The sequence below is a fragment of the Nocardioides cremeus genome (genome assembly GCF_030518195.1).
Classification (GTDB): domain Bacteria; phylum Actinomycetota; class Actinomycetes; order Propionibacteriales; family Nocardioidaceae; genus Nocardioides; species Nocardioides cremeus.
This window is the reverse complement of record NZ_JAULSC010000011.1, coordinates 1-56,190: the sequence shown is the minus strand read 5'-3', so window position 1 is coordinate 56,190 and position 56,190 is coordinate 1. Positions and strand designations below refer to the sequence as shown.

The window sequence follows — 56,190 nt, the reverse complement described above, 5'->3', positions numbered from 1 at the left end:
CCAGGCGCACCAGCAGCGCCATCGCCGAGACCGTGAACATGGTCGAGCCCAGGCCGCCGAGACCGCGGAAGACCAGCAGCTGCCAGTAGGACTGCGCGAAGGCGGTGGCCAGCGACGACGCGGCCACCACCAGCAGCCCGGTCAGGTAGACCGGGCGCTCGCCGAGCCGCGCGACCAGCGCACCGCCGGCGGGCGCGAAGACCAGCCGGAAGAACGCGAACGCGGAGACCACCACCGAGGCGGCCGCGACCCCGACGTCGAAGGTGCGGGCGTACGCAGGGAGCACCGGCGAGATCAGCCCGAACCCGATCGCGATCACGAACGCGGCGCCGATGAGCACCTTGATCTCGCTCGGGATCGGGGTGCGGGGCTGCCCGCCCTGGCCGCCCGGCCTGCTCCGGTCGCGCCTCGTCGACCTCATCCGCCGCGTGCCTGGTGACTCACGGCTCGACCCTAGCCACCCCTGCCCTGGACTCGGTCGAGGGGAGCCGGCAGCGCCGCGAGCCGCGGACGTCATACGTCTGGCACGAGTGGACCTCCCGGCCGTACGACGTCCGGTGCGGGCTCCACCGATGTGTGACGCCGACACCCATCGGGTACCCGGACGGGACGACGACCGTCGAGGAGGACACCGTGTTCGAGCTCGTCCTGACCATCGTGGTGCTGCTGGCCGTGGCCGCCGCCATCCTGCTGTTCGAGCGCCCGCGCGCCAAGCAGATCGAGCGCGACCTGCACGAGCAGGCCGCCGACCGCCGTGACGCTGCGGCGGCGACGCCCGACCCTGAGCAGAGCCCTGAGACGGAGGACCGGCCCGACGACCCGAGGTGATCTCACCCCAACGGGCGGAGTAGCCGGGCGGCACGTTGGCTACCTGTGGAGGTGTCGGAAGCCGATCCACCAGGAGGCGATGATGACGCATTCGGAGGGCTTGCCCATCCCCGACTACGACCACCTGCTGCTCAGCGACATCGAGCACCGGCTGCAGGGACTCGACGCCGAGTCCGTGGAGCGCCTGCTCGAGCACGAGCGGGCCTACGCCGCCCGTCCGGCGGCGATCGTGCTGCTCGAGCAGCGCCGGAACCAGCTGCGCGAGGACCCCGGCGCCGAGCCGGCTCCCGGCGAGGGCCCCGACCCCACGGCGCCCCGCGTCGACCAGGTCGGCCAGAACCCCTCGCCGCACCAGGCGTCCCCGCAGACCGAGGGACCACCGCAGAACCCGCCCTCGCAGGGCGTCCCGACCAACCCGGCGCAGCCGCGCCGCTGAGGTGACCACCACCCCGACCCTGACCTCAAGGAGGACCAGCATGGCCACAGGTGAGACCGGATTCGACGACGTCGTCTTCGACCTGATCTCGGTGCAGTACCACGCGCTCAAGGCGGGCCACGACTACGGCCAGTACGTGCGCGACGCCGAGAACGCGGGCAAGCAGGAGGTCGCCGACTTCTTCCGCGAGGTGATGGAGCAGGACCAGGAGCGGGCCCACCGCTGCCACACCCTGCTCCGCGAGCTCGGTGGCGTCGACGTCACCAGCCCGCAGTAGACGACGTACCCCGTCCCGACCCGACCAGCAGAGGAGAGAACCGTGCCCGGAGGCCAGGAACCCGGACCCAGCGTCAAGGACGACGAGCTCTACGAGAAGCTGCGCGACGAGGGCAACAGCAAGGAGAAGTCCGCGCGCATCGCCAACGCCTCGGCCAACCAGTCGCGATCGACGACCGGCCGCAAGGGAGGCAAGTCGGGCTCCTACGAGGACTGGACGGTGGACGACCTGCAGGAGCGCGCCCGCGAGCTCGACATCGAGGGCCGGTCCTCGATGACCAAGGACGAGCTCGTCGACGCCCTGCGCAACCACTGAGGAGGCCCGCGTGCGCATCGGCTACTTCCTCTCCACCGAGGAGTACGGACCCGCCGAGCTGGTCGAGCAGGCGGTGCTCGCCGAGCAGGCCGGCTTCGAGGCGTTGTGGATCAGCGACCACTTCCACCCCTGGAACGACCAGCAGGGCCAGTCCCCGCTGGTGTGGGGCGTGATCGGGGCGCTGTCGCAGGCATGCTCGCTGCCGGTCACCACGGCGGTGACCTGCCCGACCATCAGGATGCATCCGGCAGTGGTCGCGCAGGCCGCGGCCACCGCCGCGGTGCAGCTCGGCGGGCGGTTCACGCTGGGCGTCGGCACCGGTGAAGCCCTCAACGAGCACGTCCTCGGCGACGCCTGGCCCTCCTGGGACGTGCGCGCCGAGATGCTCGAGGAGGCGGTCGCGCTGATCCGCCGCCTGTGGGAGGGCGACTTCGTGACCACGCGGGGGCGCCACTACGCGGTCGAGAACGCCCGCATCTACACCATCCCCGAGGAGCCGCCGTCGATCTACGTCAGCGGGTTCGGCCCCAAGTCGACCGACCTCGCGGCCCGCATCGGCGACGGCTTCGTGGGGACCTCCCCCTCGCCCGACCTGGTCCAGCGCTTCAAGGAGGCCAGCGGCGGGCTGCCCGCCCAGGGCGGCTGCAAGGCGGCCTGGGCGCCGACCAGGGACGAGGGCGTCGACCTGGCTTGGCGCCTGTGGCCGCACGCGGGGCTGCCCGGCGAGCTGGCCCAGGTGCTGCCGTCGGTGCGCCACTTCGAGCAGGCCACCGAGCTGGTGACCCGCGAGTCGACCTCCGAGAACACCGTCGCCGGCCCCGACATCGACCCGCACGTGCAGCAGCTCCTCGGCTACGTCGAGGCCGGCTACGACGAGGTGTACGTCGCCAACATGGGCCCGCACTACGCCGACATGATCCGGGCCTACGGCGCCGAGGTGCTGCCGAAGGTGCGCTCCGAGGTCGGCGGGTGAACAACCCGCTCGCCCTCGTGCGCGACGACCTCGCCTGGTCGCTGCTGCGGCAGGGGTACGACGCCCTGCCGCAGCGCTGGTCGGGCGACGAGGTGGCCACCACCGCCCGTCTCCTGGGGCGCCGCACCGTGCTGGTGCGGGGGCCCGAGGGGGTGCGGCTGTTCTACGACCCCGACGTGGTCCGCCGGCAGGGCGCGGTGCCCCGGCCGCTGGCCGACGTGCTGTTCGGCCGTGGCGCCGTGCACGGTCTCGACGGTGCCGAGCACCGCCGGCGCAAGGGCATGTTCCTCGACCTCCTGGACCGCCCCTGGGTGGAGCGGCTCGCCGGCGAGGTGGGCCACGAGCTCGACACGGTCACCGCCGGCTGGCCCGGCGCCCGGGTGCGGGTCTTCGAGGAGCTCGTGGGTGTCTACGGGCGCAGCGTCCTGCGGGTCGCCGGGGTCGAGCTGTCCCGGCCGGCGGCCGACCGGGTCGCCCGCGACCTGGCCGTCGTGGTCGACGGCTTCGGCTTCGCGGGAGCGGCGTACGCCCGGGCGGTGCTGCAGCGGGCCCGTCTCGACCGGTGGGCGGCCCGGCTGGTCCGCGACGTGCGGCACGGGCGCGTGTCGCCGCCGCCCGGCACGCTGCTGCACCGGCTCGCGGTCGGCGAGGGTGCGGCGCTGCCGTCCCGGGTCGCCGGCGTCGAGCTGCTCAACGTGCTGCGGCCCACGGTCGCGGTGGCGTGGCTGGCGACCTTCGCGGCGCGCGAGCTGGTGCTGCGACCCGACCTGGCGGCCTCGCTGGGCGACGACCGCCGCGAGCACGTGGCGTTCGGGCACGAGGTGCGGAGGCTGGCCCCGTTCGTGCCGGCCCTGACCGGGTTGGTGGTGCGTCCGGCCAGGCTCGGCGCAGTGGACCTGCGCCCCGGCGACCGGGTGCTCCTCGACGTCCCGGCCACCGACACCTGGCCCGCGAGCTTCCCCGACCCCGACGAGCTCCGGCCCCAGCGCTTCGCCGAGGAGCCCGACGCGTGGTCCTACGTGCCGCAGGGCGGCGGCGAGGTCGACGCGGGGCACCGGTGCCCGGGCGAGCCGAGCACCGTGGCACTGCTGGCCGAGACGACCCGGGTGCTGTGCGGGCTCGACCTGCGCGCCGCCGCGACGACGTACGTCGACCGGCACCGCATCCCGACGCTGCCCGAGGGCGGGCTGGTGCTGCAGGTCGGGCCCGGCCGGTCCGGGACCAACGACCCTGCTCCGCAGCGCCGGCGGGCAGGCATCGTGGCCGGCGAGGACGGCTGAGCAGGCCGCGAGCGGCGCGAGGGAGGCACGGTGGACCCCGAGGACCTGACGGACACCCAGGACGCGGCGGACCGGACCGGGCCGAGGCTGGGCGTCGTCGCTGCGGTGGGCAGCTGGCCGCGCGATGTGGCGGTGGTCGAGCGGGCGGTGCAGGAGGCAGACCGGCGCGGAGGGCCCCTCACCCTGCTGCACGTCGACCAGGAGCGCTGCGCGATGACCGGGGCCGACGAGGAGTACGTCGGCCGGCACGTGGCCGCCGAGCACGAGGTGCTCGCCGCGGCCGCCGAGCACGCCCGGGCGCTGCGGCCCCGCCCGCCCGTGCAGACCGCGCTGTACGTCGGCTCGGTCACCGACGGCATCCTGCGCACGGCCCACGCCGCGGCGGTGGTCGTGCTGGGCGCCGAGGGAGCCTCCCCGGCCGTCCGTGCCGTGCGGGGCGGGGTCACGGCGGCGGTGGTCGCGCGGGCCACGTGCCTGGTCGAGGTGGTGCCGGCCGGTGAGCGGCTGCCGGGGCCGGACGCACCGCCGGTCGCCCGCGTGGTGGCCGCGAGCACCGCCGCGGGCCAGCGCTCGGTGCTAGCCGACGTGGCCACCGCACAGGCCGCCGTGTGGGACGTCCCCGTCGAGGAGGTCACGCTGCCCGGCCGGCCGGGGACCGAGCTCCCGGGCCTCGACGAGCACGACCTGGTCGTGGTGCTGCGCGGCACCCACGCCCCGCTGTGGGGCCGCCCCGACGCGCGGCTGCGGGGACTGCTCGACCACGCGCCCTGCAGCGTTCTCGTCGCCCCGGCAGCCGGCCCGACCCCAGGACCGTAGGGGCGCAGGGCCACTACACTCGGGGGACGCTGGGCACGATGCGACCTGCCACGACGGACCGCGGAGAAGGAGGCGACGAGCGCCGGTCATGACCGACCTCCTCGAGCAGCTGGCCGACCTGCCCACACCGCTCGTCCTGCTCGTGGCCGGAGTCATGGCCTTCAGCGAGACCGGCATCGGCCTGGGCTTCTTCGTGCCGGGGGAGACCGGCGTCCTGGTGATGGCGACGACGGTGGACGGCCCCGGTTCCTTCGCGGCCATGACGAGCGTCGTGTGGCTCTCGGCAGCGGCCGGGGACTCCTTCGGGTACCTGGTCGGGCGGCGCTACGGCTCGCGGGTGCCCGAGACGCGCCTGGGTCGCCGGCTGGGCGAGGAGAAGTGGGAGCGCAGCCAGGAGCTGCTGCGCCGCTACGGTGCCCGCTCCGTCGTCACGTCCCGGTTCCTGCCCGCGGTGCGGGTGCTGACGCCGGTCGCGGCCGGCGCCGCGCACCTGGGCTACCCGCGCTTCGTCGCGGCCTCCCTCACGGGGGCCCTGGCCTGGTCGCTGGCCCACGTCGCGATCGGTGCCACGGCGGGTGCCTCGCTCAAGGCGATCGACGAGGCCATCGGGATCGGTAGCTGGGTGCTGCTCGGGGTCGTCGTGCTGGTGGTGGCCGTGGTCGTCGTCGTACGCCGTCGACGCAGGGGCTGACGGCCGCCGGTGCCGGTCACGTCGTGGGCGGGCCCGGCTCGGCGGACACGACGTCCCACTGCAGGGCGCGGGTGGGTCCGGTCGCCCGACAGGTCAGGCGGGCCTCGGCGCGCCGGCTGCTCTCGATCGCGACGCGCACGCGTGCGGGCAGGGGAGCGACGCCGACGACGTCGACCGTCCACCGGCCGGAGTCGAAGGTGCCGGTCTGCTCGACCAGTCGCGGGGCGGCGGCGGTGACCGGCGCGGGGCCCCAGCGCTCGAGCACGGCGCCGAGCGCGACCTGCTCGGCGGGGTGCAGCCCCGCGACGCCGCGCAGCCGGGTCGCCTCCACGCGGCCGGCCAGGTGGGACTCGACCGTGGCGACGGCCCCGCTCGGTGACATCCCGGCGTAGCAGGTCAGGTCGGGCAGCACCAGCAGGTTGGGCGCGAACCGGTCGCCACCGACGTGGCTGCACTCGTACGTCGCCTCGGGCCAACGCTGCGCCAGGGCCCGGGCGACGGGGCGTCCCTTGACTGCGCAGCACAGGTCATGGACGCCGTGAGCGCAGACGAGGAGCAGCGGGCCCGTGTGCTCCTCGCCGGCGTCGGGGACGAGGCTGGCCAGCAGCTCGTCGGGCCGCTGCCACAGGCCGGTGCGCAACCGGCCGCCGTGGCTCCGGTACCAGCGCCGCGGCCCGGTCAACCGGTCGGCCGCGCCGTCGCGGCCGTGGCGTCGGATGAACAGGGTCCGCAGCTCGGGGTGGCCGAGCTCGCGCAGCAGCGCGGTGGACAGGTCGGCGCCGAACGGCGCGGTCACCGGCCACGGGCCCGGGTGCTCGACCAGCAGCCAGTCACGTTGTGGGGGAGCGGTGCCGAGCATCGGGTCGTCGCGCAGCTCGGCCTCGTCCGAGCACCGGAGGCTCATCCGGCGACGACCAGTCCCGCCTCGACCAGCTCGCGGGCGGGCTCGCGCCCCAGGTCGGCGACCGTGACGACGTCCCCGTCGAGCAGCCGGCGCAGCGCGGGCGCGGGGACCTGGCCGACCGGCACGCTGCCGGCGCGGGTGGTGAGCACGGTGTCGGTGAGCACGGTGTCGGTGAGCGGTGTGTCGGTGAGCGTGGCGTCGAGGTGCTCGCGCAGCCGCAGGGTGGTCGCGTCGGTCAGCGCGGCGGCCAGCACGTGCTGGGCGAGCGGACCCAGGGGAGCGGCGCGCTGCGCGCCGCGCCGCTTCGCTTGCAGGCGCTGCGCCACGTCGTCGGCGTCGACCGACCCGAGCACCTCGCGCAGCCGCTTGCCGACCAGGTCGAGGTCGAGGTCGTCACCGGCCAGGGAGGTGCCCAGCGGAAGGGAGCCGCGGGCCTCCTCGTCGTCGGCGAGCCGCTCGAGGGCCAGCGCGACCAGCTCCTCGGCGACGGCGTACCGGGTCCAGCTGTGCACGCCGAGCGTGAGGTGCACGGTCACGCCGCCCAGGGCGGTCGCGGAGTGCAGGTAGCCGCGGGGCAGGTAGAGCGCGTCGCCGGGCTCGAGCACCGTCTCGATGACCGGTTCCTGCTCGGCGGCGCGCCGGACCTCGTCGCGGCGGTCGGTCCATGGCTGGTCGCGCAGCGGCGCCTCGTGCACGGGCGCGTGGATCGACCACTTCTTGCGCCCGGCGACCTGCAGCACGAAGACGTCGTGCACGTCGTAGTGGTCGTCGAAGCCCTGGTTCTGGGGCGGGGTGACGTAGGCGTTGGCCTGCACCGGGTGGCCCAGGTCGGCGGCGAGCTGCTGGCAGAAGTCGAGGACGGGCGGCCACACCCGGTGCAGCCCCTGCAGCACGATGGTGGAGCCGGCCGCGAAGAGCGCGCTCAGCTTGTCGTCGCTGACCTGGTCGGCGATGCCGGCGCCGAGACCGCCCGGCGCGGTGAAGGCGCTGTGGGGGAGCGTCGAGCCGGCCTTGGCCACCCGCACGAACGGCGTGCGCAGCCCACGCCGCGCCACCAGCTCGTCGACCGCGGGCTCAGTGAGCAGGTCGGCGAAGGCGCCCGCGTCGGCACCGGTGCGCAGGACCGGGGCCCTGCCCCAGGAGGTCTGCGCGAAGTCGGTGACGTCCCCGACCAGGCGGGTCAGTGCTGGACGGCTCGGGGCTGGGCGGCTCGGGGCGGGCCGAGTGGTGTCGGGGCGAACGGCAGGCCCGGAGTCCCCGGGCCTGCCGTCCTCTGGCTGGTGCGGCATCAGGCGGAGCTGTCTGCTCCACCGTCGGCGCCGCCGTCCTGGACGCCCGGGGTGCCCTCGGCACCACCGTCGGCGGGGCCCTCGGCACCACCGTCGGCGCCGCCGTCCTGGACGCCCGGGGTGCCCTCGGCGCCACCGTCAGCGGGACCCTCGGCCCCACCGTCGGCGCCGCCGTCCTGGACGCCCGGGGTGCCCTCGGCACCGCCGTCTGCGGGACCCTCGGTCTCGGACTGGCTCATGTCGTCTCCCTTGCACGTCGGGGCCCGTCGGGCCCGGTCGGGCGGCGCCGTGCGACGCCGTCGCTTCGTGTATAGGCCACATCTGTGGGCGCTGCCCTCACCCGGAGGGCGGGGCGGGTCCGACCGACGGCGGCTGGGCGTCGCGCGGCACCAGCTCGCCGGCAGTGCGGACGCCGCCCCAGCGGCGTACCTCGCCGGGCAGGTCGAGGCGCTCGACGGGCGCGGCGTCCTCGTAGGCGCCCCACTGCGCCTTCGGCAGCATCCACATCACCTCGAACTCGTTGCCGTCGGGGTCGGCGGCGTACACGCTCTTGGTCGCGCCGTGGCTCGACTCGCCCGTCAGGGCGCCCAGCTCGGCCAGGGTGGTGCGCGCCGCCTCGAGGTCCTCGATCGTGTCGACCTGCCAGGCCAGGTGGTAGAGCCCGATCGCACCTCGTGGCCGGGGCGGCTGGGCGCCGACCCCGAACAGGCCGAGGTCGTGGTGGTTGCCCGAGCGTGGCAGCCGCAGGAAGGCGGCGTCGGCGCGAGGCTCGCGCGCCACGACCTCCATGGCGAACGCCGCCCGGTAGAAGTCGAGGCTGCGCTCGAGGTCGGCCACGAACAGCACGGCGTGGTTGAGACGGACGGCACTGACAGGCACGGCGACATTCCTCCACTAGTTGTTAATTCAACTATACGGAGCGGTCGTTGCCAGGACGAACGCGAGGCGTGGCTGTGCCTGGTGGCGGTCGTCGGGCTCGCTGTCAGCCCGGCTTCGGTGCGCCCCTGCGCGCATAGCGTGCCCAGGTGATGGCCACGCACATCACGGCCCAGGCGATCCCGACCGAGTAGAACGTGGTCGGCCCGAGGGTGGTGACCCCGATCCCGAAGAAGAACGGCCCGAAGGCGGCGATCGCGGCGGTCCAACCGATGACGCCACCGGCCTGTCGCTTCTCGAAGATCATCGGCATCTGCTTGAAGGTGGAGGCGTTGCCGATGCCGGCGAAGAGGAAGATGGCGAGCATCCCCCACAGGAACTGGTCGAACCCGGCGTCGAGGGTCGCGGCCGACGTCGTGTCCGGGGTCAGGGCAGGGATGGTGAAGGCGATGGAGACGATCAGGCCGATGCCGGAGACCAGGGTCCAGATGGCCCCACCCGTGCGGTCGGTGAGGGGGGCGAACAGCACCCGCGCGCCGGCGCCGACGAGGGGACCGAGGAACACGAACTTCACCACGTCGGGGACCTCGTAGCCCTCGATGAGGACGGTCGCGGCGGCACCTGTGCCCCGGACGATGTCGGGGTTGCTGATGCCGTAGAGATCGGCCATCAGCAGGCCGAACTGGGCGGCCAGGCCGGAGAAGGTGCCGAAGGTCATGATGTAGAGCAGGGTCATCAACCAGGTGTCGAGGTTGCCGAAGATGTCGAACTGCTGGCGGATGTTGGCCTTGATCGGCACGGACCTGAGCATCGTCCAGGCGAGGATCGCGGCGAGGACCATGAGCGGGATCCAGATGAAGGCGGCGTTCTGGTACCAGACGTCCTGCGGCGCCTTGCCGGGCATCGAGATCGTCTGCTCCGACCCGAAGAACGCCAGCCACGAGAAACCGATGAGGTAGGGCGTGAGCAGCTGGACGGCGGACACGCCGAAGTTGCCGATGCCGGCCTGGAGTCCCAGCGCGGTGCCCTGCTTGCGTCTGGGGAAGAAGTAGGAGGTGCTCGGCATGAAGCCGGAGAACGCGCCTCCGCCGATGCCGGCGAGGAAGGCCAGGACCATCAGCTCCCAGTAGGGCGCGGTCGGCTCCTGGACGCGGACGCCCCAGCCGAGGGTCGAGAAGACCAGCAGCAGGGAGGTCAGGGCCACCATCTTCCGGGTGCCCAGGATGGGGGGCAGGATCATCCACAGGAGCCGGAAGAGCCCGGCCGAGAGGCCGGGCATGGCCGCCATCCAGTAGAGCTGGGTGGTGCTGAAGCTGTAGCCCAGGGGATTGAGCTTGGGGATGAGGGCGCTGGGGAGGAACCACGCCACGAAGGCCAGGAACAACGCGAAGGTGGTGAGCCAGAGCGTCTTCCACGCGAGCCGTTCGTCCCAGGTCTCCTCGTTCTCGGGGTCCCAGGACTCCAGCCACTCACCCTCCCTGCGGGTCGACGCCTCCGGCTTCACGTGCGTGCCTCCTCAGGCAGTCGGGCGGGTGCCCCGCCGGGGCCGGTCTGTCGGTCGTCGGCCGGGGTCTCGAGCCGTCCTGCCAGATCGGGGGACTGGGTGTGCAGCATGTGGACCACGGTCCAGTGCATCCACAGGGCGCACACCAGGGTCAGGACGAAGAGCACGAAGAAGGTGCTGGAGGGGAAGCCGGACCAGAGCTTGGTGTAGGCGAACAGCGGTGGCAGGAAGAACCCGCCGAGACCACCGAGCAACCCGACGAGCCCGCCGACCGCGCCGACGTTGTCGGGGAAGTACTCGGGGATGTGCTTGAAGACCGCAGCCTTGCCCACACCCATCGCGCACCCGAGCGCGAAGACGAGGACGGCGAACGGCACGAGCCCGATGCTGTAGGCGAGGTGCTCGCTCTGGGAACCGTCGGGCTGGACGATCACGATGTGGCCGTTGGGCATCATCAGGGTCCCGGTCACCAGGAGCATCGCCCCGAACGTCCAGTACATGACGCGGCGGGCGCCGAAGCGGTCGGCCAGGTGCCCGCCGTAGGGGCGCAGGAGGCTGGCGGGGAAGATGTAGGTCGCCGTCAGCAGCGCCGCTGTCTGCAGCGAGACGTCGAAGTTGTCCATGTAGTAGGTCGGCAACCAGGCGGCCAGCGCGACGTACGCGCCGAACACCGCGACGTAGTACAGGCTGAAGCGCCAGACCCGCATGCTCCTGAGCGGACGCACCTGGTGGCGCAGCGGCTGTCCGGTACCCGGGGAACGGTCCTGGCTCGGGGTCCCGAACCAGAGCAGTGCCGCCATCACCACCAGCAGGACGGCGTACACGACGGGGACCAGGCGCCACCCGCCGTCGATGAAGCCGAAGTAGGTGGCGCCGGCGGTGCCGGCGACCAGCGGCGGGCCGATGAACTTCGTGATGGACGCGCCGACGTTGCCGGCGCCGAAGAGGCCGAGGGCGAATCCCTGGTGCTCGCGCGGTTGCCAGGCGGAGTTCCAGGCGATGCCGGCCGAGAACCCGTTCCCGGCGAAGCCGACCAGGAAGGCGAGCACGAGCAGGGCGCCGTAGGACTCGACGCGCGAGACGAGGAAGGCGGGCACTGCCGTGGCGAGCAGGAGGAAGGTCATCACCTTCCGACCGCCGATGCGGTCGGCCACCATGCCGGTCGGCAGCCGCCAGAGCGAGCCGTTGAGGGCAGCCGCGGCCACGACCCAGGACAGCTGGACCTCGCTCAGGCCGAACTCCTGCTGGATCGGCTTGCCCAGGATCCCGAACATCAGCCAGACGGCGAACATCAGGGTGAAGCCGGTCGTCGACAGCCACAGGACCCGGTTGCGACCCGCCAAGTTCTCGTCCACGCGCGATTCCCTTCTGGTGCCGATAGCAGCACCTTCGACGTACCTGGCGGGCCCCGCAACCGGATCCCGCATCCTCCGGCCGTTGGTCCCGAGGGTCCGGGACCAACGGCCCCTTCGTCCGCACAACGGTGGTCGGGTGTGACGGAAGTGGCCTACGGTCCGAAGCCAGAGCACGTGCACCCCGCACCACGTCGCCGTCCCGGAGGCCAGGCATGACCCTCGAAAGCTCCCTCTCGTCGGCCCTGATCGGTGGTCGCCGGTTCTTCACGAAGGCCGAGGTGAGCGAGGACCAGCGCTCCCTGCACAAGAAGGGTGGGCGGACAGGCGACGCCTTCTACCGCGACCGGTGGAGCCACGACAAGGTCGTGCGGTCGACGCACGGGGTCAACTGCACCGGGTCGTGCTCGTGGAAGGTCTACGTCAAGGACGGGATCATCACCTGGGAGGCGCAGCAGACCGACTACCCCAGTGCCGGGCCCGACCGTCCCGAGTACGAGCCGCGCGGGTGTCCGCGCGGTGCGGCGTTCAGCTGGTACACCTACAGTCCGACCAGGGTCCGCTATCCCTATGTGCGTGGTGTGCTGCTGGACATGTTCCGCGCGGCCAAGCAGCAGTACGGCGACCCCGTCGTCGCGTGGGGCTCGATCGTGCAGGACGAGGAGAAGGCGCGCGCGTACAAGAAGGCGCGCGGCAAGGGTGGGCTGGTCCGCGCCTCGTGGGACGAGGTGGCCGAGATCGTGGCCGCCGCGCACGTCTACACCGTCAAGCGGTGGGGCCCCGACCGGATCGCCGGCTTCTCTCCGATCCCCGCGATGTCGCCGGTGTCCTACGCGTCGGGTGCACGGTTCCTGGAGCTCATCGGCGCCCCGATGCTGTCGTTCTACGACTGGTACGCCGACCTGCCGAACGCCTCGCCGCAGATGTTCGGCGACCAGACGGACGTCCCGGAGTCCGGTGACTGGTGGGACGCCGGCTACCTGATGATGTGGGGCTCCAACGTCCCGCTGACCCGCACCCCGGACGCTCACTGGATGACGGAGGCGCGCTACCGCGGGCAGAAGGTCGTGGCGGTGGCGCCCGACTACGCGGAGAGCGTGAAGTTCGCCGACGAGTGGGTGAGTCCCGCCCCCGGCACCGACGGGGCTCTCGCGATGGCCATGGGCCATGTGGTCCTCAAGGAGTTCTTCGCCGACTCCAGCACGCCGTTCTTCGACGACTACAACAAGCAGTTCACCGACCTCCCGCACCTCGTCTGCCTCCAGCTCGACGCCTCGGGGGCCTACCGTCCCGGCAAGTTCCTGGTCGAGGGCGACCTCGGCGGGACCAGCGAGAACGCCATGTGGAAGCCGGCCGTCATCGACGCCGCCACCGGCGAGGTCCGCATCCCGCACGGCTCGATCGGTGACCGGTACGGCGAGGAGGGGGCCGGCAGGTGGAACCTCGAGCTCGGTGACATCGACCCCGCGCTCAGCATGTACCGCGACCACCAGGGCGGGACCCGCGAGTCCGTGGAGGTGGAGCTGCCGCGCTTCGACGCAGCCGACGGCAAGGTCGTCCACGAGCGACGCGGGGTGCCGGTCGCGAGAGTCGGCGAGCGCCTCGTCACGACCGTGCTGGACCTGCTGCTCGCGCAGTACGGCGTCGCCCGGCCCGGGCTGCCCGGGGTGTGGCCGCGCACCAGCGAGTCGGATCCCCACGGCTACGAGGACCCCGCTGTCCAGGCCACGCCGGCCTGGCAGGAGCAGCACACCGGTGTGCCGGCCGCGCAAGTCCTCCGGCTCGCCCGTGAGTGGGCGCAGAACGCGATCGACACGGAGGGGCGGGGGATGATCCTGCTCGGCGCCGGGGTGAACCACTGGTTCCACTCCGACCAGATCTACCGCGCCATCCTCCTGCTCACCACGATCACCGGCACCCAGGGCCGCAACGGCGGCGGCTGGGCCCACTACGTCGGCCAGGAGAAGATCCGTCCGATCATGGGCTTCCAGCACATGGCGTTCGCCCTGGACTGGCACCGACCGCCACGCCACATGAACCAGACCGCCTACTGGTACGTGAACACCTCCCAGTACCGCTACGACACCTTCAGCGCCGACGACCTCGACTCCGGCACCGGTGTCTTCGCAGGGAAGACGGTCATGGACCTGCTGGCCCAGTCCGTGCGGCTGGGGTGGTCACCGTCCTACCCGACCTTCGACCGCAGCAGCCTGCAGCTGGCCGACGATGCCGCGGCTGCCGGCATGGAGGCCCCGGAGTACGTCGCCCAGCAGCTCAAGGAGGGCGGGCTCAGGTTCGCGGTGGAGGATCCCGAGCACGAGGACAACCATCCACGCATCCTGTCGCTGTGGCGCTCCAACCTGCTGGGCTCCTCGGCGAAGGGCAACGAGTACTTCCTGCGCCACCTGCTCGGCACCGACTCCGCAGCCACCGCGGTGGAGGCATCCCCCGAGCAGCGGCCACAGGACGTCGAGTGGCCGGAGAAGGCGGCCGAGGGTCGGCTCGACCTGCTGATGACGATCGACTTCCGGATGACCTCGTCGACGATCTTCAGCGACGTCGTGCTCCCGGCCGCGACCTGGTACGAGAAGCACGACCTCTCCACCACCGACATGCACCCCTTCATCCACTCCTTCAACCCCGCCATCGCGCCGCCGTGGCAGACCAAGTCCGACTGGGACACCTGGAAGGTGATAGCGAAGAAGTTCTCCGAGCTCGCCGCGGTCCACCTCGGCACCCGACGCGACGTGGTCGCCAAGCCGCTGTGGCACGACACCCCCGAGGCGATGGCCACCGAGCACGGGGTGGTGAAGGACTGGAAGGCCGGCGAGATCGAGCCGATCCCTGGCAAGACCATGCCCGTCATCGCGGTCGCCGAGCGGGACTACGCGGCGATCTACGAGAAGATGACTTCCATCGGCCCGCTCCTGGAGAGCGTCGGCATGCTCACCAAGGGCGTCGCCTATGACGTCAAGCGGGAGATCGACGTCCTCCGCAGCCGCAACGGGGTCGTCCGCGGCGGGGCCGGTGACGGCCAGCCCAAGGTCGAGACCGACGTGCAGATGGCCGACGCGATGCTTCACCTGGCCGGCGTCTCCAACGGCCACCTCGCCACCCAGGGCTTCCGCTTCCTCGAGCGGCGCACCGGCACCGAGCTAGCCGACCTCGCCGCCGAGCACGAGGGCAAGCAGATCACCTTCGCCGACACGCAGGTGGCGCCGGTACCGGTGATCACCTCACCGGAATGGTCGGGCTCCGAGTCCGGCGGGCGGCGCTACAGCCCGTTCACGATCAACATCGAGCGCAAGAAGCCCTTCCACACCCTCACCGGGCGACAGCAGTTCTACGTCGACCACGACTGGTTCCTCGGGATGGGCGAGATGCTCCCGGTCTACCGCCCGCCCCTCAACATGACGGCCCTGTTCGGCGAGGCGCCCATCGGGGAGCAGAACGAGCTCGGCGTCTCCGTGCGCTACCTGACGCCGCACAACAAGTGGTCCATCCACTCCGAGTACCAGGACAACCTCTTCATGCTCTCGCTCTCGCGAGGAGGGCAGTCGGTGTGGATCTCCGACCGCGATGCGGCCAAGGTGGGGATCAAGGACAACGACTGGATCGAGATGGTCAACCGCAACGGCGTCGTGGCGGCCCGCGCCATCGTCAGCCACCGCATGCCCGAAGGCACCGTCTACATGCACCACGCCCAGGACCGGCTCATCGACGTCCCGCTCACCGAGCGGGACCGCAAGCGCGGCGGCATCCACAACAGCCTCACGCGCATCCTGCTCAAGCCCAACCACATCGTCGGCGGCTATGCCCAGCTTGCCTACTTCTTCAACTACATCGGACCGATCGGCAACAACCGCGACGAGGTCACGATGATCCGCAGGCGGACCACACCGGTCGAGTACTGAGCAGGACGGGAGACGACAGACATGCGCGTGATGGCTCAGATGGCCATGGTGATGAACCTCGACAAGTGCATCGGGTGCCACACCTGCTCGGTGACCTGCAAGCAGGCCTGGACCAACCGCACGGGCACGGAGTACGTGTGGTTCAACAATGTCGAGACCCGGCCCGGCCTCGGCTATCCCCGGACCTACGAGGACCAGGAGGAGTGGCAGGGCGGCTGGGTCCGCAAGCCGAACGGCCGCCTCGCGCTGCGCGCCGGGGGGCGGTGGAAGAAGCTGCTGACGATCTTCTCCAACCCCAAGCTGCCCTCCATCGAGGACTACTACGAGCCCTGGACCTACGACTACGAGACGCTGACGAACTCGCCCCAGACCGACACCTTCCCGGTCGCCCGGCCCAAGAGCCTGATCTCCGGCAAGGACATGAACGTCGAGTGGTCGGCGAACTGGGACGACGACTTGGGCGGCTCGCATGAGCACGCCGCGCGTGACGTCATGCTCAAGGGCATCGAGGACAAGGTGAAGCTCGAGTTCGAGCAGACCTTCATGTTCTACCTGCCGCGCATCTGCGAGCACTGCCTCAACCCCTCGTGCGCGGCCTCGTGCCCCAGCGGCGCGATCTACAAGCGCTCCGAGGACGGCATCGTCCTGGTCGACCAGGACCGCTGCCGCGGCTGGCGGATGTGCGTGTCGGGCTGCCCCTACAAGAAGGTCTACTTCAACCACAAGACCGGCAAGGCCGAGAAGTGCACGTTCTGCTACCCGCGCGTGGAGGTGGGGATCCCGACCGTCTGCTCGGAGACGTGCGTGGGCCGGCTGCGCTACATCGGCCTCATGCTCTACGACGCCGACCGGGTGCTCGAGGCCGCGAGCACCGAGGACGAGCACGGCCTCTACGAGGCGCAGCGCAACGTCTTCCTCGATCCGCGTGACCCCGAGGTCGAGCGAGCAGCCTTGGCAGCCGGTATCGAACCGGATTGGCTCGAGGCCGCGAAGCGGTCGCCGGTGCTGCGGCTGATCACCGACTACCAGGTTGCGCTGCCGTTGCACCCGGAGTACCGCACCATGCCCATGGTCTGGTACATCCCACCCCTCTCGCCGGTGGTCGACGTCGTCCAGGAGACCGGCCACGATGCGGAGGACCGCGGCAACCTCTTCGCCGCGATCGACGCGCTGCGCATCCCCGTGGAGTACCTGGCCAACCTGTTCACGGCCGGTGACGTCGAGCCGGTCGACGGTGTGCTCAAGAAGCTCGCTGCGATGCGGTCCTACATGCGTGACATCAACCTCGGTCGCGACCCCGACGAGTCCATCCCCGCCGCGGTCGGGATGACGGGGGAGCAGATGTACGAGATGTTCCGGCTCCTGGCCATCGCCAAGTACGCCGAGCGCTACGTCATCCCATCGGCCCACGCCGAGCAGGCGCACGCGCTGGAGGAGCTCGCCACCGACTGCGCGGTCGACTTCGACGCTGCTGGTTCCTACTACGACCAGGCGTTGCTGGGCGAGGGCGCCGGCTACCCCACGCCCGTGGCGGTGGAGAACTTCCGGATGCTCCAGGACCGGCAGACCTCCGACACGCTCGCCGCGCCCGACGACAAGGCCACTCGCGTGAACTTGCTCAACTGGGACGGCAAGGGGGCGCCGGAGGGGCTGTTCCCCCCGCAGCGAGACAGGGGAGGGGCGTGATGTTCCGACGCCGTGCTGGAGCCCGTCCCGACGAGCGGGCCCGTCGGGTGTGGGCGGTGTGCTCGCGGGTGCTGGACTACCCGACACCCGCGCTCGCGGACGCGCTCGACGATCTCGAGAGGCTGGTGCCCGACGACCCGCACCTGCTGGCACTCCTGGATCATCTACGACGCACTCCGCTCGCCGTCCTGCAGCAGGACTACGTCGCCACGTTCGACCACACCCGCAAGTGCGCCCTCTACCTGACCTACTTCGCTCTCGGTGACACGCGGCGACGAGGAGCCGCACTGGTGGGCTTCAAGGAGGCGTACCGCGCTGCCGGCGTGGAGTGGTCCGAGGAGCACGGCGAGCTGCCCGACCACCTGTGCGCCGTCCTGCAGCTCGGGGCGACGGTCGATGCCGACGCCGCCTGGCGCCTGCTCATCGAGCACCGTGCGGGCGTGGAGATGCTGCGGCTCGCGCTCACCGGCTGGCGCAACGACGACGGGACCACCGGCTCGCCCTGGGCCGCTGCGCTGCTGGCCCTCTGCGGGACCCTGCCCGCCCTCGAGGGCACCGAGGCCGACGCCGTACGTCGCCTCGTCGAGCAGGGACCCCCGGCCGAGGAGGTCGGCCTCGCCGGCTACGCCGCCGACCCCGCCCTCGCCTCCGGGCCCGCCCTCATCTCCTCTGCCACCATCCCCGTAGGAGCCCCTCGGTGAACGTCCTCCTCTGGGTGATCGTCCCCTACCTGTGCCTGGCCGTGTTCGTCGTCGGGCACGCGTGGCGCTACCGCTACGACAAGTTCGGCTGGACCACCCGCTCCTCCCAGCTCTACGAGGACCGCCTGCTCCGGCTCGGTTCACCCCTGTTCCACTTCGGCATGCTCGGCGTCATCGGCGGCCACGTCATCGGGCTGCTCGTCCCACGGTCGTGGACGGCGGCGGTCGGCATCGACGACCACCTCTACCACTACGCCGCGGTCGGTGGCGGGCTCGTGGCGGGCGTGATGACCCTGGTCGGCATGACGATCCTGATCTACCGCCGCCGCACGGTGGGACCCGTCTTCTCGGCCACCACGCCGATGGACAAGGTGATGTACGCCTTCCTCGGCGCGGCCATCGTGCTCGGGATGTGGAACACGATCGCCGGTTCCGTCTTCAGCCTCGGTGGGGAGTACAACTACCGGGAGGGCGTCTCGGTCTGGTACCGCTCCTTCCTCGCTCTCCAGCCCGACGCCGACCTGATGGCCCAGGCGCCGATCGGCTTCAAGCTCCACGCCCTCGTCGCGTTCGGGCTGTTCGCACTGTGGCCCTTCACGCGGTTGGTGCATGTGTTCTCGGCGCCGCTGGGCTACCTCACCCGTCCCTACATCGTCTACCGCTCGCGCGACGACCGGCCGCTGGGCAACGCAGCCCCGCGTCGCGGATGGGACCAGGTCGGGCGATGAGGCTTCCGGAGTCCGTGGATCGGGCAGTGCTCGACGCCGCCCCTGGGACACCGGGGGCTCAGACGTCGGGCGTCGTCCGCGGGGTGATGCTCACCGAGCCCAAGACCCTCCCGGCCTGCGCCTCGGTCGACGACGCCCGCGCGGTCCTGGCCGGCGACCACGTCCACATGGTGCTCCTGACCCAGGGCGCCACGCTCCTGGGGACGCTGACCGGCGCCGACCTGGTCGATGTGCCCGCTGACGAACCCGCCCTGGCGTGGTCGGTGCTGTCCGGGCGGACGGTGCCCCCCGACGCGTCGGCCGGGGTGGTCCTCGGCCTCCTCGTGCGAGCCTCCTCGCGCCGCCTCGCCGTCGTGGACGCGGACCGCACCCTCCTCGGCCTGCTCTGCCTGAAGCGTTCGGGGACCGGTTTCTGCTCGGACACCGACGTCGCCGCCCGCGCGGCGGACTCCACCACGAGACGAAGGACGATCCTGTGAACAGCACCTCCCTGACCACCCTGGTGGTCGAGCACCTGGCCAAGGCGAACGGCGACAGCGCCGGACGCAGTGCCTGCACCGTCCATGGCGGACGCGGCCATGCGCTCCGTCAGACGCTCATCGCCCTGGCCGCCGGGCGCCGGCTCGGCGAGCACGAGAGCCCCGGCGAGGCGACGCTGCAGGTGTTGCACGGCAGCGTCAGGCTCCACGCTGGTGACGAGACCTGGGACGGCCGGGCCGGCGACCACCTGGTCATCCCCCCCGCACGACACGATCTCGAGGCGCTCGAGGACGCCGCAGTGCTGCTGAGCGTGGCGCTGCAGAGCCTGCCGCAGGACTGACCGTTCGGGACTGCTGCACTTCAGCGGCTGTTCCCCTTTCCGATTGGTTCTCCACGACTGATCAGGGCACCAGCCCGCCTTCGTACGCCGCGATCACGAGCTGCACCCGGTCCCGGACGCCAAGCTTGGAGAGCAGGCGGCTGACGTGCGTCTTCACCGTGGATTCGCTGAGGTGGAGGCTTCCCGCGATCTCCGCGTTCGTGGCGCCCTGCGCGACCTTGCGAAGCACCTCAGTCTCGCGCTCGCTGAGTCGCTCGAGCTTCGCCGAACGCTCGGGCGAGGCATGTCGTCGGAGGTGGCGCTCGACGAGGCGCTGGGTGATCGACGGTGCCAGCTGGAGGTCGCCGGCATGGACGGCGTGCAGGGCCTCAACCAGACGCTGCCGGGGCAGGTCCTTGAGCAGGAAGCCGCTGGCACCTGCCTGCAGTGCGGTCATGATCAGGTCGTCCTCGTCGAACGTGGTGAGCACCACGACACGGGTCGGTGGCGTGTCGCTCCGCAGCAGCTGACGCGTGGCCTCGATCCCGTCGGTGCCAGGCATCCGGAGGTCCATCAGCGTGACGTCGGGGCGGAGCTCCCGCGCGGTGCGTACCGCTTCGGCGCCGTCCGCAGCGGTGCCGACCACGTTGATCCCGGCCTGGCTGCGCAAGATCGACGCAAGGCCGTCGCGGATCAGCTCCTGGTCGTCGGCGATGAGCAAGGAGATCACGCCGGCGCCTCCTGGTGCACCGGTACCGACACGTGGACGCGGTACCCGTCCGACGTGGGGCCCGCCGTCACCTGACCGCCGAAGGGTGCGAGCCGCTCTGCCATGCCGGCCAGCCCATGGCCGCCCGAGGGCACCGGTGACTCGACGGCCGGGCCGGGGTCCACGATCTCCAGCTGGACGCGTGAGTCGTGGGCCCTGACCAGGATGCGCACCCAGGCAGCGCTACTGTGCTTGACCACGTTCGTCAGTCCCTCCTGCACTATGCGGTAGAGCTCGCGCTCGAGTTCCGGTGAGAGGCCGCGAAACGTGCCCGCCCGTTCCACCGTGACCTCCAGGCCCGCGCTCGCCATCACGCCTGCCAGGGTGTCGAGGTCATCCAGACCCGGCTCGTCGGTGGTCGCGTCGGTGTCACGGAGTACCCGGACGAGGCTCCTCAGATCGGCCAGACCACGTCGGCCTGCCGCTTGGACCTGACGTGCGGCCTCCCGGGCCCGTTCCAGATCGGCGTCGAGGGCGGCCTCGCAGGCCTCCGCCTGGACGACCGCCACCGTCAGGGTGTGGGCGACCACGTCATGCAGCTCACGGGCCAGCCGCAGGCGCTCGGTGGCCACCACAAGGCGGTCGATTGCGTCACGTTCCCGGACCAGGGCCTCGTTGAGCCCGTGCAGCTCCGCGGCCTGCCGCGCCTGCCGCCGGACCACCGAGCCGAGCGCCGCGGCGGCCGAGACGTAGAAAAGTGGGAACACCAGCTCCTCGACCGATTCGGGCAGGGAATCTCGCACCGCGAGGACCACACCCACCAGCAGCAGAAGCACACCCGCGGTCATGCGCTGTCCCCCGGCATGGCGACCCGTCGCGAACGACGCCACGAGAACTGCGATGAAGGAGGCGAAGTGGAGGCTTCCGCCCAGCTGGACCTGCACGACCAGGGCCGCCCCGATCAGAGCCGCTGTGAGGACCGGACGCGCGGCCCGCAGGAGCAGGGGGCCGGCCAGGAGTGCACTGGTGAGGGCCAGGGAGGCGTCCGAGCCGGACCAGTCCGACTCCAGCCCGATCCCCGCCTGAGACAGCACGGCGACGGCGACGACCGGCGCCCACGTCGTCAGCGTCCGGCACTCTGCCCCCGCCGCCCACCTCATTCCGCGAGCCTAGATGCCCGGACGGCGCTGCGGAGTCGTTCCGTGGTGCCTGGCTGGTGGTACCGCCGTACCGCGGCTCGGGGCCGTCGTCCGATGCGCAACCACGGCTCCGAGCGTCACGCTCGAGCAGTCGCGTCGGCACGGTGCCGGCTCGGGAAGGAGCACAACGATGGAGTCGACGGAGACCTTCGTGCGGGGAGCCGGTCGGGCCTCGCTCACCGGTGGCGTGCTCGGACTGGCCTCGCTCGTGGCGGTGCTTGGGGGAGAGGTCGGGCTCGGGATGGACGGGTTCGCCGGGTCCGGGCTCGCGATCGCGGCGGGCTGGGCCGGGTTCGTCGCGTCGGGCCTGCTGGTCATCGGTCTGCTGGGCGTGGCGGTCCGCCATGCCGGTGGCCTGACATACGCCGGGCGCGCTGCCCTGCTCTTCCTGGCGTTCGCGACGACGATGACCGTCGGCGCCGCCTCCACCATGGCTCTGGTCGTGCCGACCTTGGCCGACCGCGCTCCAGAGCTCATCGAGAACCCGCCGACGGCCATCCCGCCGACGTTCATCTTCAGCGGACTCGTCATGGGAATCTGTGGACTGGTGCTCATGGCCGCCCTCCGGCGCCTGCGGCTGGTGTCCCGTGGCGTCGGGTGGCTGATCGGCGTCGGCTCCGTGGTGGCGATGCTGCCCCTGCCCTCGCGGTTCTTCCTACTAGCGTTCGCAGTCGGCATCGTCGCGCTCGTGCCGCCACGTCGAGTCTCCGCGCTCGCCGGCACCGGCGGTGACATCGACCGCGAGAGCGTGGACCCCACCGGGGCACGCATCGGCTGAGCCCGGAACGTCCGGAACCGGCGCCCCTCTTGACACAGAGGGGTGCCGGAACCGAGCGGTGCATCAGCAACCGTCCTGGCTGCAGGGTCGGTTGCCAGCGCACCGCTAGGCGACGTCCGGCCGGGCCACCGGTGCGCCAGCAACCGAGGCTGGGCGACGAATGGTTGCTGGCTCACCGTTGACCCGCGCGCACGACCATCGGCATGAGCGGGAGCTTGGGCGTGCGACCGACGGGAGAGGCCGCCGATCCGGACCTGGCCTCCGCGGGCGCCGAGCTCGGAGAAACTACGCGGGCCCCGGCTCTGCCGGGGCCCTCGTTCTCGAACGGAGAGTTCGAGCTCTACGTGCACCAGTGACTAGATGTCGTGGTACAGCTCGAACACCCGAGCCGGTGTCGGTCGGAGTTGAGAATCTCGGAAAATACGGTCTGACCTGCGCAAACGCAGTTCTGTGACGCGTTGGAGGAGGTGGGCCGCCAGAGTGGGTTCGCGATCTGACCCTGCCGAGAGGTTGCCTCGGCAGGACCGAGCTCAGATGTCTCCGTCGTGAGGTGGTAGCAGCGACTGCATGCGCTCGACAGCCTCGGTGAGGGGCTGCAGGTCTTGGTCGATCACGGCTTGGACGATCTCGGGGTTGGTTGCGAAGTAGTGATGGGCAAGGAAGTCCCGCATGCCGGCGATCTCCCGCCACCTGATCTCCGGCTCGGTATCGGTTGTCTCGGTGCTGAGCACTTTCACCGCTTCACCGATCTCGAGGAGCCGCATGGCCACGGCGTCCATCACGATCTCCACGCTGATCGGTCCGTGCTTCAGGTGTGAGCGGATCGAAGTGATTGCTGCCGCGATGTCGTCGAGGGCGTCGGCGTCGGACCGGCTCACAATGGAAGCAGGTCCTTCGCTGCCCGGGAGCGCACGCGCTCCTTCAGCCCGCTGCGGGGGACCAGGTCGACCGGCACGCCAAGGAGATCCTCCAGCTCGTGCTGGATGCCGATGATGTCGATGATGCTGGTTCCCGGAGGAAAGTCGACAAGCAGGTCGACGTCGCTGCCCTCGCGATCGTCGCCACGTGCGGCGCTGCCGAAGATCTCAGGGTTCGTGACGCCGTGACGGCGCAGCACCTCGAGCAACTCAGCACGACAGGCGGCTACACGCCGGCCCGTGGGGCCGCTCAGCGGCTTTCGGGCAGGCGCTGCGGTCTTGGACATGTCTTCATCGTATCTGCCGCGCTGAGGCTTCCGCCGATCTACAGCCCCAGCCCTGAAGCCGGACGGTTGCTGGCTGGGGCGGGAGAGCTTGTCCATCGAGGGGGCCTGGCTGGCGCGCCTTCTTCCGGGGGTGGCGAGGTCCCTTACCCGATAGGCGAGCGCGGCGGTGGGGTGGTCGACTGGCAGCGGTTCACGGGTGACGGTGAGCTCGAGGATCCTCTCGGCGTTCACTCCGGTGCGCTGGAGCTCGTCGAGGTACTTCGCCAAGTAGCCGGTCTGCTCGTCGTGATGTCCGACGTGCTCGGCGATCCGCTCCTGCCAGACGCGGAGAGCCACGACGGACTCTTCGCGGGAAACCCATGCTCGCGGCGTACGTCTGCCGGGATGGGCAAGCAGCGTCCGTACGTCGCGACAACCCAACAGGTGTGGGCGCTCCATGACGCCGTTCCCGAGGGCGTCCGCCCAGCGGTTCTGCTCGGCGCCCACGCCGGGCTTCGGTTCGCCGAGGCGGCGGCCCTGCGGGTCGCGGATGTCGACTTCGCGACGGGCGTCCTATCGCCGTCGGTCCAGTGGCTCGATGTACCCCTCAAGTCCGACACCAGTCGTACGCCCATCCAATCCCGAAGGAGATGACGCACTTGCTCGCCGAAGCGATCCAGCTCGGCGACGGGCGGTTCCTCGCCAGCGATCAGTGGGGCGACCCCGCTGATCATCTCTGGCGTGCGAAAACGGCCCCCGATCCCGCGTTTCCGCAGGTCAGGGGCCGTTCCCGTGTTCTAAGACATCTCAGATGTCGTAGTAGTGACTGACTGACCCATGCTGACCTGCGCAAACTCTAGGAGATCTTGGCTATTTGTACCACGCTTGTAACGGAGGGCGGTTTCTTCTCGGGCGGCGCCGGGTCGGCGTCGTCATCGATGGTTGTACCCCGAGGCGCGAATCTAGCTCGAACAGGGTGTCCGCCATCAGAAGGCGGCACCTACGTAGCGTTCGATCAGTTCTCGCTCGGTGGTGGGGTCGTCCACGGGCCAAGTGATCATGCTGAGTACGACTCGAGTGAGCCATTCGGCGCCGAGATCGTGTTCTTCGCCGAGGTCCATCAGAGACGCAGCGAGACGGTTCAGCATTTCGGAGTGGGTGAAGTAGGTGTCGTCGAAAGCCGGGGGTGACTTGACGAACTCAGCCAGGGTGCGGTCGCTGCGAATCGCTTGGACTCCGGCAAGGATCGACTCGATGACCAGTTGTTTGCCCTGCATCCCGCGAGTCTGCGTTCGCACCTGTTCGACCACGGTAGTTGCGGCTAGGCCTACCAGTGTGTCCACAAGGCTGCGCTTGTTGCCAACGAACCGGTAGACGGTCGCGCGTGAGCACCCTGCTCTGCGGGCGACCTCTTCCAAGCTGAACTTCTTGGGACCGCGCTCGCGCAGGACGTCGCTGCCGGCTGCGTAGATGCGTTCCAGGGCGGCTTCCCTTCGACTGCCAGGAATGAGCCATGCGTCGGAATCTGGCATTTTGTACCCTGACGTTCTTGAGCGATTTGGTCTCACGGTGAGACGATTGTAAGGCTAGCGAAGAGCCCGGTTCCGGGCGGCCTGGTGGCCTCAAGGGGCGGCGCGCTTGGTCTGAGACGGCCTCCCGATGACTCGTCCCCGCCAGGCGTCTCAGTCATTCAAGAGGCCTTGTGGGTGCACGTCTCCGCGGTTGAGGATTGCTCCTGAGACGGAGGATCGTGATGACAACCCGCACACGCACAGCCGGTGCCCCTGACCTGTTCAAGGTGGTCGGGACTGCAGCATGGCTGAACTTCGAGGGTGCCGCGCGCACCGTGATCCGCGGCCGTCGCGGCTGGGTGGGGGCGGTCAATACCGCCTACGACCCCTTGGATCCACGGACGGCGGCCCAGCCGCACGCGGCGTATCGACGCCTTCATGAGACGGGGCGGGTGCACTACAATCCGCGTCGGGCCATGTGGGTCCTCTCGCGCCTCGACGACGTCCGCGCCACACTGAGAGCCACCGACAAGGTGACCAGCAGTCAGGGGGTTACCCGGTTACGGATCCAGGCGCCGCTCGTCGTCCTCACTGACGGCGAGGAGCACGCCCGGCTACGCAAGCAGATACAGCCCATGTTCACCACAGGTGCGATGGCCTCCTGGCGCGCGATGGCGGAGAAGCTGGCCTCCGAGATGGTCGACGAACTCGTGCGTGCTCCCGGGTCGGACGTGATGACGACACTGGCCACTCCGCTACCGATGAGCCTGATCGCTCACATCATGGGTGTCTCCGATGGCGACTTCGACGACTTCCGCCGATGGTCGGAGACGACGGTGCGCATCATGGACGCGAATGCGACGCCGCTGGGCATCCGGCACGCACGAGATGCCGCGACAGGCCTGGCGTCCCTGCGGCGGTACTTCACCGAGCAGTTCGACGCTGGGAGGATTCGGGAGTCTGACTCGGCTCTCGGTCGACTCATGAACCACAGTGAGAACGGTGCTCTCACCGGCAACGACCTGTTCATGATCGCGATGCTGCTCCTCGTGGCTGGTAACGAGACCACGACGAACCTGCTGGGCGGGATGTTCGAGACGTTTGCTCGCAATCCGGAGGAGTACGACCGCATTCGACAGGATCCTGGTCTGGTCCCGATGGCGATCGAGGAACACCTGCGGTTCTCCAGCCCCATCCAGAATCTGTACCGCTACACGCGCGCTGACTACGACATCGCCGGTGTCACCATCCCGCGAGGGTCCAGGGTGTTGCTGTCCTTCGGTGCTGCGAATCGGGACCCCGAGGCGTTCGAGGAGCCCGACACCTATCGGGCTGACCGCAACCCCAGGATGCACGTCGGGTTCGGGCACGGCGCACACCTGTGCGTCGGAGCACCGCTCGCTCGGATGGAGGCCCATGTCGTGCTCACCGAGCTCCTCGGTCGCGTCTCGAGGATCGAGCTGTCCGGTGACCCGACATGGTCGACCAACAGCTCGTTGCGCGGGCCCACCCGACTCCCCGTTCGACTGGTCACCACGTGATGCGCCTCGCCTCTCGCCGCTTCGCGGGTAGCCCGCTCCGGTCGTAGACTGGTAGCCGAGTGCGCCGAGCTAAGGGCGGCCGCTCCCGCTCAGGACGGCCGACCCCCCTGGTCCGAGGCGCCCCACGTCGCGGAACTCGCTCGGCGACTGCCCGGTCCAGCGCTTGAAGGCGTGGGAGAAGTTCGCAGGATCGCCATAGCCGAGATCGACCGCGATCTGACTGATCGTCAGGGAGTGGTCGAGAAGGAGGACGATGGCTCGCTCGCGCAGCAGGGACTGTCGGACCTGACGGAATGTCGTGCCCTCGTCCTCGAGCCGTCTCTTCATGGTGCTGGTGGAGACGCCGAGGAGTGCGGCGATGTCCCGGCTGCTCGACCGTCCTGGGTCCTGCTCGAGCAGTCGTCGCACCCGCTCCGTGACGCTGGTGGCACTGGTACTGCGGTCGAGCATGCGGCGCAGCTCGGCGATGGCCAAGCCGTAGGCGACCGGGTCCGGGAACCGGCAGCGGACACGAAGGGCCTCGGCCGGCACGTCGATGAAGGACGTGTGCGCGTCGAAGTCCAACCGTTCGCTCATCAGGTCAGTGCGAGTCTCCACAACTCCGGGGGCAGGCCATGCCAGATGCAACGTCACCCCTGGTAGCGGGCCGGCCAGCAGGTCGAGTAGTCGAAGCAGCGCCGCACCACCGTAGGTGATGACCAGGCTGTCGAGATCGGGATCGCCGGTCTGACCGCTCAGCCCCACTGTCAAGCCGTGCTCGCCCGGGTGGAAGTGAGGGCGAAGAGCGCCGGAGATCACGGGCAGATACCCCAGCAACTGGAAGATCTCGTCCACCGAGCCAGCGCTGACCAAGGGCAGGCTCAGCGGGCCGAACGAGGTCAGCTGGGCCTTCTCGGCGAAAGCGAGCCCGAGGTAGGTAGCACCGTCGGGGTCGAGGTCCGGGTAGACCTCGCGGAACCATCGGATGGGCACTTGCCGGTCGCGCTGTACTAGCTCGACCTCCGAAGTGCCCTGGAGTTCGATGATCCGACGGAAGTGCGCCACGGCGCTGGGCTCCAGCGCGTCGCTGATGAGGAGCTGGACGAACGCCAGCGGAGGCACGCCGGGTTCGGGAACTCTCACTGCACCTCCTGAGCCGAAATCACAATATATTGACGTAGGTGACCATAGCCACAGCCTGACGGGGAGACACAGGATTGAGGGCCGGTCTACCAAGGAGTTTCTTCATGTCCGTTGTCACCTTCATCTCCCACGACGGGGAGAAGTACGAGACACCGCTGGAAGAGGGTGTCTCGCTGATGCAGGTCGCCGTCGACAACATGGTTCCTGGAATCGACGGGGACTGTGGCGGCGAAGCCGCCTGCGGTACGTGCCACGTGGTCGTCGAGGACGGATGGATCGACCAGGTCGGCCGTTCGGGTCCCGTGGAGGAAGAGATGCTCGCCATGAACCCCGAGCGCGAGCCGAATTCCCGGTTGTCGTGCCAGATGCGGTTGAGCGACAGCCTAGGCGGCCTCGTCGTCCGGCTCCCCGAGTTCCAGCTGTGACTGTCGAGAGGAACATCGCACCATGACGACCCTGACCACCGTGACCGACGCCATGACCGAGCGAGCTCAGTCCATCGTCCCCATGAGCATGCAGATCCGCGGGGCGCACCTGTACGACCGGGCGCGTCGCTTCGTGACCCGTACCAACGGGCAGAAGATCTTCGTCGAGAAGCCGATCCCCCCCGTGGAGGAGGTTGCCCTGGTCGACATCGACCTGAGCAACCCGTTCCTATATCGGCAGGGCAAGTGGCAGTCGTACTTCGAGCGGGTGCGCAACGAGGCTCCCGTCCACTTCCAGGCCAACAGCCCGTTCGGTCCCTTCTGGTCGGTCACCCGCCACGCTGACATCATCGCGGTCGACAAGGACCATGAGACGTTCTCGGCTGAGCCGTTCATCATCATCGGCGAGCCGCCGCGGTTCATGGATGTCGCCATGTTCATCGCCATGGACCCGCCCAAGCACGACCGGCAGCGCGCCGCCGTCCAGGGCGTCGTGGCTCCGAAGAACCTGCGCGAGATGGAGAGCCTGATCCGCTCGCGGGTCCAAGAGGTGCTGGACGACCTCCCGATCGGTGAGCCCTTCAACTGGGTCGACCGCGTCTCCATCGAGCTGACTGCGCGGATGTTGGCGACACTGCTGGACTTCCCCTACGAGCAGCGCCGCAAGCTCGTCGAGTGGTCGGACCTGGCCAGCTCCATGGAGCAGGCCAACGGCGGCCCCTCGGACAACGACGAGGTGTTCCGCGGATTCGTCGACGCAGCGCAGGGGCTGAGTGCTCTGTGGCGCGACAAGGAGGCGCGGCTGGCGGGGGGAGAAGAGCCTGGCTTCGACCTGATCACGATGCTGCAGCGCAACGAGGACACCAAGGACCTCATCGATCGTCCCATGGAGTTCCTGGGCAACCTCGTCCTGCTCATCGTGGGTGGCAACGACACGACGCGGAACTCCATGAGCGGTGGGATCCTCGCCATGAACCGGTTCCCGGACCAGTTCGAGAAGCTCAAGGCCAACCCGGACCTCATCCCCAATGCGGTCTCGGAGATCATCCGGTGGCAGACACCTCTGGCCTACATGCGGCGGGTCGCCAAGAAGGACACGGTGCTCAACGGACAGTTCATCCGCAAGGGCGACAAGGTGGTCATGTGGTACGCCTCGGGCAACCGTGACGAGCGAGTCTTCGACCGGCCCGACGACCTGATCATCGACCGCAGCAACGCACGCAACCACATCTCCTTCGGCTTCGGAGTCCACCGCTGCATGGGCAACCGGCTGGCGGAGATGCAGCTCAAGATCCTCTGGGAGGAGCTGCTGCCGCGCTTCGAGAAGATCGAGGTCGTCGAAGAGCCTGAGTACGTCCAGTCCAACTTCGTGCGCGGCATCAGCAGGCTGATGGTCACCCTGACGCCGAAGACCCAGGCGTGACCGAGGGGAGGGCGCTGGTCGTTGGCGCCAGCCACGCCGGTGTCCAGGTGGCCGCCGGCCTGCGGCAGCAGGGCTGGTCAGGAGAGGTCGTCGTGGTCGGCGACGAGCCAGCGCTGCCCTACCACCGTCCTCCCCTCTCCAAGGCCTACCTCGCCGGCACGAGCAGCCTGCAAGACCTCGCTCTGCGCAAGGCGGAGTTCTACGCCAAGCACGACATCCGCCTGGTGCAGTCGACGGTCACGCAGGTCGATCGTGCCGCGCAGCAGGTGGGGCTGAACGACGGCACCACGATGGGCTACACCCATCTCGCCCTGTGCACGGGTGGCCGGGTGCGCACCCTGGACGTGTCCGGTATCGACCTGCCCGGGGTGTTCTACCTTCGGACCTTCGCAGACGTCGAGTCGATCCGGGCCTTGGCGGCTTCCGGCAGCCACGCCGTCATCGTGGGCGGCGGGTACGTCGGCTTGGAGACAGCCGCGTCCCTGCGCGCTCTCGGCCTGGACGTGACAGTCCTGGAGGCCGCCGAGCGCGTGCTCGAGCGGGTCACAGCACCCGAGGTCTCGGCGTTCTACGAGCGGGTCCACCGCGACGCCGGCGTCGTGATCCGGACGGGCGCCCAGGTCAGCGCCATGGCCGGCGACCAACGCGTGCGTGAGGTGGTCCTGCGGGGTGGTGAGCGGATCCCGGCCGATCTCGTCGTCGTCGGGGTGGGCTTGGTTCCCAACACCGAGCTGGCAGCCGAGGCTGGCCTGTACGTCGAGAACGGGATCGTGATCGACGACCTGGCTCGCACCAGCGACCCCCGCATTGTCGCCGCCGGCGACTGTGCCAGTCACCGGATGGCTCGCTACGACCGCCTCGTGAGGTTGGAGTCCGTGCCCAGCGCCGGGGAGCAGGCGAAGACGGCCGCCGCGACACTGTGCGGCAAGGAGAGGCCGATCGCAGCGCTGCCTTGGTTCTGGTCCGACCAGTACGACCTCAAGCTGCAGATCGCGGGGTTGAATCTCGGCTACGACGAGCTTGTGCTGAGCGGCGACCCCTCTCGAGATCGCGACTTCACCTGCTACTACCTCCAGCAGGGACGGCTACTGGCCGCGGACTGCGTGAACCGACCGCGGGACTTCCTGAAGGCCAAGCAGCTGATCAGCCAGGGCCTCGGGGTCGACCGAGCCCAGCTCGAATCTGCCGCGGCCGCATCCTGAGGACCCCTGTCCCCCGTCTTCCGGGTCCACCCGACGCGCTGGCCGACCGGCCGCGTCCCTGCCCCCGAACAGCTTCGATACCCAAGGAACCCCCATGCAGAGCACCATGATGAACGTCCCCCTCACCACCGCCGCTATCCTGCGGCACGGTTCGCGCGTGCACCCCACGGCCCGTGTCCGGACGATGCAGCCGGACGGCTCGGTCAAGGTCGGCACCTTCGCGGACGTCGCTCGCCGCTCGGCGCAGCTGGCTCACGCCCTGCGCGACTGCGGCGTCACGGGCGACGAGCGGGTGGCGACCCTGATGTGGAACAACCAGGAGCACGTCGAGGCGTACTGTGCAGTGCCCTCGATGGGCGCGGTCCTGCACACTCTCAATCCCCGCTTGACCCCTGAGCAGCTGATCTACATCGCCAACCATGCCGACGACCGGGTGGTCATCGTCGACGGCACGCTGGCTCCCCTTCTGGGGGCGGTCCTGCCGCACCTCGCCGGAGTGCGCACGGTCGTGGTGACGGGCGCCGTCGACCTGGCGCCACTGCAGCGTGAGGGCCTCAACGTGGTGGCCTACGAGGAGTTCATCGCCGGCCGGCCGGAGACGTTCGACTGGCCGGAGCTCGACGAGTTCTCGGCCGCGGCCATGTGCTACACCTCTGGCACGACGGGCAACCCCAAGGGCGTTGCCTACAGCCACCGCTCGACGTACCTGCACTCGATGGCGGCATGTGCCGCCGACGGGCTGAGTGTTACCGGTGACGACGCGATCCTGGCAATCGTCCCGATGTTCCACGCCAACGCCTGGGGTCTGGTCTACGCAGCGCTGATCGCTGGAGCGGATCTGGTCATGCCTGACAGGTTCCTCCAGGCGGAGCCGTTGGTCCGCCTCATCGCCAGCGAGCGCCCCACGATCGCCGGCGCGGTGCCGACGATCTGGAACGACGTGCTCCACTACCTCGAGGCCAACCCCGGGTCTGACATCTCTTCGCTGGGGCTGGTGGCGTGCGGGGGGTCGGCTGTGCCGCTGCACCTGATGCAGATCTTCCAGGAGAAGTACGGCGTGCAGATCGTGCAGGCATGGGGGATGACCGAGACCTCGCCGCTGGCTGCCATCGCCCGGCCTCCGGCGTCGGTGAGCGAAGAGGAGCACTGGACGCTGCGCGCCTCCCAGGGCAGGCCCGTCGCGGGCGTCGAGCTGCGGCTGGTGGACGACGAGGGCAACGAGGTACCGCACGACGGTGAGTCGGTCGGGGAGATCCAGGTGCGCGGTCCGTGGATCACCGGGGCGTACGTCGGCGGTGAGGAGACGGACAAGTTCGACAACGGGTGGCTGCGGACCGGGGACGTCGGTCGCATGGACGATCGCAGCTTCATCACCCTGACCGACCGCACCAAGGACGTCATCAAGTCAGGCGGGGAGTGGATCTCGTCGGTGGAGCTCGAGCTGCTGCTCGCCGGTCACCCCGCCGTGCTGGAGGCAACAGTCATCGGTGTGCCGGACGAGAAGTGGCAGGAGCGCCCTCTCGCGGTGATCGTGACGCGGGAGGGCACCGACGTGACCCCCTCGCAGCTGAGGGACTTCCTGGACGGCAAGGTGGCCAAGTGGTGGCTGCCCGAGCGGTGGTGCTTCGTGCCCGAGGTCCCCAAGACCTCGGTTGGTAAGTTCGACAAGAAGGTGCTCCGTGCCCAGCACGCGGCCGGCGCCCTCACGGTCGTGGATATCTGAACTGCACCCCCTTGGCGGCGAGATCTACGCGAACGTGAATGCGCGGGCGGCCGTCCCCACTCACGCAGCAAGGGTCTCGGCGACAGATCAGGGCGCTAGCACTGCCGTCAACACCAAGCAGCCACGACCACGGTCTGCCCCGGGTCTACTCATCGCTGCTGTCCTGGAGGCCGCGTGAGTGAAGCCCATGAGCGCAGGCACCCCGGAGGGCCATGACTCGGTTGGCCGTGACGATAATCCCGGTCACGGCGCCAACTGCCCATTGTGGCTCAGTTCCAAGTGGCGCAAGGCGAGGGCCACCTCGCTGCTCGTCGGCCCCAGATCGCGGCCGAGGAGGGTGGTCGCCTTCTGGAGCCGGTAGCGAATGGTGTTGCGGTGCACTGAGAGTTCAGCTGCCGTCCGATCGATGCTGCCGCCCAGAGCCAGATACCTCGCGACGGTCTTCCGGAGGCTGACCTCATGGACCGCATGGCCGGCCAAGTTGCCTAGTGTGCGCCGCATGAAGTCGTCCACCTCCTCGTTGCATCCGAGGAGCACGAGGGCTTCGTGATGAGCGTGGAGGAAGACGCCCCGCTTGTCGGGATGCACGATGTCCAGTGTCCTCCGAGCCAGTCGATGAGAGGACGCGAAACCAGCCAGCCCAGGTCTACTCGGCCCTACAAGGACACGCAGATCGCCAACAGGGCTGTTGGACAGCGTCAGCTCCGCGTCGGGGGTCAGCTGTCGACTGGTCGAAGTCCACATCCAGGCCTGACGGCCGCCCGGACGCACTACCAGCGGCGGCCGCAGCCCCGCCTCCGCCGCCAGATGTCGGCACGATTCCTCGAGCGACTCGACAGCATCCTGCTCCTCGCCGGCTGCCAGGATGAAGGCAGTGTGGTACCCCGTCATGGGATATCCCTCCAGCTCGGCAGAGAGTCGTCGGATGTCCAGCGCCTCTCCGTCCAGCACCCGTGACACCGTTTCCATCCAGCGCGCGTTCCGCCCGATCTCAATGCGACGGCGCGCCTCGTGGTAGATCCGACTGGTCTCGTTGATGGAGCGATCGATCCAGTCGGACGCTCGCTCCCACAGGAAAATCAGCAGTTCTGTCCGCTCGGATCGGGCATCGTCGATCTCGGCGATCAGATCTGTGACATAGCCCCACGTGCTCTGCTGTGCGATGCGGTATACGCGATTGAGGGTCTCGAGCGGGAGCGACGTCTGTGCCGATTCGCGCGCGATGTGTACGGCGGTAGGAACCAGGACGAAGGCCGTTTGCGGCTGCGTCAGTTGGTCGAGGAAGCCGGTCCAGTGTTCGCGGATCGCTGCTTCGATCCCCTCGGGCAGGCCGGGTCGGGAAGCCAGTTCCGGGATCTCCTCCAGGATCGTGTAGGCGGTGCGCTCCACCCAAGCCTCAACCTGGCTGGCGCTCGACTCTTCGAGGACAAAGAGTGTCACCCATTCCTCGACCCACGGCAGTGGACGTGTCGGCATCTGGCTCCTGTGGTCGAGTCGACGGCTTAAGAACCGCCATGATTGTGCAAAGATACAAGAACTAGTTACGCGTTGGGCATCTTTGACGAGACATACGCCCCGCCCTCTCTGTGTAATCGCGGTCACATCGTGAATCGGAAGGGTGAGCGCATGGGGATGCGGGGTGGACCTGCCGCGACAGAAGCGTCGCCGAGGGCTGTTCGAGTGTTACCAGTTCAGCGGGGGTGTTGTTCGGTGGGCTTACATCAGTCGCCCCACGGTCTCGACGACCCTTCGTGGGCTGAGAGCATCCCGGGCCGCGTCGCACGATGGTGACGGCGACTACCCCCCGGGACGCGGTCCAGCGGCCCGGACCGTCCGGCTTGACGCCGAGCTCGCGAAAGATGGCCAACGAGGCCATGAGTTCGAGCGTGTTCGTCCAGGCGCTGAGCACGTTCGGCGACTTCTATTCGTTCACCGGCAATGTCTTCAAGCAGATGTTCACCCGTCGCTTCCAGTTCCGCGAGTTCGTCTCCCAGGCATGGTTCCTCACGACCGTCTCCTTCGCGCCAGCCATCCTGGTCGCCATCCCCTTCTGCGTCGTGATCATCTTCCAGGTCAACCAGTTGCTGATCCAGATCGGCGCCGTCGACCTGGCTGGAGCGGGCGCGGCCGTGGCGGTGGTCCGTGAGATCGGACCCATCGTGAGTGTTCTGGTGGTGGCCGGCGCCGGTGCCACCGCGATCTGCGCCGACCTCGGCTCGCGCAAGATCCGGGACGAGATCGATGCCATGGTGACCCTCGGCATCGATCCCATCCAGCGACTCGTCGTTCCGCGCGTCCTTGCCTCCATGCTGGTCGGCGTCGCGCTGAACGGAGTGGTGACCGTCGTCGGCATCGTGGGGGGCTACATCTTCTCGGTTGTCCTCCAGGGAGCCACGCCCGGTCTGTACGTCTCCGACCTGACCCTGCTCGTCGGTCTCGCGGACTTCATCACCTCCGAGATCAAGGCCGCTGTCTTCGGCATGTTGGCCGGTCTGACCGCGTGCTACCTCGGGCTGAATGCCAAGGGCGGCCCCAAGGGCGTTGGAGACGCCGTCAACCAGACCGTCGTCTTCGCCTTCATGCTGCTGTTCGCCGCCAACAGCGTGATCAGCGCCATCTTCCTCCAGATCAAGTTGGGAGCCTGACATGGCGGTCCACGCCAGCACGCCGCGTCCGAGGCAGCGAGCGCTGCGCCTGGGCCACGTGGCGAGTCGACCGGCCCAGGGGCTTCGAAATCTTGGCGACCAGCTCGGCTTCCACACCTCGGCCTATCGTGCGATGCCGCGCGCGATCCGAAGCTACCCCAAGGAGATCATCCGGCTGCTCGCCGAGGTGTCCCTCGGCTCGGGTGCCCTGGCCCTGATCGGCGGCACCGTGCTGGTCATCGGCTTCCTGACGGCCGCATCCGGAATCGAGGTGGGGCTGCAGGCCTACACCTCTTTCGACAACATCGGGGTCTCCGCGCTGTCGGGCTTCTTCTCGGCGTACTTCAACACCCGTGAGGTCGCCCCCATCATCTCCGGCATCGCGCTCACCGCCACGGTCGGCGCCGGTTTCACCGCCCAGATCGGAGCGATGCGGGTCAGCGAGGAGATCGACGCGATCGAGGTCATGGCTGTGCCTCCCATCCCGTACCTCGTCACCACCCGCATCATCGCCGGCTTGATCGCCGTCGTGCCGTTGTTCACGATCGCCCTGATGTCCTGCTGGCTGGCCACCGAGCTCGTGGTGACGGTCGGTTACGGCCAGGCGTCCGGCACCTACGAGCACTACTTCGACACCTTCCTCGTGCCCACGGACCTCTTCCTGGCCGGCATCAAGGTCCTGATCATGGCGCTGGTCATCGTGTCCGTGTGCTGCTTCCACGGGTTCCGTGCCAGTGGAGGGCCGGCTGGAGTGGGTCAGGCGGTGGGGCGGGCGGTCCGCTCTGCGCTGATCGCCACCATGTTCGTCGACCTGATCTTCGCGCTCGCCGTCTGGGGCGGGCCGTCGGTCCACATCGCGGGGTGAAGACCATGGTGCAAGCTCGAGGGATCGACCGGCAGTTCCTATCCGGCCTGACCATCATCGTCCTGCTGGCGGCGGTCGTCGTGGGAACGCTCATGCAGTACAACGGGGTCTTCCGGCCCAGCGTCGACGTCGTGGTCGAGGCGGACCGCGCTGGGATCACCATGGCGCCGGGGGCGCCGGTGAAGCTGTACGGCGTCGAGGTCGGCGCCGTGAGCGACGTCGATATCGACGGCGACCGTGCCGAGATCACCCTCGAGCTGGAGCCGGACCAGGCCGACTCCGTGCCACGCGACGTCACCGCGCAACTCGTGCCGCCGACCGCATTCGGTGCCAAGTACGTCCAGCTGACTGTCCCGGAGGGAGCGAGCTCGGAGTCGATCGAAGCCGGCGACGTCATCCCGGCGAGCGTCACCACGGTGGAAGTGGACGAGGCATTCACCAATCTCAGCGCCGTCCTCGAGGCTGCACGCCCAGCCCAGGTCAGCGAAGCCTTGAGCGCTGTGGCGGGGACTGTGGACCAGCGTGGTGAGATGCTGGGAGAGCTCATCACCCTGACCGATAACTACTTGACGTCCTTTAATCCCTCGCTCCCGGCCCTCAGCGAGGACCTGCGGCGCCTCGACGACGTGGCCGCGGTGTACGACCTGGCCCGGGACGATCTCATCACCACCTTCGATGGTGCGGCCACGACGTTGGAGACGGTGGTCGAGCAGCAGGCGTCGCTGCGCGCCCTGGAGCTGAGCCTCACCTCCTTCAGCAGCGAGGGCGATGCCCTGTTGAGGGACAGCGGTCAGGGACTCAGCACCTCCTTGCGGTTGCTCGATCCCGTGACCCGGTCACTGGCCCGGTACTCCCCGGAGCTGCCGTGTCTCATCGAGGGCCTGGCCCAGGGCAACGAGCTCGCGGAGCTCGCGGTGGGAGGCACCAATCCGGGCATCACCACCTTCACCCACGTGGTCCGCGGTCGGGAGCCCTACCAGTACTCGTCCGACCTCAAGCTGCTGGGCGAGAACCGGGGTCCCAACTGCTTCGGCCTGCCGTACGTGACGCCGGAGGAGGCGTCGCTCACCTATGAGCCGACCTTCGCGACCGGGGTGAATCCGTTCACACAGTCATCCGAGGGAGCCCCTGGCTCCGCCGACGTGCTCGATATTCTGGGAATAGGGGGTCGCTGACGTGGCGACGAGTCCAGTGCGAGCCAGGGAGCGGGCCGATCTGCTCAGGCTCGTCTCCTTCCTGGTGGTCGCCGCGCTCGTGACGTTCTGGGTGGGTGCCGTGACCAGCGAGTACCGCTCCGGGGGAGCGGCGCCTTACCGAGCCGCCTTCGCCGACGTGTCGGGTCTTCGTCAGGGAGACCAGGTCCGGGCCGCGGGCGTCAGGGTTGGCGAGGTGACGGACATCGACGTCCGGCCGGACAGCACGGTCGTCGTCTCCTTCGAGGTCGATGACGCCCTCGTCCTCGACGAATCGACCACGGCCACGATCGAGTACCGCAACCTCATCGGCGACCGGATCGTTCAGCTGGCCACGACCGGCGGAGCCAGTGCGGCCGAGCTGTCACCGGGAGGAATGATCTCGATCTCCAACACCGCCTCAGCGCTCGACCTCGACACCCTGCTCAACGGATTCAAGCCGCTGTTCGCCGGCCTCAACCCCGCCCAGGTCAACGATTTGTCGCAGCAGCTGGTGCAGGTGCTGCAGGGTCAGGAATCGGCCGTCGAGACGTTGACGACCCGCGTCGGCTCGTTCACCTCCGCGATCGCCCAGCGCGAGCAGCTGATCACCCAGGTGATCGGCAACCTGAACGAAGTCCTGGAGACCGTGGATGGGCGTCGCGACGAGCTCGGGCAGGTGATCGACGCGCTCGACATCGTGCTGACCCGCTTCGACGAGCAGGACACCGAGATCCTGATCGCGGCCGACAAGATCGATCGATTCGCCCGTGAGGCATCGGGACTGCTCGCCCGAGCCCGCGGCGACCTCACTCCCGACCTGCGTGCGCTGACGGTGGCGGCGCGCGGTCTGAACCTGGAGAAGGAGGAGCTGGTCGCCGTGCTGCAACAGCTTCCCCGTCACTATCGCAAGCTGCAGAACGCCGGTTCCTACGGCAACTTCTTCAACTTCTTCCTGTGCGGTGTCCGGGTCCAGACCGACGTCGTGGCCGGTGCCCCGGTCCTGACGCCCTGGATCAACTCCGATGCTGAGAGGTGCCAGGCATGAATGGCTTGCTTCGTGGTCGTGCTCGCCGCGGACTTGTGGGCACGGTGGTGATCGTGCTGGTGGTCCTGGCCAGCCTCAACTTGAACCGGTTGCCCCTGGTGGGCAACAGCGACGTCATCCATGCCCGGTTCGCTGAGGCGGGCGGTCTGCGCGGGGGGGACTCGGTGATGGTCTCCGGAGCCGAGGTCGGCAAGGTGCGCGACGTCGTGCTCGAGGGCGGCGTCGTCGAGGCTGACCTGGTCCTCACCGACGCCGATGTCGAGCTCGGCGACCTGACCGAGGCCCGCATCGTCACCACCACGCTCCTGGGGCGTGCGGCGGTCGAGCTCGTGCCCGCCGGAGACGGGGCACTCGAGGCGGGGGACACGATCCCCGTCGAGCGCACCGATGCGCCCTACAGCATCACCAGCGCTCTCAATCGGCTCACCACCGAGAGCGGGGAGATCGACAAGGCCGCCCTCCAGCGCGCCATCGACCAGGCCTCGGGCGTCCTCGAGGGTTCGCGGGACTCCGTCGGCCCCGCCCTACGCGGCATCACCGACATCTCCCGTGCGATCGCTGCCAACGACGAGCAGCTGGCCACCTTGTTGGATCGTGCCACTCGGGTCACCGACGTCCTGGCCGATCGCGACCAGGAGATCGCGTCACTGCTGACCGCGGGTGAATCGCTCTTCGCCGAGCTGGACGCGCGTCAGCGTGTCATCGAAGCGCTGCTGGAGAGTGCCCAGATGCTCGCGGATCAGCTGCAGGGCGTCCTGGAGGAGAACACCCAGGTCATCGGTCCCGCGCTGAGGCAGCTCAACGGCATCGTCGAGGTCCTGAACCGCAACCGCAAGGCGATCCAGGACACCCTGGTCGGCCTGCGGGGCTACGCCACTGCGTTCGGCGACGCCGCGTCGACCGGTCCGTGGTTCGACGCCTACATCCAGAACCTCACCGACCCTGCCACCTTGGCGCCCATCCTGTCTGGAATCCTGCCGTGACCGACATCTCCAAACGCGGCCTCGTGCGCCGCCTCGCCGTCCTCCTCGTCCTGGGCCTGCTCGTGGTATCGACCGCGACGCTCATCCGTGGCGGTGACACGACGATCAACGCGACCTTCACCAGTGCCGAGGGGCTCTACGTCGGAGACGACGTACGAGTGCTGGGCGTCCCAGTGGGCACCGTCAGCCAGATCACCCCGTCGGAGACGGGTGTCGAGGTGGAGCTCATCATCGAGGATGACCAGCCGATCCCGGCCGACGCACGGGCGGCCATTGTCTCGCCCAGTCTGGTCAGTGGGCGGTTCGTCCAGCTGGAACCCGCCTACGTCGGGGGCCCGCAGCTGTCGGACGGTGCTGAGATCAGCGTTGAACGCACCGCGGTCCCCGTCACCTTCGACGACGTCAAGCAGCAGCTGACCGACCTGACCGGCGCACTCGGACCCCAGGAAGGTGCCGATCGCGGCGCCCTGGGGCGTGCTGTCATCGCGCTGGACGGGAGCCTGGCGAATGGCAACGCCCTGGAGCTGCGACGAGCCATCGCGGGGCTGCGAAACGCTACCGCGGCCCTGTCTGACCCCAGCTCCGACCTCTTCACCACCGTGGCTAACCTCGACACTTTCACACGTGCCCTGGCAGTGAACGACCAGGCCGTGCGTGGGTTCGCCGAAGAGATCGACGCCGTAGGTGAGGTCCTCGAGCGCAACCGGTTGACGCTGACCGCGGTGCTACGCGATCTTTCGGCGACGCTGCGGACCACGCGCGACTTCCTCGACACCAACCGAGCGGGCATCTCGACCGCGGTCCGCCGGGTGAACCTGCTCTCGGCAGCCCTGGCCGACCGCTCGGACGCGCTGGCGGGGTCCCTCCACATCGGCACCAACGCGCTCATCAACCTGGCGAACATCGTCGAAGGATCCGCGCTGAAGGGGCGCGCCACCCTCAGCGCGCTGGACAGCCTTCCGCAGCTGCTGTGCGGGGCGATCCTGGGTGCGGGGGGCACCGCAGCTCAGTGTGACAAGGTGCTCAGTCCGATTCTCGAGGCTCTGGGTCTGGAGAGCTTGGACCAGGGCCTGGTCCCGGGCATCAACGTGGGCGAGCCTGGTGACGGTGACGACGTCCCGATCCCCGGGCTGGCGGGCGTCGAGATCGACCTCTTGCAGACCCTCGGAAGTCTGCTCACCGGCACCAACGGAGGCACGCCATGACGACCCGCTCCATGCTCAGGCGACGAGGCGCACACATGCGGCTGACCGCCGCCGGTACGCTGCTCGCCTGCCTGGCCACGGGATGCTCGCTCCAGCCGAACGAGAACACCTTGCCCGGCCAGGTGGCCACCGGGTCCGACGGCTACGGGGTCACCGTGCGCTTCGAGGCCGTGGAGAATCTCGTCCCGAACTCCCAGGTGCTCCTGGACGACGTCGTCGTGGGAACGGTGACGGCCATCAGGGTGGATGACTGGCACGCCGTGGCCGACCTCCGGCTCTTGGACTCGGTCCCGATCAGCGACCGGGCCAGGTTCACCATCGGACAGAAGACGCTGTTGGGTGCGCAGTACGTCGACATCGACTCCCCGCCCGTCGATGCCGCCGCCTCGCCCGTGGGACTGCTCGGTGACGGGGACGAGGTGCCCTTGTCTCGCACGGGCCAGGCTCCGGGCACCGAGCAGGTCCTCGCCGGCGTAGCCCTGCTGCTCAACAACGGCGGCCTCTCGCAGATCAGCACCATCACCAGCGAGCTGACCACGGCGCTGGACGAGCGGCAGCTGGACGCCCGCGACCTCGTCACGCGGTCCAACGAGCTGTTGACAGTGCTCGATGACACCAAGGGAGAGATCATCAACACGCTGGAGTCGCTCGAGAGCCTGAGTCGGGGCCTTGCCGACGACCGCGAGGTCATCGCGCGGGCCATCGACGAGGTGGGTCCGGGTCTGGAGGCGTTGGAGCAGGAGCGGGCGCGGCTGGTGGACGCCGTCACCACCTCGGGGCGAGCCAGCACGAGAGCTGTCGGTGTGATCCAGGCCAGCCAGGAGGCGATCCTGGCCAACCTCGACTCCCTGGGGCCCATCCTCAGTCAGCTCGGCAAGACGGCGACCCGACTCCCCGAGGCGCTCAAGATCGCGATCACGGTCCCCTTCCCGGCCATGACCACGGAGAAGACGCTTCGAGGCGACTACTCCAATCTCTTCGCCACGATCGACGTCAGCGCCCAGAGCCTCGCCGACCTGCTGCTCGGCACTGGTCAGCTCCCGTCCCTCCAGTCAGGGGATCCGTTGACTGACCCCCTGCAGCAGTCTGGAGGCAACGGCAACAGTGGTCAGGGAGGCCCGCGCGCCGAGGACGCCGAGGGGGGCAGCGGGTCGGGCGCCGACGGGAAGCCCCCCGTTGAACCGGACGATGGCCGCGGCGAGGGCGACGGGGCCTGCCTGCTCGGACTCCTGGGTGACTGCTGATGATCCTGACGACCCTGATCAAGCGACAGCTCCGCATCTTCGCGGTCCTCACGCTCGTGGCGCTGTTCTTCGCCGTGGTGGTCTACGCCCGCGTGCCGGCCCTGCTAGGTGTCGGCGTGTACGAGGTGCGCGCCGAATACGCTGACGCCAGCGGGCTCTACCCGAAGGCCATCGTCACCTATCGAGGCGTCCAGGTCGGCGAAGTGGCTGACCTCGAGGTGGGGGACGGCGGCGCGGTGGCTGACCTGCGCATCGACGACGAGCATGACATCCCGGCCACCGTGGTCGCGGAGCTCCACAGCACCTCCGCCATCGGGGAGCAGTACGTCGACCTGGTGCCCGCGCCCGGGGAGGACGCCGGGGAGGACTCCGCCTCGTTGGGGGAGGGAGATGTGATCCCGGTGGAGCGGACCGTCGAGATGCCCCAGATCACTCCGGTGCTGGAGTCCGTCAACGACCTCCTCGCGTCCGTGCCCCGCGCGCGGACCCGTCGCGTGCTCGACCAGGTCGACCAGGGTCTGGCCGGGAGCGGTCCCGACCTGGCCGGCACGATCGAGAACGCCGACAGCCTCCTCCGCACCGCGCAAAATCGACTGGCTGTCACGACGTCCCTGATCAGGACTGCCCAGCCGGTCCTGGGTACCCAGCAAGCCCTGCGGGGGACCACCCTCAGCTATGCCCAGTCCCTCGCGGCCTTCACCAGCGAGCTCGCTGGGCGGGATCGTGACCTCCGCGCCCTGCTGTCGCAGGGGCCGGCCGGGCTGCGAGCCGCCACCGAGCTGGTGAACGACCTCCAGCCGACGCTCCCTCTGCTGGTCACCAACCTCACGACCAACGCTGAGGTGCTCAACACCTACCTGCCGCAGATCCAGGAGGGTCTGGTGTACTACCCGGTGACCGTCGCGCGGCTGCAGTCCGCCATCAACCCGCGCGCAGAGTTCGGTGACGTCAACCTCGACCTGCGCGCCAACGTGAACAACCCGCCGGCCTGCTCACAGGGCTACCTGGCGGCGTCGGAACGTCGCGATCCCTCGGTCGCGCAGTTCCGTGACGTCGACCTCCTGGCCCACTGCACGGTGCCCGAGGCGGACCCCAAGTCCGTGCGCGGGGCCCGGTTGCTGCCCTGCCCCCAGGGAGGCGGGCGCGGACCCCTGCCCTCCTCGTGCGGCTTGGACTTCGGGAAGGGGGTCTGGCCGGAGGGCGCCGGCCCTTCGGGCCGACGTGACCTGAGCCGCGGCGTGACCGTCGGTGGCGACGCCTCCATGGAGCTGCCGGCCGAGCAGGGATGGCAGGCGCTCGTCCTCGGCCCGGTGAGCGTGCGATGACTGAAGAGCGGGACGGTTCGGAGCTCACGCCCTCAGCGGACTCCAGGCCTCGCGGGCGGCGCACCGCCGTCGTGAGGACCTTACTGAGCGCAGTCCTGGTCGCCGCGCTCGCACTCGCGGTCGAGCGGGGCCTCGCCTGGCGTGACGCTGAGCGGCGCGAGCAGGCGCGCGCCGATGTGGTGGAGGCAGCCGGGGACGAGGTGGTGGGTCTGATCACCATCAGTGCTCGTACGACGGACGAGGATCTCGAGGAGCTGATCGAGGGGGCCACAGCGACTTTCCAGGACGACCTGCGTGAGCAGGCCGACCGCCTGCGTCAGGAGGTCGTGGAGAACGAGGTGGAGGCGACCGGCGAGGTCGTCTCGGCCGGCGTGGTGAGTCTGGAGGACGAGGAGGCCACGGTGATCGTGGCGGCGCGTGGCACGGTTGACAACCGCAGTGCTCGGCAACCCGAGCCGCGGAGTTACCGCCTCGAGGTGGAGCTGCAGCGCGTCGAGGACTCGTGGTTGGTCTCGGCATTGAGGTTCGTCGCATGACCTCGCGCGCACATACGAGGGATGCCCCCTCACTGTCCCTCGCCCCGGGTGCCGGCCGCCCGCCGCGTCGTCGAGTGGAGCTGCTTCTCGTGGTGCTGGCTGTGGTGGTCGCGACCGCAGCGGGCGCGGCCGCCTGGCGCGTCGACCAGCTTGAGGACCGCGACTCCGCCGCCCGTGACGCTGTGGCCGCCGTCCGCGAGCGCGTGCCGCTGCTGCTGAGCTATCGCTACGCCACGCTCGAGGAGGACCTTGACACGGCGTTGGACCAGACGACCGGTGCCTTCACCGACGAGTACGGCGACCTCATCGACGAGGTCGTGCGCACCGCGGCGACGCAGCGTCGGATCATCACCGAGGCGAACGTCAACGCTGCTGGGGTCGTCTCGGTCGACAGCGACGAGGAGGTCGTGGTGCTCGTCTTCCTGACCCAGTCCACCACGAGCCGAAGCTCGCCCGATCCAGTCGTCAGCGGAAGCAGGGTCGAAGTCACCATGCGTCGGGTGGGCTCCGCCTGGTTGGTCGCAGGACTCGACACCCGATGACGGTGGCCACTCCGGTGGTCGTCACCACCACCGAAACGATGGGAGAACGCTGACATGGGCGTGGAGATCAAGGTCGAGCACCTGAGCAAGTCTTTCGGCAAGCAGCTGATCTGGGGGGATGTCTCGCTGACGATCCCGGCTGGGGAGATCAGCGTGATGCTGGGTCCCTCCGGCACCGGCAAGTCGGTGCTGCTCAAGACCATCATCGGGCTGCTGAAGCCCGACCAGGGCTCGATCATCATCGAGGGCACCGACCTGGCCACGTGCTCGGAGAAGGAGCTCTACGAGATCCGCAAGCTGTTCGGGGTGCTGTTCCAGGACGGTGCGATGTTCGGCTCGATGAACCTCTACGACAACATCGCCTTCCCGCTGCGTGAGCACACCAAGAAGTCGGAGTCGGAGATCCGCGCCATCGTGATGGAGAAGCTGGACCTGACCGGTCTGCTGGGGACCGAGGACAAGCTGCCCGGCGAGATCTCCGGCGGCATGCGCAAGCGTGCCGGCCTGGCCCGAGCGCTGGTGCTGGACCCCGAGATCGTGCTCTTCGACGAGCCCGACTCCGGCCTCGACCCGGTCCGCACAGCGTTCCTGAACCAGCTGATCATCGACCTCAACGCCCAGATCGACGCCACGTTCCTCATCGTCACCCACGACATCAACACCGCGCGCACGGTGCCCGACAACATCGGCCTGCTCTACCACAAGCACCTGGCGATGTTCGGCCCGCGCGAGATGCTGCTGGCCTCGGAGGAGCCGGTGGTGCGTCAGTTCCTCAACGCCCAGCGCGTCGGCCCGATCGGCATGTCGGAGGAGAAGGACGCCGACGAGTTGGCGGCCGAGGTCGGCCAGGAGCTGCCGCCGTTGCCGCCGATCCCGATGCAACTCGAGCCCTCCAACGGCATCCCCCGGCGCTCCCAGCGCGAGCCGGGCGCCTGGTGCCGCGAGCACGGCGTGACCCCGCCGCCGGGCTCCTTCGGCAGCGAGGTGGCGACGGCCTCAGACCCTCGCACTCCAGCGGAGGCCACTCGACGCACCGGCGGTCGGCCTACGCCCGCCGTCGTGTGACAGCACAGCGAACCAGGCCTTTCCAGACACCGTCACCGACCTAGAGGAATGCTCATGAACCCCCCTTCGGTCTCCACCCTGGAGATCCGCCGCCCCGCCGACGGCCGTGCACTCCGATCGATTCCGATCGTCGACGGCGACCGCGTGCGCTCCGCGGCCCTGGAACTGCGTGAGGCACAAGTCGCGTGGCACGACATCGGTCCCGCGGCGCGCGCCTCGTGGCTTCGCAAGTGGCGCGGATGGATCCTCGACCACACCGACGAGCTCACCGACCTGCTCGTCGCAGAGACCGGCAAGGTCCGCCCGGATGCCCTGGTGGAGACGACCGGCTCGTGCGAATTCATCTCCTTCTACGCCGATCATGCCAAGGAGTTCCTCGCCCCTGAACGAGTCGGGGCAGGTGGGTTGCTCAGCCTCCCGAAGCGATTGACCCGCAGTTATCGACCCTACCCGTTGGTCGGACTGATCATCCCGTGGAACTTCCCGATCACTCTGTTCCTGATGGACGCAGCGCCCGCGCTCGCAGCAGGGTGTGCGGTGCTCACCAAGTCCTCGGAGATGACCCCGCTGACCTGCGCGCGCGTCATCGAGGGGTGGCAGGAGATCGGGGCCCCGCCGGTCCTGCGACACGTCGCCGGGGCAGGGGAGACCGGTGAAGCCGTCGTAGAGGCCGTCGACTTCGTCCAGTTCACCGGCTCGACGTCGACCGGCCGCCGGGTGGCCACGCGTTGCGCCGAGCTGCTCAAGCCGGTCAGCCTGGAGCTGGGAGGCAAGGACGCAGCCATCGTGCTCGAGGACGCCGACCTGGATCGGGCCGCACACGGGATCGTCTGGGGCGGGATCTTCAACTCCGGTCAGGTCTGCATCTCGGTCGAGCGGGTCTACGTAGTGGACGAGGTCTACGACCGGTTCGTCGAGAAGGTGTCCGCGGCGCTCGAATCGTTGAAGCAGGGGTCTCGGGCCCGCGACGACGTCGGTGCCATGGTGACCCTCGGGCAGGTCGACACGGTCGAGCGGCACGTACGGGAGGCCGAGCAGTCCGGCGCACGCGTGCTCGTGGGCGGGGCGAGGGGCAAGGAGGGGAACTTCTTCGCTCCCACGCTCCTCGTCGACGTCGATCACAACATGACGTGCATGACCGAGGAGACCTTCGGGCCGACGCTGCCTGTCATGCGAGTCTCCGACGAGGCCGAGGCCGTGGCCCTGGCCAACGATTCCGAGTACGGGCTCTCGGCGACCGTGTGGACACGTGACGTCGCCCGCGGTCGCCGTATCGCCGGCCAGCTCGAGGTCGGCGCAGTCAACATCAACGACGTCTTCAGCAACCTCTTCGCTGTGGAGCTACCCCACAGTGGCTGGAAGTCCTCGGGCCTGGGAGCACGCCTCGGCGGCGCGCAGGGTCTGCGCAAGTACTGCCGGGTCCAGGCCATCACCGAGCCGAGGTTCCCGCTGACCACTAAGGAACTCACCTGGTACCCGTACTCCGCACGGCGTACGGCAATCGCCGCCCGAGTGCTGCGCCTGGCCGCCGGCCGTGGCCTGCGCCAGCGACTCGGGCTTTGAAAGGAACAGCAGCCATGACGACAACGAACGCGCGACGAGTGGTCGCCATCACCGGGGGTGCCCGGGGAATCGGCTACCACACCGCAGAAGAGCTCATCCGGCGCGGACACCGGGTGGCTATCGGCGACATCGACGAGCGCCAGCTCAAGGTGGCCGCCGAGGAGCTGGGCCTCGACGTCGCGGTGCGTCTTGATGTGACCGACCCGGCGTCCATCGAATCGTTCCTCGACGTGACCGAGGAGGCGCTGGGGTCCGTCGACGTCTTCATCAACAACGCGGGCGTCATGCCGACGGGGCACGTGCACGAGGAGGCCGACGAGGTCACCCGTCGGCAGGTGGAGATCAACGTGCTGGGAGTCATCTTCGGTACCAAGATCGCCCTGCAGCGGATGCTGCCCCGGCGCCACGGCCACATCATCAATACTGCCTCATTGGCCGGGGAGCTCCCGGTCCCGGGGCTCGCGACCTACTGTGGCACCAAGTTCGCAGTCATCGGGTTCACAGAGGCCGCCCGGCAGGAGTACCGCAGGTCGGGCATCACGCTGTCCACGGTGCGTCCGACCTTCACCAACACTGAGCTGGTCTCGGGGACGAGCGGGGCGAAGGGCATGCGCAACGCGGAGCCGCAGGAGATCGTGCGCGCTACCGCCGACCTCATCGAACGCCCGCGACCTTTCGTGCGAGTTACACGTGTCGCGGGGACGATGGTGGCGGCGATGAAGTTCGTTCCCGACCGGGTCGCAACCCAGCTCGGGGCGATGCTCGGGACCGACACCGTCTTCCTCGACCGCGTAGATGCCGCGGCGCGTCAGGCCTACGTGGAGCGGATCGGTCGCAGCTGATGCCACCGGCGTAATCTCGCGTCACGCAGCCATCCGGGACGACCGCGAGCCACGCCGCTCGTGGTCGTCTCCAGCCCCCGGCCTAACTCCGGTTCTGGTCTCCCTCGGTGAGGGATGCTGCCAGGTGAGTGAAGGCCGGCCGCCCGGCCTTGATGGGGGACAGCTGCTGGTAGTCGGCGCCCAGCGGGGGACGTTCGTCCGGCTGGCCCTTATTGGGCCACAAGGAGGCGGCCCGCTCAGCCTGCGCGGTGATCGTCAGCGAGGGGTTGACGCCCAGGTTCGCCGAGATGCTGGAGCCGTCGACGACGAAGATCCCGTCGTGGCCGTAGAGGCGGTGGTAGGGGTCGATGACCCCCGTGTCCGGGGTGTCCCCGATGGCGCACCCGCCGATGAAGTGAGCGGTCATCGGGATGTTGGCGATCTCCCCCGTGGATCCGCCGGCCACGCCGTTGATCTTTTCGGCGACGCGACGGGTGGCCTCGTTGCCCACGGGGATCCAGGTGGGGTTGGGTGCTCCGTGGCCGGGTCCCGAGGTGATCGTGTGGCGACCGAGGAGGTTCCTCTTCGACCGCACCGTGATGGAGTTGTCCAGCGTCTGCATCACCAGCAGGATCACCGTCCGCTCCGACCACCGTCGTGGACTGAACCAGGTCAGGTGCGAGGGCTGGGTGGCGATCGTTCGCAGCCAGCGCCACCACCGGGGGCCGCGGCCGTCCCCATCGGTGAGGGCGGTCTGAAGCAGGGACATGGCATTGCTGCCTTTGCCGTAGCGAACCGGCTCGATGTGGGTGAACTCATCGGGGTGGATCGAGGATGTGATGGCCACGCCACGCGTGAAGTCGCTGGATGGATCGCGGGACTTCGCCCCGAGGATTGATTCGGAGTTGGTGCGGGTCAGCGTGCCTAGCCGGTCGGAGATGTTCGGCAGGGAGCCAGTGGCCTTGAGTCGGTGGAGCAGCTTTTGGGTGTTGTAGGTGCCCGCTGCGAAGACGACCTGGTTGGCCGTGAATGACTGCCGGTTGCGGCGCCGGCGCACGGACCTGCCGGTGCGGACGGCGTCGACGACGTACCCGCTTCCCCTGCGCGGGCGCACGTCGACCACGGTGGTCAGGGGATGTAGTTCAGCCCCGAGCTTCTCCGCGAAGTACAGGTAGTTCTTGTCCAGGGTGTTCTTCGCCCCGACCCGGCACCCGGTCATGCACGACCCGCACTGGGTGCAGCCGGTGCGGCGCGGCCCCGCCCCGCCGAAGAACGGGTCGGGCACCTCTTTGCCGGGCTCTCCGAAGAAGACGCCTACGGGGGTGAGCGTGAAGGTGTGCTCCACACCCATGTCGCGCGCGACCTCGCGTAGCACCTCGTCCGAAGGCGTCACGTGGGGGTTCTGCGTGACACCCAGCATCTGCCGTGCCGTCCGGTAGTGCGGGTCCAGCTCGGCGTGCCAGTCGGTGATATGCGCCCACTGTGGATCGTTGAAGAACGGGGCAGGGGGTTGGTAAAGGGTGTTCGCGTAGTTGAGCGACCCTCCACCGACCCCGGCGCCCGCCAAGATGACGACGTCGCGCAGCAGGTGGATACGCTGAATGCCGAAGCAGCCGAGCCGTGGCGCCCAGATGAACCGACGGGTGTCCCAAGACGAGGCGGGCAGGTCGTCGGTGTCGTAGCGCTTGCCCGCTTCGAGCACCCCGACGCGGTATCCCTTCTCCGCCAAACGCATGGCGGTTACCGAGCCGCCGAAGCCGGAGCCGATGATCAGCACGTCGTAGTGGGTCGAGGTCATGGGATGTGGAACCTTTTCGTGAGGGGGCGACATGAGCGGCGCACGAGAGCGGAAGGTCCGCCGATCTGACGGATCTGCGTGCAGTAAGGCTTCCGCCTACGAGAGCAGAGTGAAGCCGAAGGGATCGGGCAGCAAGCGCCGACGGCTGCAAGACCCATGTGGGTCACCCCCGACGCGGGGAGCGGCGACGCGGATGGCACACCCGGTAGAAGAAGTCGACTCGCTGGTTCATGTCACTCCTTTCAGACGATGACTGTCGAGGCTGTCACGTCGGCGGAGTCGGCGTCTTGTGCTCTCGTCCAACGCTGAGGCCCCCGGCGGGGCTCGGCGCACAACACCCGGCCCGCCGGCTGCCGCTCCGGCGGTGCCGCCGGAGCGGGGCCAGTCCTCACAGGGACCGGCTGATGATCTCCTTCATGATCTCGGAGGTGCCGGCGTAGATCTGCGAGACGCGCATGTCGGCCCAGATGCGGGCGATCGGGTACTCGTTCATGTACCCGTAGCCGCCGTGCAGCTGGAGGCAGGTGTCGGCGACGCGCTGCGCCCGCTCCGAGCACCACAGTTTCACCATGGCAGCGGTGGGGATGTCCAGACCCCCGGCGAGGTGGAGCTGGATGCACTCGTCGACGAAGGACCGTGCGACGCGAGCCTCGGTGGCAACTTCCGCCATCTTGAACTTCGTGTTCTGGAACCCCCAGATCGGCCGACCGAAGGCGCTCCGGTCATGCACGTAGGTCATCGTCTCGGCCAGGCAGAACTCCATGGCTGCGACGTTCGAGACCCCTACGAGCAGCCGCTCCTGGGGGAGCTGCTGCATGAGCTGTAGGAAGCCCTGGCCCTCGGTGAGGCCAAGCAGGTTGGTGACCGGGACACGAACGTTGTCGAAGAAGAGCTCCGAGGTGTCCTGTCCCTTCATCCCGATCTTGTCCAGCACCCGACCGCGGGAGAAACCCTCCGCGCTGGTGGGGACGAGCATCAGCGAGATACCGGCGGCGCGGTCGTCGGGATCGGTCTTGACCACGGTGAGCACCAGGTCGGCCTGCGAGCCGTTGGTGATGAAGGTCTTTGAGCCGCTGACAAGGTAGTCGTCACCCTCGCGCACCGCCTTGGTCTTGATGTTCTGCAGGTCCGAGCCGGTCCCGGGCTCGGTCATCGCGATCGCTCCGACGACCTCGCCGGACGCCATCTTGGGCAGCCAGTGCTGCTTCTGCTCCTCGGTGCCGTATGCGAGCAGGTAGTGGGCGACGATCCCGTTGTGCAGGGACGCTCCCCAAGAGCTGTCGCCGACCCGTGCCTGCTCCTCGATCAAGATGGCCTCGTGGGCGAAGGTGCCACCGCCGCCGCCGTACTCCTCGGGGATCGACAGGCAGAGCAGACCGACGTCACCAGCGCTGTTCCACAGTTGCCTGTCGACGTGCTTGTCGGCGATGAAGGTCTCGATGTGTGGCTTGATCTCCTTCTCGCAGAACGTGCGTGCAAGGTCACGGACGTCGTCGAGGTCGTCGTCCATCCAGGGGGAGCGGCGAGTGATCACGGGGAGCCTCCAGCGAATCGGGTACAGGATGTACCCATTCGACCATGGCGATGGTGCTGGGTACAAGGTGTCCCATTGAGCGCAGCCCGACCTGGTCAGGTCCGGCCCCTCGGCGCCCCGGGCGTAGGCTGCGGTCTGTGGTCGAGGTAGGGCGATGGGTGGATTCGACGGTGCGGCGCCGGTCTTCCCGCGATGATGAGGTCCGCGACCGCCGGCGGCGTCACGTGGCCAACGCTGCTCTGCAGGTCGTCGACGAGACGGGCGCGGACGCGGGCACGGCACTGATCGCCGAGCGGGCTGGGATCCCGAGGCCGCATGTCTACCGCTACTTCGCCAGCCGCGAGGACCTCGATAACGAGGTGGTCCGCCTTGCCGCGCAGGACCTCATCCAGCGGGTCCGCCCGCACCTGGCTCGGCGGGGCACGCCCGGACAGGTCGTCGAGGGGCTGGTGCGCGCCTGCGCGACTTGGGCGGACGCCCACCCCCATCTCTACCGCTTCCTGGCGGCTCGGGGGCAGAGCCGGACCATGCACCGCTCTCGGATGGGTCGTTCGCGTCTGCTGGACGAGATCGCCGTCGCGGCACGGGGGTACACCAAATCGGGGGGCGAGTCGTTCCCTGAGGGCATCCTGGTTGGCGTGATGGGGATGGTCGACGCCACGGTCATCTGGTGGCTCGACCAGCGCGACGAGACCCTGGACGTGATGGTGCGGCGTCTCTCGCGCCACGTCACCCTGGTGCTGCAGGACGCCTTAGCCGCCCACGACATCCACCTCGACCTGGCGGTTGAGCTGGAGCCCTTCGTCGGCGAGTGAGTCAGGAGCGCCTCGCGGGACTGCCCTGTTCGAAGTGCTCGACGTCAACGATGACGAACGTGGCGTGCGCTATCGCGACCTGCCGGCCGCTCTCGTCCGCGGCTGCAGCGTTCACGTGGAGCCGCCGTCCTGCCCGGTCCCGGATATGCGCGGTGAACTCGTAACTCACCCCCAGCAGCACCGGACGGAGGTACTCCACGGTCAGCGACCTCGTCACGGCGAGCTCGCCGACGCGGTAGAGGAGGAATCCGAACAGGTCGTCGAAGGCGGCGGCGACCAGGCCGCCGTGAGTGATCCCCGGTGCTCCCTCCTGGCGATCGTCGAAGCGGTGCACCGCGCTCACGCCGTGCTCGGTGGCGTCGACCTCTAGGGCGAGTCCGGCGGGATTGTCCTTGCCGCATCCCGCGCAGGTGGGGGAGTGGGAGGGCAGGCGGCCCACCGTCGTCGGTGCGGGCCGCGACATGGACCGGATCCATGCATCCAGCGTCGACGCCGTGCCCTCGTCGAGACGCATCTCGTGGCTCGGGGTAGGGGGCTCGGTGTCGTGACCGCCTACTAGCGCATCACTCATCGGGGGCTCCTCGGAATCCAAAACCACAGTGGCATCGAAACATCCTTACATGTTTGTCCTCGCGAGAGACGAAACGGCCATTGATGTCTACAATGGCTGAGATGCGAACGACCTCTACCCTCCAGCGCCGCCCGATCCATAATGACCGACGTGGCCTCGCTTGGTGGCTGGCGGTGGCGGTCTGCAAGCCAGTCCTGGTGGTGCTGCGTCGCCCGGACTGGCGCGGGGTCGCGGGCATCCCCCGGGTGGGCGGAGCGGTGCTGGCCGCCAACCACGTCTCGCACCTCGACCCGTTGCTGGTCGCGGAGATGGTCCTGGCTGAGGGGCGGGTGCCGCGGTTCTTGGCCAAGGACAGCCTCTTCAACAAGCCGGTCGTGGGCAGGTGGTTCCGTGCCGCCGGCCACGTCTCGGTCGACCGCGCCGCCGGCCGCGCGGGGTACGACGACGCGGTCCGCGCGGCGCGCCACGGGCGGCTCCTCTTGGTGTACCCCGAGGGTTCCATCACCAAGCGGAAGGATGGTCTGCCGATGACGATGAAGTCGGGGGCGGTGCGGATCGCTCTGGAGGCATCGGTACCGCTCGTGCCGGTGGCCCAGTGGGGGGCACAGGAGATCCTGCCCGCCTACAGTTGGCAGTTGCGCTGGGCGTGGCGGCGGCGTGTCGTCATAGTCGTCGGACCTCCGGTCCCGCTGGACGACCTGCGGGACCTGGAGTCGGCCCGTGCCATCGAGGTGGGTCGTCGGCGGCTCGAGGACACCCTCTCTGCGATGGTGTGCGAGCTGAGCGGACCCGACACGCCGCCGCAGTGAGTTGGGCGTTCACGCCCGGAAGCGGGGATCCTGGGGGCGCGGGGTGTCGGAGCCGCGCACCATGGCGGGACCGTAGGTGTCCAGCAGCGTCGCCATGAGCTCGTCGAACGGCAGGTCCGCGAACATGCCTCGTTCGCGGACGTACTCCATGTGACGTCGGCCGGCGCCGTCGGCTGCGTGGAGCAACGCATCCCGCGACCCGTCGAACTCCAACGGGGGTACGCCAAAGCGACGGCACAGCTCGGAGTTGAAGGCCGGCGACCCCTTGCGCCACTGGCCGTCGACATACACCGCGCTCCATCCGTGGAACACGAACAGATCGGTGCCCATCAGCTCCAGCAGAGCCGCGCTGTTGAGGTGATTGCGCACGTCGGAGAACCCGAGTACGGCCGGGATTCCCGCAGCGCGCAGGCTCGCGGTGAGCAGCACCGCCTTGGGCACGCACCACGTGGGGCCACCGTCGAGGATCGCGCTGGCGTGGTAGTCCAGGGGCTCGGCGGTGACGCTGTAGGGGTCGTATCGGAGTCGGTCGCGTACGGCCGCGAACAGCAGCGCGATGCGCTCTCGTGGATCGCGGACACCCCGCACGACGGACTCGGTGAAGTCGCGGACTTCGGGGTGGTTGCTGTCGACGAACCGGCTCGGGTCGAGGGCCTCCCGAGGGTCGAGCTCGCCCCTCATCAGGCGCCGGTCCGGAGGTCCTGGCGCGCCCCTGCGATCTCGAGAGCGGTGACGAGGTCCCGCTCGAGCGAGGGGAGTACGGCGGCCGCGCGAGCTGCCTGCTCCACCCGCCCTCGTGCTGGGCCGTCCTGACGGGCCAGCGATGCGACCAGGGACCATGTCTCCGCGCACAGGTGCGCGGCGGCGGCAACCTCGTTCGCCCGCCCGTCCCCGGTCAGGCGCGCGATGTCGTCGGCGCCGCTGGACAGCAGTCGGCGAAACAGCCCGCCGCCGGTGCCGGCCTTCTCGACGAAGGCGCTGAGTCCTTGGAGGACCAGGTCCAGGATGTCGTCGGGGAAGACCTCCGGCCATCCTGCGAGGTCCTCGGCGAAGAGGTCGACGGCGGCCAGCCCGGTGGCCCCGACGGCCGAATCTCTCCCGGTGACGATAGAGCTGCCGGTGGAGGTGGTCATCGCCTCCGCCGCCTGGGCGAACGCCGTCTGCGCGATCTCGGCCAGGTCGGGCAGCCGGTCGGGCCAGGCGATGTCGAAGTAGGTGTGACGCGTCGGGACCGGGAACCCCTGGGAGGAGCGGGCTCGGGCCAGTGCCGAGTAGGGCACGAGCTGCACCTCGTCCCGGTCGTTGTCGACGACGTGCGCGACCTGCTGCTCGTCGTCATAACCGATGACGACGATGTCGTGGCGACTCATCTGCAGGCGTACGCGGAGGTAGGGAAGCTCCGCGATGTCGGCCCACACCAAGGCGGGACGGCCCTCGCGCACGGCGTCGCGCACCCACGCCCAGCCCTCCTGTGGGTCATCCGTCGCATGCACGGAGACCTCGGCGCCCAGCCGCATCGGGAGGTCCGTCTCCAGGTCGCCTCCCCGCCCGACGAGGTACACCGGCGGCATGAGTGCCGCGTCCCTGACGTACGAGAGATCCAAGGCGCCGCTCAAGGCAAAGACGAGGCCTTCGTCAGGGGGGCCCTCCCAACCGAGTCCGGCCCACTCCAGGAGGTCCCGCATGGCTCCGGAGCCGCAGTGCCCGCCGCGTCGGTGCGGGTACTCGACCACTTCGGTGTCGCTCGAGTTGACCATGAGGCTTCCTTCTGGAGACAACTAGTGACTTTTGTTCAACCTAAGGCACCGCGCTGAGAATGTCATCACGCGGCCCAGCTAACGCGTGTCCAAAGTCGGACATTGTCGATACTCTGTCCACCGTGTCGTCCCCCTCCATGCGAGAGCGCTACCGCGAGCACGTTCGTGCAGCGGTGCTGGAGACTGCCCATGACCTGATCGCTGAGCGGGGCTGGGAGCGGGTGCGCATGGGCGAGATCGCCGAGGCGGTCGGCGTCTCGCGCGCACTGCTGTACAAGGAGTTCGGCGACAAGCCCGGTTTGGGAGAAGCCGTCGTCCTGAGGGAGGCGGCGCGATTCATCGAGGGCATCGAGAACGTGCTCGCGCATCACGGCTCCGACGCTTCAAGCGGCCTCGCGGCGTCGGTGGGCTTCGTGCTGGAGGAAGCCGAGAACAGTCCCTTGCTCAGAGCGGTCCTGATCTCCAACCGCGATTCCCCACCACCCGCCACGGGCATCCTCCCCCTCCTCACCACGTCTGCGCAGCTGTTGGAGCTCGCCTCCGGCTCCCTGGCCCGATGGCTCACCTCTCACGTGGCCGGTTTGCGGGCGGATGAGGTGTCTGACGCCGCCGAAGCCCTGGTGCGGCTCACCGTGAGCCACCTCGCCCTACCGACCAGGTCCCGGGCGGACACCGCCCGGAAGATCACGGAGGTGGGACTCAGGTGCCTCGGGCTTCCCATCACGCCGGAGCAGGGAATCGCGACGTGACGGTTGGGCGGTGTCCAGCGGTCTAAGCGACGCTCATGCTGCTGCCGGGTTGGCGAGCTGTTCGGCCAGCGCTTGGGCTGGGGTCTTCAGGTCCAGGGTAGGGCGGGGTCGGGCGTTGAGCTTGGCGGCGATGGTGTCGAGGTCCTTGGCGGTGAACCGGGACAGGTCGGTGCCTTTGGTCAGCCAGTGCCGCAGGAGCCGGTTGGTGTTCTCGTTCGATCCGCGTTGCCACGGCGAGTGGGGGTCGCAGAAGTAGATCGGCATGTCGAGCTTGAGGGTGATGTCGCGGTAGCGGGCCATCTCGACTCCGCGGTCCCAGGTCAGCGACTGCCGCAGCTGTTCGGGCAGGGTGCCCATCTGCTTGATCATCGCCTCGGCCACGGACTCGGCGTCGTGGCGCCCGGGTAGGTGCAGCAGCATCACGAACCGGGTGGTGCGCTCGACCAGGGTCCCGACCGCGGACCCGTTGGCGGTCCCCACGACCAGGTCGCCTTCCCAGTGACCCGGGACCGCGCGGTCCTCCACAATGGCGGGGCGGTCGACGATCTTGAGCGCATCGCGGTACAACTTCCCGCGCCCATCGACGGTGCCGCGGGGCTTGCGAGCGGTGCGGCCGGTCGAGAGACATTTGGCCAGCTCACGGCGCAGACCGCCGCGGCCTTGGACGTAGAGCGCCTGGTAGATCGTCTTGTGGCACACGCGGTCCATCTTCGGTCGCCCGGGCTCGTGGCGCAGCACCGTGGCGATCAGCTGCGGTGACCACCCGTCACCGAGCCACCCCTCGATCGCGGTGCACAGCCGCGGGTTGCCGGCGAGCTTGAAGGCCTTCGGGCGCCGTCTGAGAATGACAAGCCCATTTGGCCCCACTGTGCTGCTTTGATTTGGCCCCACCCTCCGGGTCAATGCATCGGTTCCGGGGTTGGCTCCCGGGGGGGGGTCAGGTGGTGGCGGGGTCCTT

At 69.0% G+C, this 56,190-nt stretch carries 56 protein-coding genes and 1 pseudogene (1 of these 57 only partly in view); 37 read left to right on the top strand and 20 right to left on the bottom strand.

Annotation, left to right across the window (positions count from 1 at the left end; all coding sequences use genetic code 11):
- Nucleotides 1-421 carry the beginning of an MFS transporter gene (locus QWJ41_RS12315; protein ID WP_302708567.1) on the bottom strand. It extends 821 nt beyond the left edge of the window, so 421 of the gene's 1,242 nt are visible here — the first part of the coding sequence; it begins with the start codon at nt 419-421; its stop codon lies off the left edge, out of view.
- A gap of 212 nt (nt 422-633) precedes the next feature.
- Between QWJ41_RS12315 and QWJ41_RS12310 the strand changes: the two genes are divergently transcribed.
- From QWJ41_RS12310 to QWJ41_RS12275, 8 genes are all read left to right on the top strand, one after another.
- Complete coding sequence (locus QWJ41_RS12310; RefSeq protein WP_302708565.1) at nt 634-828, top strand: hypothetical protein; 195 nt, start codon at nt 634-636, stop codon at nt 826-828.
- Between the two features lie 82 nt (nt 829-910).
- Nucleotides 911-1,264, top strand: coding sequence for a DUF8129 domain-containing protein (locus QWJ41_RS12305; RefSeq protein ID WP_302708563.1), 354 nt, complete (start codon nt 911-913; stop codon nt 1,262-1,264).
- Between the two features lie 40 nt (nt 1,265-1,304).
- Nucleotides 1,305-1,541 carry a hypothetical protein gene (locus tag QWJ41_RS12300; RefSeq protein ID WP_302708561.1) on the top strand — a complete coding sequence of 79 codons (237 nt, stop codon included), beginning with the start codon at nt 1,305-1,307 and terminating at the stop codon, nt 1,539-1,541.
- A gap of 42 nt (nt 1,542-1,583) precedes the next feature.
- Complete coding sequence (locus QWJ41_RS12295) at nt 1,584-1,856, top strand: DUF7218 family protein (RefSeq protein ID WP_302708559.1); 273 nt, start codon at nt 1,584-1,586, stop codon at nt 1,854-1,856.
- 10 nt (nt 1,857-1,866) lie between these two features.
- Nucleotides 1,867-2,829 carry a TIGR03557 family F420-dependent LLM class oxidoreductase gene (locus QWJ41_RS12290; RefSeq protein WP_302708557.1) on the top strand — a complete coding sequence of 321 codons (963 nt, stop codon included), beginning with the start codon at nt 1,867-1,869 and terminating at the stop codon, nt 2,827-2,829.
- Nucleotides 2,826-4,109, top strand: coding sequence for a cytochrome P450 family protein (locus tag QWJ41_RS12285; protein ID WP_302708555.1), 1,284 nt, complete (start codon nt 2,826-2,828; stop codon nt 4,107-4,109). Before QWJ41_RS12290 ends, QWJ41_RS12285 begins: the two co-directional genes overlap by 4 nt.
- Before the next feature lie 30 nt (nt 4,110-4,139).
- Entirely contained in the window at nt 4,140-4,925 is a 786-nt protein-coding gene (locus tag QWJ41_RS12280; protein ID WP_302708553.1) for a universal stress protein, read from the top strand.
- An 88-nt stretch (nt 4,926-5,013) separates the two neighbouring features.
- A complete protein-coding gene (locus tag QWJ41_RS12275) occupies nt 5,014-5,616 on the top strand; it encodes a DedA family protein (RefSeq protein ID WP_302708551.1) in 603 nt (200 codons plus the stop codon).
- Between the two features lie 16 nt (nt 5,617-5,632).
- Here QWJ41_RS12275 and QWJ41_RS12270 read toward each other — a convergent pair whose 3' ends face one another.
- From QWJ41_RS12270 to QWJ41_RS12245, 6 genes are all read right to left on the bottom strand, one after another.
- Entirely contained in the window at nt 5,633-6,520 is an 888-nt protein-coding gene (locus QWJ41_RS12270) for a ferredoxin family protein (RefSeq protein ID WP_302708550.1), read from the bottom strand.
- Entirely contained in the window at nt 6,517-7,809 is a 1,293-nt protein-coding gene (locus QWJ41_RS12265) for a cupin domain-containing protein (protein WP_302708549.1), read from the bottom strand. Before QWJ41_RS12265 ends, QWJ41_RS12270 begins: the two co-directional genes overlap by 4 nt.
- Nucleotides 7,809-8,048: a hypothetical protein gene (locus tag QWJ41_RS12260; protein ID WP_302708548.1), complete on the bottom strand. Its 240-nt coding sequence runs from the start codon at nt 8,046-8,048 to the stop codon at nt 7,809-7,811. Before QWJ41_RS12260 ends, QWJ41_RS12265 begins: the two co-directional genes overlap by 1 nt.
- 97 nt (nt 8,049-8,145) lie before the next feature.
- Nucleotides 8,146-8,688 (bottom strand): VOC family protein, encoded by a 543-nt coding sequence (locus QWJ41_RS12255; protein ID WP_302708547.1) that lies wholly within the window; start codon nt 8,686-8,688, stop codon nt 8,146-8,148.
- Nucleotides 8,689-8,791: 103 nt separating this feature from the next.
- Nucleotides 8,792-10,189, bottom strand: a complete 1,398-nt coding sequence (locus QWJ41_RS12250) for an MFS transporter (RefSeq protein WP_302708545.1) — start codon at nt 10,187-10,189, stop codon at nt 8,792-8,794.
- Entirely contained in the window at nt 10,186-11,544 is a 1,359-nt protein-coding gene (locus QWJ41_RS12245; RefSeq protein ID WP_302708543.1) for an MFS transporter, read from the bottom strand. Before QWJ41_RS12245 ends, QWJ41_RS12250 begins: the two co-directional genes overlap by 4 nt.
- 212 nt (nt 11,545-11,756) lie before the next feature.
- On the opposite strand from QWJ41_RS12245, the gene QWJ41_RS12240 reads away from it, so the two are divergent.
- The 6 genes from QWJ41_RS12240 to QWJ41_RS12215 are packed head-to-tail and all read left to right on the top strand — an operon-like array spanning nt 11,757 to nt 19,390.
- A complete protein-coding gene (locus tag QWJ41_RS12240; RefSeq protein WP_302708541.1) occupies nt 11,757-15,455 on the top strand; it encodes a nitrate reductase subunit alpha in 3,699 nt (1,232 codons plus the stop codon).
- A 21-nt stretch (nt 15,456-15,476) separates the two neighbouring features.
- On the top strand, nt 15,477-17,141 hold the full coding sequence (narH, locus tag QWJ41_RS12235) for a nitrate reductase subunit beta (protein WP_336623291.1): 1,665 nt from the start codon (nt 15,477-15,479) through the stop codon (nt 17,139-17,141).
- The gene (narJ, locus tag QWJ41_RS12230) at nt 17,141-17,842 is read left to right on the top strand and encodes a nitrate reductase molybdenum cofactor assembly chaperone (RefSeq protein WP_302708654.1); all 702 of its coding nucleotides are present in this window, start codon (nt 17,141-17,143) and stop codon (nt 17,840-17,842) included. The genes narH and narJ overlap by 1 nt, the downstream gene beginning before the upstream one ends.
- The gene (gene narI, locus QWJ41_RS12225) at nt 17,839-18,570 is read left to right on the top strand and encodes a respiratory nitrate reductase subunit gamma (RefSeq protein WP_302708540.1); all 732 of its coding nucleotides are present in this window, start codon (nt 17,839-17,841) and stop codon (nt 18,568-18,570) included. Before narJ ends, narI begins: the two co-directional genes overlap by 4 nt.
- 14 nt (nt 18,571-18,584) lie before the next feature.
- Nucleotides 18,585-19,049 carry a CBS domain-containing protein gene (locus QWJ41_RS12220; RefSeq protein WP_302708538.1) on the top strand — a complete coding sequence of 155 codons (465 nt, stop codon included), beginning with the start codon at nt 18,585-18,587 and terminating at the stop codon, nt 19,047-19,049.
- Complete coding sequence (locus QWJ41_RS12215) at nt 19,046-19,390, top strand: cupin domain-containing protein (RefSeq protein ID WP_302708537.1); 345 nt, start codon at nt 19,046-19,048, stop codon at nt 19,388-19,390. The genes QWJ41_RS12220 and QWJ41_RS12215 overlap by 4 nt, the downstream gene beginning before the upstream one ends.
- Nucleotides 19,391-19,451: 61 nt before the next feature.
- Here the strand turns inward: QWJ41_RS12215 and QWJ41_RS12210 are convergent, their stop codons facing one another.
- Nucleotides 19,452-20,099 carry a response regulator gene (locus tag QWJ41_RS12210; protein ID WP_302708536.1) on the bottom strand — a complete coding sequence of 216 codons (648 nt, stop codon included), beginning with the start codon at nt 20,097-20,099 and terminating at the stop codon, nt 19,452-19,454.
- On the bottom strand, nt 20,096-21,238 hold the full coding sequence (locus QWJ41_RS12205) for a sensor histidine kinase (RefSeq protein WP_302708535.1): 1,143 nt from the start codon (nt 21,236-21,238) through the stop codon (nt 20,096-20,098). The genes QWJ41_RS12210 and QWJ41_RS12205 overlap by 4 nt, the downstream gene beginning before the upstream one ends.
- Nucleotides 21,239-21,407: 169 nt before the next feature.
- On the opposite strand from QWJ41_RS12205, the gene QWJ41_RS12200 reads away from it, so the two are divergent.
- Entirely contained in the window at nt 21,408-22,055 is a 648-nt protein-coding gene (locus QWJ41_RS12200) for a hypothetical protein (protein ID WP_302708534.1), read from the top strand.
- A gap of 203 nt (nt 22,056-22,258) precedes the next feature.
- Nucleotides 22,259-22,411 carry a hypothetical protein gene (locus tag QWJ41_RS12195; RefSeq protein WP_302708533.1) on the top strand — a complete coding sequence of 51 codons (153 nt, stop codon included), beginning with the start codon at nt 22,259-22,261 and terminating at the stop codon, nt 22,409-22,411.
- Between the two features lie 174 nt (nt 22,412-22,585).
- Here the strand turns inward: QWJ41_RS12195 and QWJ41_RS12190 are convergent, their stop codons facing one another.
- The 3 genes from QWJ41_RS12190 to QWJ41_RS12180 all read right to left on the bottom strand — a co-directional run bounded on the left by QWJ41_RS12190 (nt 22,586) and on the right by QWJ41_RS12180 (nt 24,770).
- The gene (locus tag QWJ41_RS12190) at nt 22,586-22,933 is read right to left on the bottom strand and encodes a HepT-like ribonuclease domain-containing protein (RefSeq protein ID WP_302708532.1); all 348 of its coding nucleotides are present in this window, start codon (nt 22,931-22,933) and stop codon (nt 22,586-22,588) included.
- Complete coding sequence (locus QWJ41_RS12185; RefSeq protein WP_302708531.1) at nt 22,930-23,595, bottom strand: nucleotidyltransferase family protein; 666 nt, start codon at nt 23,593-23,595, stop codon at nt 22,930-22,932. Before QWJ41_RS12185 ends, QWJ41_RS12190 begins: the two co-directional genes overlap by 4 nt.
- A 629-nt stretch (nt 23,596-24,224) precedes the next feature.
- The gene (locus tag QWJ41_RS12180) at nt 24,225-24,770 is read right to left on the bottom strand and encodes a TetR/AcrR family transcriptional regulator (protein ID WP_302708530.1); all 546 of its coding nucleotides are present in this window, start codon (nt 24,768-24,770) and stop codon (nt 24,225-24,227) included.
- 221 nt (nt 24,771-24,991) lie between these two features.
- Between QWJ41_RS12180 and QWJ41_RS12175 the strand changes: the two genes are divergently transcribed.
- Nucleotides 24,992-26,290 (top strand): cytochrome P450, encoded by a 1,299-nt coding sequence (locus QWJ41_RS12175; protein ID WP_301034331.1) that lies wholly within the window; start codon nt 24,992-24,994, stop codon nt 26,288-26,290.
- A 69-nt stretch (nt 26,291-26,359) separates the two neighbouring features.
- On the opposite strand, the gene QWJ41_RS12170 is transcribed toward QWJ41_RS12175, so the two are convergent.
- On the bottom strand, nt 26,360-27,412 hold the full coding sequence (locus tag QWJ41_RS12170; protein WP_302708529.1) for a helix-turn-helix domain-containing protein: 1,053 nt from the start codon (nt 27,410-27,412) through the stop codon (nt 26,360-26,362).
- A 104-nt stretch (nt 27,413-27,516) separates the two neighbouring features.
- Here QWJ41_RS12170 and QWJ41_RS12165 point away from each other — a divergent pair, with 104 nt between their 5' ends.
- From QWJ41_RS12165 to QWJ41_RS12150, 4 genes and pseudogenes are all read left to right on the top strand, one after another.
- Nucleotides 27,517-27,837, top strand: coding sequence for a 2Fe-2S iron-sulfur cluster-binding protein (locus QWJ41_RS12165; protein WP_301035382.1), 321 nt, complete (start codon nt 27,517-27,519; stop codon nt 27,835-27,837).
- Nucleotides 27,838-27,859: 22 nt separating this feature from the next.
- Nucleotides 27,860-29,245, top strand: a pseudogene (locus QWJ41_RS12160) (cytochrome P450); the annotation flags it as partial.
- A gap of 62 nt (nt 29,246-29,307) precedes the next feature.
- Nucleotides 29,308-30,462, top strand: a complete 1,155-nt coding sequence (locus tag QWJ41_RS12155; protein WP_439117324.1) for an NAD(P)/FAD-dependent oxidoreductase — start codon at nt 29,308-29,310, stop codon at nt 30,460-30,462.
- Nucleotides 30,463-30,556: 94 nt separating this feature from the next.
- Complete coding sequence (locus tag QWJ41_RS12150; RefSeq protein WP_301035381.1) at nt 30,557-32,185, top strand: fatty acid--CoA ligase; 1,629 nt, start codon at nt 30,557-30,559, stop codon at nt 32,183-32,185.
- A gap of 243 nt (nt 32,186-32,428) precedes the next feature.
- Here the strand turns inward: QWJ41_RS12150 and QWJ41_RS12145 are convergent, their stop codons facing one another.
- Complete coding sequence (locus tag QWJ41_RS12145; RefSeq protein ID WP_302708528.1) at nt 32,429-33,661, bottom strand: PucR family transcriptional regulator; 1,233 nt, start codon at nt 33,659-33,661, stop codon at nt 32,429-32,431.
- A 383-nt stretch (nt 33,662-34,044) separates the two neighbouring features.
- On the opposite strand from QWJ41_RS12145, the gene QWJ41_RS12140 reads away from it, so the two are divergent.
- The 13 genes from QWJ41_RS12140 (at nt 34,045) to QWJ41_RS12080 (ending at nt 47,220) form a co-directional block, all read left to right on the top strand.
- Nucleotides 34,045-34,830 (top strand): MlaE family ABC transporter permease, encoded by a 786-nt coding sequence (locus tag QWJ41_RS12140; RefSeq protein ID WP_179616239.1) that lies wholly within the window; start codon nt 34,045-34,047, stop codon nt 34,828-34,830.
- Nucleotide 34,831: 1 nt separating this feature from the next.
- Nucleotides 34,832-35,695: an ABC transporter permease gene (locus QWJ41_RS12135; RefSeq protein ID WP_301035379.1), complete on the top strand. Its 864-nt coding sequence runs from the start codon at nt 34,832-34,834 to the stop codon at nt 35,693-35,695.
- Nucleotides 35,696-35,700: 5 nt separating this feature from the next.
- The gene (locus tag QWJ41_RS12130; protein ID WP_301035378.1) at nt 35,701-36,870 is read left to right on the top strand and encodes an MCE family protein; all 1,170 of its coding nucleotides are present in this window, start codon (nt 35,701-35,703) and stop codon (nt 36,868-36,870) included.
- A gap of 16 nt (nt 36,871-36,886) precedes the next feature.
- Nucleotides 36,887-37,915, top strand: coding sequence for an MCE family protein (locus QWJ41_RS12125; RefSeq protein WP_179616242.1), 1,029 nt, complete (start codon nt 36,887-36,889; stop codon nt 37,913-37,915).
- Nucleotides 37,912-38,898, top strand: coding sequence for an MCE family protein (locus QWJ41_RS12120; protein WP_301036369.1), 987 nt, complete (start codon nt 37,912-37,914; stop codon nt 38,896-38,898). Before QWJ41_RS12125 ends, QWJ41_RS12120 begins: the two co-directional genes overlap by 4 nt.
- Complete coding sequence (locus tag QWJ41_RS12115; RefSeq protein ID WP_302708527.1) at nt 38,895-40,103, top strand: MCE family protein; 1,209 nt, start codon at nt 38,895-38,897, stop codon at nt 40,101-40,103. The genes QWJ41_RS12120 and QWJ41_RS12115 overlap by 4 nt, the downstream gene beginning before the upstream one ends.
- Nucleotides 40,104-40,138: 35 nt before the next feature.
- Complete coding sequence (locus QWJ41_RS12110) at nt 40,139-41,347, top strand: MCE family protein (RefSeq protein WP_179616245.1); 1,209 nt, start codon at nt 40,139-40,141, stop codon at nt 41,345-41,347.
- The gene (locus tag QWJ41_RS12105) at nt 41,347-42,672 is read left to right on the top strand and encodes an MCE family protein (RefSeq protein WP_301036367.1); all 1,326 of its coding nucleotides are present in this window, start codon (nt 41,347-41,349) and stop codon (nt 42,670-42,672) included. The genes QWJ41_RS12110 and QWJ41_RS12105 overlap by 1 nt, the downstream gene beginning before the upstream one ends.
- Nucleotides 42,669-43,208 (top strand): Rv1363c family protein, encoded by a 540-nt coding sequence (locus tag QWJ41_RS12100; RefSeq protein ID WP_302708526.1) that lies wholly within the window; start codon nt 42,669-42,671, stop codon nt 43,206-43,208. Before QWJ41_RS12105 ends, QWJ41_RS12100 begins: the two co-directional genes overlap by 4 nt.
- Nucleotides 43,209-43,282: 74 nt before the next feature.
- Complete coding sequence (locus tag QWJ41_RS12095; RefSeq protein ID WP_180923658.1) at nt 43,283-43,750, top strand: Rv1363c family protein; 468 nt, start codon at nt 43,283-43,285, stop codon at nt 43,748-43,750.
- Between the two features lie 54 nt (nt 43,751-43,804).
- Entirely contained in the window at nt 43,805-44,815 is a 1,011-nt protein-coding gene (locus tag QWJ41_RS12090) for an ABC transporter ATP-binding protein (RefSeq protein ID WP_292605039.1), read from the top strand.
- 54 nt (nt 44,816-44,869) lie between these two features.
- Nucleotides 44,870-46,378 (top strand): aldehyde dehydrogenase family protein, encoded by a 1,509-nt coding sequence (locus QWJ41_RS12085; RefSeq protein WP_292605040.1) that lies wholly within the window; start codon nt 44,870-44,872, stop codon nt 46,376-46,378.
- Between the two features lie 38 nt (nt 46,379-46,416).
- Complete coding sequence (locus tag QWJ41_RS12080) at nt 46,417-47,220, top strand: SDR family oxidoreductase (protein WP_302708525.1); 804 nt, start codon at nt 46,417-46,419, stop codon at nt 47,218-47,220.
- Between the two features lie 82 nt (nt 47,221-47,302).
- On the opposite strand, the gene QWJ41_RS12075 is transcribed toward QWJ41_RS12080, so the two are convergent.
- Both QWJ41_RS12075 and QWJ41_RS12070 read right to left on the bottom strand, forming a co-directional pair.
- Nucleotides 47,303-48,997, bottom strand: coding sequence for a GMC oxidoreductase (locus QWJ41_RS12075; protein ID WP_301035325.1), 1,695 nt, complete (start codon nt 48,995-48,997; stop codon nt 47,303-47,305).
- A 388-nt stretch (nt 48,998-49,385) separates the two neighbouring features.
- Nucleotides 49,386-50,531: an acyl-CoA dehydrogenase family protein gene (locus QWJ41_RS12070; RefSeq protein ID WP_292605043.1), complete on the bottom strand. Its 1,146-nt coding sequence runs from the start codon at nt 50,529-50,531 to the stop codon at nt 49,386-49,388.
- A gap of 158 nt (nt 50,532-50,689) precedes the next feature.
- Between QWJ41_RS12070 and QWJ41_RS12065 the strand changes: the two genes are divergently transcribed.
- Nucleotides 50,690-51,346, top strand: a complete 657-nt coding sequence (locus QWJ41_RS12065) for a TetR/AcrR family transcriptional regulator (protein WP_302708523.1) — start codon at nt 50,690-50,692, stop codon at nt 51,344-51,346.
- Between the two features lies 1 nt (nt 51,347).
- Here QWJ41_RS12065 and QWJ41_RS12060 read toward each other — a convergent pair whose 3' ends face one another.
- On the bottom strand, nt 51,348-51,860 hold the full coding sequence (locus QWJ41_RS12060; RefSeq protein WP_292605045.1) for a PaaI family thioesterase: 513 nt from the start codon (nt 51,858-51,860) through the stop codon (nt 51,348-51,350).
- Nucleotides 51,861-52,018: 158 nt separating this feature from the next.
- Here QWJ41_RS12060 and QWJ41_RS12055 point away from each other — a divergent pair, with 158 nt between their 5' ends.
- The gene (locus tag QWJ41_RS12055; RefSeq protein ID WP_292605046.1) at nt 52,019-52,726 is read left to right on the top strand and encodes a lysophospholipid acyltransferase family protein; all 708 of its coding nucleotides are present in this window, start codon (nt 52,019-52,021) and stop codon (nt 52,724-52,726) included.
- A gap of 9 nt (nt 52,727-52,735) precedes the next feature.
- On the opposite strand, the gene QWJ41_RS12050 is transcribed toward QWJ41_RS12055, so the two are convergent.
- Together QWJ41_RS12050 and QWJ41_RS12045 are read right to left on the bottom strand one after the other, a co-directional pair.
- A complete protein-coding gene (locus QWJ41_RS12050; RefSeq protein ID WP_292605047.1) occupies nt 52,736-53,407 on the bottom strand; it encodes a transglutaminase-like domain-containing protein in 672 nt (223 codons plus the stop codon).
- Nucleotides 53,407-54,483 carry a BtrH N-terminal domain-containing protein gene (locus QWJ41_RS12045; RefSeq protein ID WP_301035333.1) on the bottom strand — a complete coding sequence of 359 codons (1,077 nt, stop codon included), beginning with the start codon at nt 54,481-54,483 and terminating at the stop codon, nt 53,407-53,409. Before QWJ41_RS12045 ends, QWJ41_RS12050 begins: the two co-directional genes overlap by 1 nt.
- A gap of 122 nt (nt 54,484-54,605) precedes the next feature.
- Here QWJ41_RS12045 and QWJ41_RS12040 point away from each other — a divergent pair, with 122 nt between their 5' ends.
- Nucleotides 54,606-55,232 (top strand): TetR/AcrR family transcriptional regulator, encoded by a 627-nt coding sequence (locus tag QWJ41_RS12040; RefSeq protein ID WP_234411075.1) that lies wholly within the window; start codon nt 54,606-54,608, stop codon nt 55,230-55,232.
- Between the two features lie 33 nt (nt 55,233-55,265).
- Here QWJ41_RS12040 and QWJ41_RS12035 read toward each other — a convergent pair.
- Nucleotides 55,266-56,190 (bottom strand): IS30 family transposase (locus tag QWJ41_RS12035; RefSeq protein WP_302708514.1); only part of this gene is annotated, 925 nt, incomplete at its 5' end.

Bases quoted from the DNA above. Each gene is read 5' to 3' on its own strand.
- QWJ41_RS12305 (WP_302708563.1), top strand. From the start codon at position 911: ATGACGCATTCGGAGGGCTTGCCCATCCCCGACTACGACCACCTGCTG.
- QWJ41_RS12300 (WP_302708561.1), top strand. From the start codon at position 1,305: ATGGCCACAGGTGAGACCGGATTCGACGACGTCGTCTTCGACCTGATC.
- QWJ41_RS12275 (WP_302708551.1), top strand. From the start codon at position 5,014: ATGACCGACCTCCTCGAGCAGCTGGCCGACCTGCCCACACCGCTCGTC.
- QWJ41_RS12270 (WP_302708550.1), bottom strand. From the start codon at position 6,520: ATGAGCCTCCGGTGCTCGGACGAGGCCGAGCTGCGCGACGACCCGATG.
- QWJ41_RS12265 (WP_302708549.1), bottom strand. From the start codon at position 7,809: ATGCCGCACCAGCCAGAGGACGGCAGGCCCGGGGACTCCGGGCCTGCC.
- QWJ41_RS12260 (WP_302708548.1), bottom strand. From the start codon at position 8,048: ATGAGCCAGTCCGAGACCGAGGGTCCCGCAGACGGCGGTGCCGAGGGC.
- QWJ41_RS12240 (WP_302708541.1), top strand. From the start codon at position 11,757: ATGACCCTCGAAAGCTCCCTCTCGTCGGCCCTGATCGGTGGTCGCCGG.
- narH (WP_336623291.1), top strand. From the start codon at position 15,477: ATGCGCGTGATGGCTCAGATGGCCATGGTGATGAACCTCGACAAGTGC.
- narJ (WP_302708654.1), top strand. From the start codon at position 17,141: ATGTTCCGACGCCGTGCTGGAGCCCGTCCCGACGAGCGGGCCCGTCGG.
- QWJ41_RS12205 (WP_302708535.1), bottom strand. From the start codon at position 21,238: ATGAGGTGGGCGGCGGGGGCAGAGTGCCGGACGCTGACGACGTGGGCG.
- QWJ41_RS12200 (WP_302708534.1), top strand. From the start codon at position 21,408: ATGGAGTCGACGGAGACCTTCGTGCGGGGAGCCGGTCGGGCCTCGCTC.
- QWJ41_RS12195 (WP_302708533.1), top strand. From the start codon at position 22,259: ATGAGCGGGAGCTTGGGCGTGCGACCGACGGGAGAGGCCGCCGATCCG.
- QWJ41_RS12180 (WP_302708530.1), bottom strand. From the start codon at position 24,770: ATGCCAGATTCCGACGCATGGCTCATTCCTGGCAGTCGAAGGGAAGCC.
- QWJ41_RS12175 (WP_301034331.1), top strand. From the start codon at position 24,992: ATGACAACCCGCACACGCACAGCCGGTGCCCCTGACCTGTTCAAGGTG.
- QWJ41_RS12165 (WP_301035382.1), top strand. From the start codon at position 27,517: ATGTCCGTTGTCACCTTCATCTCCCACGACGGGGAGAAGTACGAGACA.
- QWJ41_RS12150 (WP_301035381.1), top strand. From the start codon at position 30,557: ATGCAGAGCACCATGATGAACGTCCCCCTCACCACCGCCGCTATCCTG.
- QWJ41_RS12145 (WP_302708528.1), bottom strand. From the start codon at position 33,661: ATGCCGACACGTCCACTGCCGTGGGTCGAGGAATGGGTGACACTCTTT.
- QWJ41_RS12140 (WP_179616239.1), top strand. From the start codon at position 34,045: ATGGCCAACGAGGCCATGAGTTCGAGCGTGTTCGTCCAGGCGCTGAGC.
- QWJ41_RS12135 (WP_301035379.1), top strand. From the start codon at position 34,832: ATGGCGGTCCACGCCAGCACGCCGCGTCCGAGGCAGCGAGCGCTGCGC.
- QWJ41_RS12130 (WP_301035378.1), top strand. From the start codon at position 35,701: ATGGTGCAAGCTCGAGGGATCGACCGGCAGTTCCTATCCGGCCTGACC.
- QWJ41_RS12120 (WP_301036369.1), top strand. From the start codon at position 37,912: ATGAATGGCTTGCTTCGTGGTCGTGCTCGCCGCGGACTTGTGGGCACG.
- QWJ41_RS12110 (WP_179616245.1), top strand. From the start codon at position 40,139: ATGCGGCTGACCGCCGCCGGTACGCTGCTCGCCTGCCTGGCCACGGGA.
- QWJ41_RS12105 (WP_301036367.1), top strand. From the start codon at position 41,347: ATGATCCTGACGACCCTGATCAAGCGACAGCTCCGCATCTTCGCGGTC.
- QWJ41_RS12100 (WP_302708526.1), top strand. From the start codon at position 42,669: ATGACTGAAGAGCGGGACGGTTCGGAGCTCACGCCCTCAGCGGACTCC.
- QWJ41_RS12090 (WP_292605039.1), top strand. From the start codon at position 43,805: ATGGGCGTGGAGATCAAGGTCGAGCACCTGAGCAAGTCTTTCGGCAAG.
- QWJ41_RS12085 (WP_292605040.1), top strand. From the start codon at position 44,870: ATGAACCCCCCTTCGGTCTCCACCCTGGAGATCCGCCGCCCCGCCGAC.
- QWJ41_RS12075 (WP_301035325.1), bottom strand. From the start codon at position 48,997: ATGACCTCGACCCACTACGACGTGCTGATCATCGGCTCCGGCTTCGGC.
- QWJ41_RS12060 (WP_292605045.1), bottom strand. From the start codon at position 51,860: ATGCGTCTCGACGAGGGCACGGCGTCGACGCTGGATGCATGGATCCGG.
- QWJ41_RS12055 (WP_292605046.1), top strand. From the start codon at position 52,019: ATGCGAACGACCTCTACCCTCCAGCGCCGCCCGATCCATAATGACCGA.
- QWJ41_RS12050 (WP_292605047.1), bottom strand. From the start codon at position 53,407: ATGAGGGGCGAGCTCGACCCTCGGGAGGCCCTCGACCCGAGCCGGTTC.
- QWJ41_RS12045 (WP_301035333.1), bottom strand. From the start codon at position 54,483: ATGGTCAACTCGAGCGACACCGAAGTGGTCGAGTACCCGCACCGACGC.